The organism is Nocardiopsis metallicus (assembly GCF_014201115.1).
GTDB lineage: Bacteria > Actinomycetota > Actinomycetes > Streptosporangiales > Streptosporangiaceae > Nocardiopsis > Nocardiopsis metallicus.
This window is the reverse complement of the sequence record NZ_JACHDO010000001.1, coordinates 1,888,995-1,944,606: the sequence shown is the minus strand read 5'-3', so window position 1 is coordinate 1,944,606 and position 55,612 is coordinate 1,888,995. Positions and strand designations below refer to the sequence as shown.

The window sequence follows — 55,612 nt, the reverse complement described above, 5'->3', positions numbered from 1 at the left end:
AGCATCCCCGGGGCCGGGAGCGGCGGGGCCGGCGGGGCGCTCGGCCTCGGCGCCACCCGGTTCGGTGAAGGCCCCGATCCTTTTCAGGCCGGGGATCGCGGTCAGGCCGAGGAACCCGGCGTGCCAGTGCCGGGACAGGTCCCGGACGGGGCGGAACGCCTCGGAGGAGAGCAACAGGATCAGGTAGACCTCCAGCGCCGGGGCCTGCCCGGTGACCGCGTGGGTGATCGCGACGGCGGCCGCGGCGACCACGCCCCCCTGGACGGCGGCGTCGGTAACCGACGTCTCGCCCAGGGAGCCGCGCATCACGCGTTCGGTGGCCCTGCGCAGCGCCTCCGAGCGGCGGTCCAGCCGCGCCCGGGTGCCGGACACGTCGCCGAGTGCGCGCAGGGTGGCCATACCGCGCAGGGATTCGAGCAGGTCGGCGCTGAGCGCCTCGTAGCTGTCCCAGTGGTCGAGTCCGCGCCGGGCCATCATCCGTTTCCAGGCCAGCGGGCCCACCAGGGCGAACACCACCCCGGCGGCCACGAACAGGCCGGCCCAGGGTGAGAGCCACAGCAGGGCGACCACGACGACGGGGCAGGTGAGGAGCAGCTGCACGATCGCTGGAACGTACTTGGAGACGTAGGCGTCGATCCCGTCGACGCCGTCACCGAGGCTGGCCCGCATCGAGCCGTCCCGGGCGCCCGTGTCGTGCAGCCGCTCGGGCACGAGCGCGGCCTCCATCGCACGGCGGCGCACCGCCTGCTTGACCAGGCCGCCCAGGGACGCTGCGGCCCACGCCTGCGCCAGGGAGAGCACCAGGCGCAGCAGTGCGATCCCGAGGATCAGCGACAGCGCCAGGAGTACTTCCCGGGCCTGGCCGTGCAGGACGGCCGACATCGACCAGGCGATCGCCACGGCCTGTCCGACGTGGGTGAGGAAGACGAGGACGAGCAGGGCCACGCTCCGGGTCAGGGCAGCGGGGAATCGGGTCGCCTCCCGCCACAGCAGGGGGACGATCATCATGCGGCTGACTCCTTGTCGAGATGGTGTGCGCCGGGGAGCATCGCCAGGGCGTGGACGGTCCAGCGGCCGCGCGCGGCGGTGAACCCCGACACCGGGCGGCAGCGCCACCGCTGGGACAGGGCGCCGGCGTAGCACAGCCCGGCCGCCTGCCGGTGGGCCCGCCACAGGGCCGGGGCGAGTGCGGCGGCGGGTGTGCCCACCGCCACGGACCAGGTCTTCAGTCGGTGGGCTCCGAGTACCCAGGCCTGCCCGGACTCCTTCGCGGCCCGCGCGGACCGCGGGTCGCGGTTGCGCTCAGCGGCCTCGAACTCGCCGATCGCCGGGGAACGCCTCGCGGCCAGGGCGTCGCGGCGATCTGCCGGGACCGACCAGGTCCCGGGAAGTTCGACGGCGGCCAGCGCGATCTCGGGTGCGAGTCCGCGTGCGAGCCACCGGCCGTGCTCGCAGGCGCGCGGCACGCCGAGCAGCTCGCGCAGCCACGGCCCGGGGCCCAGGTGGACCGCGGCGGGGCCCGGGGCGCACAGGAACTCCACCGCGGCCAGGGCGTAGGCGGTGTCCGCGATCCACAGCGGCCAGGCCCGGTGGCGGTACCGGCCGAAGCTGCGACCCGGCTGCACCGTCAGGACCAGGTGGGTCCCCCGCACGGCGGTACCGCTACCGGGGGCGTCCCAACCCGCGTCCCGTTCGCGGGCCGCGTCGCGCCGCAGCAGTACGCCCTTCTCCATGTCGAAGGCGTACCGGCCCGCCTCCAGGGGGCCGTCCGCGCCGACGACCAGGTGGGTGTGCACGGGGTAGGCCGCCCCCGCGGAGGGCACCGGTCGCCTGGGCACACGGGTCGCCGTCCCGTCGGCCAGGCGGTGGTGCCCCCTGCTGAGCCACAGGCCGTCGAGCAGGGCGCGTTCGCGCTCCGGTACCGCCACCGGGTCGGCTCCGGCCCGGTGCCAGGGGTTGGCACGCGGTCCGGGAGGCACGGGCGGGCCCGGAACCTGGGCGGAGAAGGCGCGCGCCAGGGCGGGTGGCAGGGGCGAGGGCCCCGCCGGGCCCGGTTCCGCATCGTAGGGGGCGGGGCCCTGCGGGAAGGAAAGGGGCATGGGTACGGCCTCACATGTGCGGCGGCGGGACGAGGGTGAGGTCCCCGGGGCTCCCGTCCCACGAGGTGCGCCACCCCCGTTCGAGGGCCGCCTCCTCCAAACGCGGCATGCCGAGGTAGGCGAAGGCCGCGGGAGCGTTGGGGACGAGCCCGGTGACGAAGCTGCGCACCACGCGCAGCGACGTGCGGCGCACGTCGCTCGTCGTCAGGTCACGGGTGATGACGCGGTGCCCGCGAGCGTCCAGCCGCTGGTAGACCTCGTCCATCGACACGGGCGCGACCTCGCTGATGGGCCGGACGCCCAGGGCGGGTGCGGTGAAGCGCCGGGCCTCGCCGTGGACTCGGGGGTCGAGCCAGACCTGGACGTGCGCGCCCAGGTCGACGACGTGCTCGAACTGGGCGCCGGCGGCGTCGAGGTAGTTGGTGTCGGCACGGAAGTCGAGGTAGAGGCCGCGGGCCATCAGGCCCTGTTCGACGGCGCGGAAGACCCACCCGTCGGCGGTGGTGCAGCCCTGGGTGTAGACCCAGGTGTGGACGGCTTCGAGCACGGCCTTGCGGGCGGCCCTGACCGGGTCGAGTGCGGCGGAGAACCCCGCCGCGTACAGGCCGCGTTCCCCGTCGTGCACGAGCGCGGCCACGGCCGGGGCGAACTCCGAGGGCATGACCGCGAGGGACACCTCCAGGGAGCTGCCGCGCAGGTCGTCGGCGAGCCCGGGAACGCTGGCGGGGTCGATCCCGAAGGTGGGCCCGTCCAGATGCCACCACAGTTCGAGGGCGTCGCGTTCGATGACCTCCATGACCCCGCGGTCCCTCGCGTCGTCGGCCCCCTGCCCGGTGGCGATCCCGGCGTAGTTCAGGTGGTGCACGCGCGGCAGGTGGCGAAAGCGTGACTGCCGCCAGTTGAGGTAGACCAGCGAGGCCGGCATCCACACCTCGGAGCCGTCGCGCTCGCCGCAGCGCGTCCAGAGGGTGGGGGTGTCCTCGGTGAGGGGCTGGTAGGGGAACCCGTCGCGGCCGTACTGCCACGGAGCGCACCGGGGCAGGTCGTCCAGGGCGATCGGTCGACGGCCCGCGGCCAGCAGTTCCGCGCGGGTTCCGATGCGCAGTTCGTCGTGGGGGAGGTCGGCGGGGAGCCAGTTCCCGCAGTAGCGCTCGACCCCTTCGGCGATCGCGGCGATCCGGGCCTGCTCGACGTCACCGAACGTCGTGCCCAGCGAGACGCGGTCGGCCGGCCACTCGCCGAGCTGCCGGGCGTCGGCGACGGCCGCCGTCAGCCCCGTGTAGGAGGCGGGAGCGCCGGGGGGATGCTTCACGGCCCGCACGGAGCGGATGATTCCGCATTCGGGGTCGACGAGCGCCTCCACGGGCAGGGGGTGATCGGTTCCTGCCGTAGCGGTCTCGGTGGCACTCGGGCGGTGCCGCCCCGTTGTGGTGGTGCTCAAGGTGAGGTCCTTTCGTGGCGCCAGGCCTCTGACGCGGAATCGAGGGTCGACCGGGTACGGGAAGTGGAGGCGGCCGTGAGGATCCCGGTCCACTCCGCTGGTGAGCCCGGCAGACCTTGGGCCGCAAGCCACGGATCGATGATGTGGGCCAGTCCGCCCGCGGCCGAGATACGTGCCCGCAGGGCCCGGTCGGCGACGCCGCCGACCAGACCGTGTCCCCACGGGCCGCTGGCGAAGTGGCTCGGGGCGCCCCATTCGCGCGCGAGTCGCCGGGCGTCATGGTCGAAGAAGTCGTCATCGCCGCTGACCACCAGGAGCGGCGCGTCGACGCGGCCGTAGCGCGACGCCAGGTCCACTCGCTCAGCGCTCCACAGCCGCCGCCAGCCGGCCAACGTCGCTGGCGACCAGCCCCAGTCCCGGGCGGCCTCGACCACGCCCCGGCCGCGCGCCTGTGCGACGCGCCGGTCGAGCTCGGCCGCTGACAGCGGGGGCTGGGAGCGCCGGTGGCGCCCGTGTTCGTGCCACCATCCGATCCGGTGCAGGATCTGCGGGGCGCCCTCGTGGTCCCACGCGGTCTCGGCCAGCCCGAGAGCGGGGACGAGGACGATGATCGCCGCGACCGTGGGCGCGTGGTCACCCGTCACGGCCCGAGCGGCTTCCAGAGCGGCGTGGGCGGCGTACGAGGCACCGAAGAGGACCAGCGGCAGCCCTTCGTATTCCTCGGTCAGTCGGGCGAGTACCCGGCCGCCGTCGTCCTCCTCATGGGAGTAGGGGGCCCACGCTCCCGTTGACCGGTACCGTCCGCGCACGTCCTGGACGAGGCAGTGGTAGCCACGGGCGTTCCATGAGCGTGCCGTCCCCGCGTGCTGGTCCGCGTCGTAGGGGGTGCGGATCACCACGAGGCCCGCCGGGTTCGCGCATTCCCACACGCGCCCGCGCAGTACTGCGCCGTCCCCGCCCTGGCACAGGTGTTCGCGTCCGGGTTCCACGGTCATACCCGCCGACGCGCGTCCGGGTCGATGGAGGGTGGCGGGTCGTAGGCCAGGACGGGATGCTCGCTGATCGTGCCGGTGGCGGGGACGAACTTCCACAGCGTGCGGCGGTAGCCCTCCAACGTGTCCGCCCGCTGGGCCCAGGCGAGGGCCAGGGTGAGCAGCCGGCCCGTCATCAGAGTGTGCGCGGCCGCCGAGGGGGGCGTGGAGGCCATGGCCGCGCGCCGCCAGGTGTCGAGTTCGCGGGGGACGAAGCTCGCCGCGAGGCGCCGCCGGTACACCTGCTCGGCACCGGGGTCGTCCCCGTTCAGGGAGAGGGGATCGACGAAGCAGTTCTCGCCCTCGCGGTAGGCGCGCAGCCAGGCGACGCCCTGGCCCGGCAGCGCGTCGAGCCGGTCCCAGCCGAGGCGCTCTGCGTGGGAGTCCGCGTACGCGATCATCAGCCCCCACGGTGGAGTGCCTTCTCCGCGGCGGCCGACCGCGCCGCGGGCCGGTCGATCAGGGGCAGCCGCTCCGTCGATCGAGGCGAGCAGGGCATCGCCGTCGGTGTGGCGGGTAACGGCCGCACCCCAGCCGGTCAGGGCCTCAGCCACCGCGTCGACGAGGGGGCCCGTGCCGATCAGGGCGACCTCGCGTCGCGGACCCGGCCAGCGGTGCTGTGCGTCCTCTTCCTCGCGTGCGGACACCTTCGCCCGCAGTGCCTCGGCGTACGCGGCGGTTCTCCCGTCAGCGCCCGAAGCGCCGCCCAGAACGTCCAGGAGGTCGTCCGGCGGGGACACCAGGCGCAGGAAGCGCCCTGAGGAGGTGCGTACGACACCGGTGCCCGCGCTGTCGATGATGGCGTGCGCACCGGTTCCCGGCACGGGGGAGACGGATGGTTCTGGGGGCATGGCCGACCTCTCAAACGGCCCGGTCGGGCAGCGCGGGGCTGCCCGACCGGGTGGTTCTCAATGACTACGTCCTACGTCGCGGGGACGGGAGTCAGTCGAAGGGGTTCTCGACGAGGGCGTTGGAGTGGGTGGAGGACAGGTGGGCGAGCTGCTCGGTCTCCTCGATCTCGGCGACGACGTCGAAGGGGTTCTCGACGAGGGCGTTGGAGTGGGAGGCGGACAGGTGGGCGAGCTGCTCGGTCTCTTCGACCTCGGCGACGATCTGGTTGTCCATAGGTCATTCCCTTCTCAATGCATGGCGTATCGGTCATAGGCGCCGATACGTGTTCGTGGGGGACGAACGGCGCTCACTGTACTTGATAATGGTTTTCATTTCCAATAGCTTGGCGCAATGAACTTCCAGAACCTCCTCGTGGCCGACTACCGTGCGGGCCGCACCTACGCCGTAGCGGACGGCGCGGTGAGAGAGCTCGGCAACGCCGTACTCGCCGAGCACGCCGGGTTCCTGGCGCTGCCCGGTACGGAGCGGGGGCCCGGCGAGTGGGCCTTCGTCGACGACCGCTCCGGCGCGCTCGTGGTCTCGGGCACCCGGGGGGAGCGCCGCTTCCCCGCGGCCATCCCCGGCGAACACCTCGCCTGTGACGCCTCGGGCCGCTACGTGGTGGTGACGACCGGACTGGGCGCGAACGAGCAGCCGTGGAGCGACGTCGTCACCCTGGTCGACCTGGAGCGGAGCGAGTCCGTACGGTTCCGCTCCCGGGTCGGAGAACCCGGCGCCATGGTCGTCCCCGACCAGGCCGGCGGCGAGCCCGCGGTCGTGCTGCGCCACAGGGAGCCCGGGTCCCTGGAGGCGTTCCCCCTCTCCCAGTGCCTGGGCGTCGCCGCGCACGTGCCCCGGATCACCGGTGAGACCCTTCGCGGTATCGCCGACGACGGACACGGCGACGTCGTCGACCAGCGCACCGGTATCGCGGCGACCGCGACCAGCAGGGGACTGGAGCGTTTCGTCGTCGACGGCGGTGTCCCGCGCATGCTCGACACCGTCGCCTGGCCCGTGCCCGGGCGCGCCTACTACCTGCGCCTAGACCCGCAGACCGGCCGCGCGGTGGGCGTGGTCCGAGGCGGTCCCGCATCCCCGACGGCATGGACCGAGTGGACGAACCACCTGGTCGACGTCGACTTGTCCACCGGTGCGACGCGCTACCTGGAGCTTCCCCGGGGGCTGGCCTTCCGCTTCGCGCTCGGCGGCCCCCGGGCCGCTGTAGCCACCATCCACCCGGACGGGGACGAGCTCGCCGTCATCGAGCGGACCGAGCCCTCGATGAGCCTCGCCCGCACCATCGCGCTCCCTGCGATGTCGTGCCCGCCCGTCCCCGGGCACCTGCCCTGGGACCCGGTCGGCGACGCGCCCGCGCAACGGCGCTCCCTGGCCGTCGACCCCACGGGGACGACCGTCGCGGTGACCCGGGGAGGCGACGGCCAGCTGCACCTGTTCCGCGACGGACGGCTCGACACCGTCAGCGTGCCCAGCCCGCTCGACGAGGGCGGGCACCTGTACTGGCACGGCGGCGCCGTCGACACCGACACCATCGGCCGGTAGCGATGCACGACTCCCCTCCGCCTCTCGACCCCGCCCTCGACGACGCGCTCACCGAGTGGGAACGGCACGGCCGTCCCGGCCTGCCGGAGAACGGGTTCACCCTCAGCCGACCGACCGGACGCCGACGCCGGGGGATCTACCGGGCGGACACCGGGGCGCCGGTGATCGAACCCGACGGGCACATCCTGCGCATGGATCCCTCCCCGGACGGGCGAAGCATCTGTGTCCAACTGGCCGAGCGCGCTGACGAGGACGCCGCGCTGGGGCTGGTCGACACCGCGACCGGAGCCCTGCGGCTCTACCCGGAGTTTCGCTGCCGCTACGACCCCGTGCTCTGGGACGCCGACTCCTCTGGCGCCGCACTGGTGGCGGGCGGCTCCCACCGCCTCGTCCGCGTCGACGCGAGGACCGGGGAGGCGACGGCCTCGGACGTGTCCCCGGACGCCCGGCTCAGACTCTTTCCCGGGGGGCGCCGCGGCCTGCTCGCCCAGAGCAGCCCCGGCAGCCCCAGCCGCCTGATCGACCGGGACACCGGTGCCGAGATCGCCGCGTTCGCCGCCATCGTCCGGGTCCTGCGGGCGGGTGAGGACGTCGTCGTCGACGACGGCAGCGGCCTTCAGGGGATCGACCCGGGCAGTGGTGCCCAGAAGTGGTGCTGGGACGATCCGGAAGTGCGGGTCACCTCCGTCGCCGCCAGCGGATCGGAGGTCGTCGCCGTCGGCGTACGCGCCGGCCGCAGCGTCCTCGTGCGGCTCGTCCGGGGTTCGGCGGTGGCCGAACGCGAGGTCGCCTACCGGGGCTCCCCGGCGGTCGCTACCGGGGTGAGCGCCGACGCGGGCCGCTTCCACGCCCTCATCGAAGGCCCGGTCCTGCCCCCGCGGGTCGTACCCGTCGAGAAACTGCTGTCCGACCCGACCGCCACCGCCCGCACGCGGTCCCCGGCGCGCACCGACCCGGCACACACCGAACGGTACGTCTTCACCGCCGGGGACGGCTCGCGCGTCCCCGTCCTGGTCACCTCGCCGATCGGCGCCGAGGGGCCCGCACCGCTGATCCTCACCTGCTACGGCGGCTTCGGTGTGCCGAGCCTGCCGGTGTTCGAGCCGACCGTGCCAGCGTGGGTCGAGAACGGAGGCCGGTACGCCGTCGCCCAGGTGCGGGGAGGCGGCGAGCACGGTCCCGCCTGGCGGCGGGCCGGGCACGGCCTCGCCAAGGAGCGCGGCATCGAGGACCTCGTCGCCATCGCGCGCGGTCTCGTTGAGGCCGGGCTCACCCGACCCGACCTGCTCGTCCTGGCAGGAGCCTCGCACGGCGGCGTCCTGGTCACCAGCTGCGCCCTGGGCGCTCCTGACCTGTGCGCTGGCGTCGTCAGCACCGCGGCCCCGCTCGACCTGCTCAATCTCGGTGCCCACCCGCTCGGGCAGCGCTGGGCCAGCGAGTTCGGAGCCTCGGACACCCCCGAGGCGATCGAACACCTGCGCCGGATCTCACCGCTGCACCGGGCCAGGGCGCTCACCCCCGGCACCCCGCTTCCCCGCTTCCTGGGCATCGTCCTGGCGGAGGACTCCCGGGTGGCCGCCGACGACACCCTGGCGGTGGCCGACGCGCTGCGCCGGGCCGGGGGCAGCGCCGCCGTATGGCGCGCACCGCAGACCGGTCACGGCGGCAACCACCTCGACAGCCTGCACCGCCTCGGGGCCACCGTCCTCAGTTTCGCCGCCGCGGCCACCGGGCCCGAGGGGAGGGCTCCAGCGACCGCGTAGGGGGAGTCCGTGCGGCGCACGCCACGAGAGGGCGCCCGGCACGAGCACGGGCGGCGGGCGGCGAACGCGGACCGGTTCTCGACGCCCCGCGGCCGCCGCGCCTGGGCAGGGGGCCTACGGGCCCTGCACGATCTGGATCAGGTTGCCGCAGGTGTCGTCCAGTACCGCGGTGGTGACCGGGCCCGCCTCCAGCGGCTCCTGGGTGAACTCGACCCCCAGCGCGCGCAGCCGCTCGTACTCGGCGCGCACGTCGTCCACGGCGAACTGGGTGGCCGGGATGCCGTCGTTGGCCAGGGCCTCCCGGTAGGGGCCCACCGCGGGGTGGCCCGCGGGCTCCAGGAGGAGTTCGGCTCCCTGCGGGTTCTCCGGGGAGACCACGGTCAGCCACCGGTTCTCGCCCTCGGGGCCGCCCAGGGGCACGTCGTGCTTCTTCTCGAAGCCCAGCACGTTCGTGTAGAAGTCCAGGGCCTTGACCTGGCTGTCCACGAAGACGCTGTTGATGTGGATTCTCATGAGCCGCTCTCTTCCGGTTCGGGTCGGAGCCACCGCTCGGTGATGTGCCGTAGCGGCTCCGGGTCCATGTCGTGGAACTTGTAGCGCCCCTCGCGCCTGCTCCTGACCAGGCCGGCCTCCTCCAGGACGGCCAGGTGCTGGGAGATCGCCTGGCGCGACATCGCGAGCTGGTGCCGGGAGACCAGCCGCGCGCAGAGTTCGAACAGCGTCTGCCCGGAGCGCTCGCTGAGCTCGTCGAGGATCCTGCGGCGGGTCGGGTCGGCCAGGGCTTTGAACAGTGGGTCGGACACGGCACCACTATAGGCAAGTGAATTCTTGCATATCAACCTCTGCACTGCGGTTTCGCCCCGCGGGGGTTGTGGAGTCCGGGGCGGCCCCGGGGGTGTCCGGTAGTTTCCGATTCGCGCTCATGGTCCAGTAATGATAATAGTTTTCATTGTCACCCCTCCGGTCAGGAAGAACCCACAGCATGAGCGTCAGTGCTCAAAGCGCCCCCGCCGCCGAACGGACCGACCTCCCACGACGGCGCAGAACACGTTCCAACGCCCTCGTCGTCATCGCCCTCACCCTCGGCCTGCTCCTGGTCGTCCTGGTCTCCGCGGGCACCGGATCGGTCCACGTCGGAACCCTCGACGCGGCCAAGCTGATCCTCGGACACCTGGTCCCGGGCATGCCCTGGATGACCGACGGGACCTACACCGCCCTCCAGGACCAAGCGGTCTGGCGGTTCCGGCTGCCACGCGTCCTGCTCGCCGCCATCACCGGGGCCTGCCTCGCCCTGGCCGGCGGGCTCATGCAGGCCGTGGTGCACAACCCGCTCGCCGAGCCCTACGTGCTGGGTGTCTCCTCCGGAGCCGGGGTCGGCGCCGTCCTGGTCGTCGTCGGTGCCGGGGGAGCGGTGGGCGGGCTCTCCCTGTCGTCGGCGGCCTTCGTGGGAGCCGCCGTGGCGACCGCGGCCGTCTACCTCCTGGCCCGCAAGAACGGGCGCATCGCGCCCCAACGGCTGATCCTGGCCGGGGTCGCCCTCGGTTCCCTGTTCAGCGCGGTGACCAGCTACCTGACCCTGACCACGGAGGCGCAGAACGTCTTCAGCGTCATGTTCTTCCTCCTGGGTTCGGTCTCCGCGGCCACCATGGGATCGCTGTTGGTGCCCGCCCTGGCTCTGCTGTTCGCGCTGGTGGTCGTGGCCTTCAACATCCGGGGTATCAACGCCGTCCTGATCGGCGACGAGGCCGCCACGGCCCTGGGTATCCAGGTCGACCGGCTGCGCACCGTCCTGCTGCTGGTCTCGGCCCTGCTCGTCGGCGCCGTCGTCTCGGTCAGCGGCAGCATCGGGTTCGTCGGGCTGATCATCCCGCACATCGCCCGGATCACCGTCGGCAGCGACCACCGGATCATGCTGCCGGTGAGCGTGCTCGGCGGGGCGTTCTTCCTGGCCGCAGCCGACCTGCTGGCCCGTACGGTCGCCGCGCCCACCGAGATCCCCATCGGGATCCTCACCGCCGTGGTCGGCGCCCCCTTCTTCCTGTGGATCATGCGCCGTGACGGCGCCTCCAAAGCCGGGATGGACCGATGAGAGTCTCCTTCGACGACGTCTCCGTGGCCCGGGGACAGCGCACCATCGTGGCCGGGGTGTCCCTGGACGTGCCCTCCGGCACCGTGCTCGGCCTGCTGGGTACCAACGGCAGCGGCAAGTCCACCCTGCTGCGCGCCGTCTACCGCGTCCTGCGCCCCAGTGCCGGGAGAATCCTCCTCGACGGCGACGACGTGTGGCGGCTGAGCCCCCGTGAGTCCGCCCGCCGGGTCGCCGTCGTCGCCCAGGAGACCAACGACGAGTTCGGCATGACCGTCTCCCAGGCCGTGCTCCTGGGGCGAACCCCGCACCACCGCGGTTTCTCACTGGACACCGCGCAGGACCGCCGGATCGCCGCCCGGGCCATGGACCGCGTCGGTGTGCGCGACCTCGCCCACCGGCAGATCGGCGAACTGTCCGGCGGAGAGCGCCAACGCGTCCTGCTGGCCCGCGCGATCACCCAGCAGGCCCGGGTCCTGGTGCTGGACGAGCCGACCAACCACCTGGACATCGCCCACCGCCTCGAACTCATGGACCTCATCCGGGAGACGGGGCTGACCACCCTCATCGCCCTGCACGACCTCGACCTGGCCCTGGGCCACTGCGACCGCGTCGCCCTGGTCGCCGACGGCCGCATCGACCGGACCGGCACCCCCGACGAGGTCCTCACCGCCCAGGTCCTGCGCGAACGCTTCCGCGTGGAGGCCGCCATCGTCCGCAACCCCGAGCGGGAACGCTCGCACATCCTCCTCAACGGCGTGGTCCGGGCCGAACCCGAGCCCGCCGCCGTCACCACGAAGGGACACCACTCATGACCGTCGACCGCACTCCGAACCGGCTCCGGACCGCCGCGATCTCCTTGGCCGGACTCACCGCGTTCGGCCTGAGCGCCTGCGGGACGGGCGTGTCGACCCCCGACGAGCCCGACACGGCCGCGGCCGAGGGCTACCCGGTCACCGTCGAGAACTGCGGCGAGGAACTGGTCCTGGAGGCCGCACCCACCCGCCTGGTCGGACTGAGCCCCTCACAGACCGAACTCCTGGTCGAACTCGGGCTCACCGACCGCCTCGTCGGCCAGGCGCAGACCGACACCCACCCGCTCCCCGAGCAGGTCCAGGCCGAGGTCGCCGACGTCCCCGAACTCAGTGACGTCGCGCCGCCCACCCGGGAGGTGCTCCTGGAGGCCGAACCCGACTTCGTCTACTCGCCCACCACCTACGAGTTCACCACGGAACAGGGCTTCGCCAGCATCGAACAGCTCGCCGAGGTCGGCGCCGACGCCTACGTGGCCACCGGCGGCTGCCCGGAGCGCAGGAGCCAGGGCACGGTCGACGACCTGTTCACCGACATCGAGAACCTCGGCACGATCTTCGCCCTCCCCGACCGGGCGGACGAGATGACCGAGGAGGGACAGTCCCGCCTCACTGCCGTCGAGGAGGCGATCGAGGGGGCCGAGGCCCCCAGCGTCGCGCAGCTGTACGTGGAGGGCGCCACCCTGATGGCCATCGGCGGGGGGATCGAGTACGACATCATCGCCCGCGCCGGAGGCGACAACGTCTTCGACCCGGACGAGGCCGCGTTCAGCGACTTCTTCGCCGCCACCATCACCCCCGAGGAGGTCACCTCGCGCGACCCCGAGGCCATCGTCTTCTCGGTCAACGACGCCGACCACGAGGAGGCCACCCGCGACTACCTGGCCCAGACCTTCCCCGACGTGGCCGCCGTGTCCGAGGACCGTCTGGTCGCGGTCCCCGCCTCAGACCTCTTCCCCGGCACCCTCGGCAACATCGGCGCGGTCGAGCACATCGCCGAGGGCCTGCACCCCGACAGGTTCTGACCACCTCCGGGTCTGTACCTGTCGGCGGGGGCCGCGCCCGCCGGGAAAGTCTCCTGGCCCGCCGTGCCCCTGAGCGGCGCGACCCGCTCGTTGCCCGCCCACTCCGGCGCGGGCGGGTCGCGGCCACCGCTCCGGCACTGGCCCCGGCGGCCGCCCTGTCGACGGGTAACGCCTCCCGGTCGGCCGTGTCGACCGGTCCTCCTACTCGTCGCCGCCGAAGCTGTTGTACTCGTTGGCGCGCTCCTGGCCGGACAGCGCGTGGATGGCGTCCATGACCTCGTCGGTGATCACCCGGCGGGCCTTGCCCGGAGCCATGCTGTCGAAGCCGATGGAGAAGTCCATCGGCTCGCCGAAGCGCACAGTGAAGGGGTGCGGGCGCGGCAGGTTCGCGCCGATGGGCTGGACCTGCTGGGTGCCGGAGACCGCGACCGGCACGATCGGTGCCTTGGACTCCAGGGCCAGGTGCGCCACACCGGTGCGGCCGCGGTAGAGGCGGCCGTCGCGTGAGCGGGTGCCCTCGGGGTAGACCACGCAGGCCTCGCCGTCGTTGAGCCGGTCCAGCATCATCTCCAGCGACACCAGGGCGTCGCGGGCGTTCCCGCGCCGGACCGGCATGGCGCCCAGGGAGCTGAACACGGTCTTGGTGAACCTGCCCTTGAGGCCGGGGCCCTCGAAGTAGTCGGACTTGGCGAGGAAACGGACCGGGCGCTGGGTGACCGACAGGGGGATCACGACGCTGTCCACGAAGGACAGGTGGTTGCTGGCGAGTAGGACCGGTCCGGTGGCGGGGACGTTCTCACGGCCCTCGATGGTCGGGCGGCACAGGGTCCTGGCGAGGACCGACGCGGTCTGCCGCAACGCACCGTAGAGCACGTGCTTCTCCCTTGTGTTGTCGGACGGAGCCGACCTCAATGTAATGGTGACTGACCGGTAATAATGGCTTGGCGCACACAGAGTGCGCTACGTCACGTACCGGGAGAAACGGGAGTTCAACGCGGGACCGCGCCACCCAGCGAGGGGCGGCCCCGCGCTCGGCCGTACAGCTCCCGACCGCTCCCGCACCAGGCCTGCGGGGTCGGCTCCCCTCAATCCGCCAAACGCCAGCTGGCGTTGGCCCCGCACACGACCAGGCACGGGTGGTCTCCGGGAACGCGCCCGGCCAGCCACGCGGCGAAGGGCACCGCGGCGGCGGGTTCGGCGGCGATCCGGAACTCCTCCCACAGCAGGGTCTGCGCGCTGATGATCTCCGCGTCGCTGACCAGCGCGGTCGTGACCGGATCGGCGCGCAGCACCTCGAAGGGCACCCGGCCCAGGATGGAGGCGCCCAGCGCGGAGGAGGCGACCGAGTCCACCGGGGTCTGCACCGGGTGACCGGCGGCCATCGCCGCGTGCATGCTCTGACAGCCCTCGGGCTCGACCGCGACCACACGGCGGCCCTCGGCGCCCAGGCGCACCCCCGCGGCCAGTCCGCCACCGCCCACCGCGACCACGATCGCATCGCACTCAGGGGCGTCGGCGTCGATCTCCAGACCGATGGTGCCCTGACCGGCAACCACGAGGGCGTCGTCGTAGGCGTGCAGGTAGCGGGCCCCGTCGGACTCCGCGCGGGCCAACGCGGCCTCGGCGGCCACCGCGTACCGCTCGCCGGCTCGGATGATCTGCGCGCCGGTGGCGGCCAACAGCTCCGCCTTGGCGGCGGGCACCGTCTCGGGCACGTACACCGTGGCGCGCACACCCAGTATGCGCGCCGCGGTGGCCACGCCCAGGCCGTGGTTGCCGCCGGAGGCGGTGATCACGCGGTCGGCGGGCTCCCCGCCGAGCAGGGCGTTGAGGGCACCGCGCAGCTTGAACGAGCCCGTGCGCTGGAGGTGTTCCAGCTTCAGGGTGAGGGGGCGTCCGTCCAGCTCGGTGCGGATCACCGGGGTCCGGCGGGCGTACGGGGCGATGCGCTCGGCTGCGGCGCGGACGTCGGCTGACGTGGGCACCGCGGGCGCGGTTGTGGTGCTCATGTCTCCACTCTGCCCCTACTGGTCATCGACGCAAAGTCGGGTCTGCCGAAGAACGTTCAGCACGACTCCGTGCCAGGCTTCGTTCTGTGCGGCCTCGCCGTGCCACGTGGTACGGCGGGGAAGGGGCGCCGCGGGCCACCCCGCGCCGCGACGCCGCCCGCGGCCCGAGGAACTGACGCCCGCACGCGATGAGTTTCCCAGGCGCCTGAGGTCGGTACAGGTGAGTTTGCCGTGTACACCGACGAACGGAGCATCCGTGTCCGCGACCGCCACCAGTTTTTCCGTCGCCCTGCCGATCGGCGACCGGGTGAGGGCGATGGCCTTCTACCGGGACGCCTTCGGGTTCGAGCCGGTCGGTGAACCCACCGAGGACGGGGTGCCCGAACCGCTCGTGTTCCGCACCGGGGAGGGCGCCCTGCTGGTGCTGATCCCCAGGGGCGGGTTCGGCTGGGTTCTCGGCGAGGGCCGTGAACTCGCCGCGCCCGGGACCAGCGAGTGCCTGCTGGGGATGTCCCTGACCACCGAAGCCGAGGTCGACGCGCTGGTCGAGAGCGTCCGGCGGGCCGGGGGAGCGGTGCCGGCCGAACCCGAGCACAAGCCCTGGGGGTACACGGCGCTGTGCGCGGACCTTGACGGCCACGTCTGGCAGCTCATCGTGCGGCCGTAACCGGACGGTGCCCACCTGTGCCTACAGCGGCGGGGCGCCGGGCGGGTTCGGAGCGTTCCAACGGTAGACCAGGGCCAGGATCCGGATGGTGAAGCACAGCAGCGCGCCGATCACCGCGATCCAGCCCGGGCCGAAGCCGGTCAGGTCCACGAGCACCACGAACCCCGCCCCGATCATCGCCGGGATGGCGTACAGGTGGGAGTTGGCGCTGAGCACCGTCGGCACCCGGTTCAGCAGCACGTCCCGGATGGTGCCGCCGCCCACCCCGGTGATGACGCCCAGGATCACTGCCTGGAGCGGCCCGAACCCGAACTCCAGCGCCTTGGTCGCACCGATCACCACGAACAGGCTCAGCCCGGCGGCATCGAACACCAGGATGGGTTTGCTCAGGTGGGTGAGCTGGCGGCTGAGGAAGAACGCCAGCGTGCACCCGGCCAGCGCGGTCACCAGGTACCGCCAGTCCTGGAAGGTCGCCGGGGTCTCGCCGAGGAGGACGTCGCGGATGATGCCGCCGCCGATGGCGGTCACCGTCCCCAGCGCCATCACCCCCACGATGTCCACCCGGGCGGTGCGGATCGCGGTCAGCGAACCGTCCAGGGCGAACGCGAAGATCCCCATGAGATCGAGGATGAGAAGAATGTCGAGCGTGGACATACCTGTGCGCCGGGAGCGGCGTTCCTTCCGGTTCGGACCGAGTGCCAACCGAGAATTAGAACACGAAACCACCCCGGTTTCGGCAGGTCCGCGCTGTGAGGCGTCCCACGGCCCGTCCGGGGCAGGGGCGAGCGGGCCCGGGCTCAGGGCCCGGGCCCTGAGCTCAGGCCTCGGCGGTTTCCTTCCCCTCGGCCGCGCCTCCTACTTCGGTGCTCCCGACGGCGGGGTTCGGCGCAACAGGGCCACGGCCAGTACGGCGGCGGCCAGGGACAGCGCGGCGGCCACCCACGCGGCGGCCACCCACGCGGCGGCGTTCAACCCGTCGGTGAAGGCCCGTCGCGCGCTGTCCACCAGTGCGGCGCCCACGCCCGCGGGCAGGTCCTGCGCCTGGATCCGTGGCGTATCCAGATGCTGCGCGGCCGTGACCTGGTCGCGGGGGTGCCCTCCCGGATCTGGCTGCGAGGGCCCCGAAGAGCGTGCCCGGCCGGGTACCCGCCCACCTGGGGCGCGTGTCGGGTCACTGGGACGCGTGTCGGGTCTTCCCGACGCCGCTCCGGCGGGACACCATCGGTAGTGGCAGACACCGGACCACGGGCGGAGCGAGGCACATGGAGCACCTGGACGCGATCGTCATCGGGATGGGTCCGGGCGGTGAGACGGTCACTGACCGGCTGCTCGCCGCCGGAAAACGGGTGGCGGTGGTCGAACGCGAACTCATCGGCGGGGAGTGCGGCTACTGGGCGTGCATTCCCACCAAGGTGCTGCTGCGCCCGCCCGAGGTGCGCGCTGAGGCGGTCGGCGCCGCAGGTGTGGACGCCCCCGCGCTCGACTGGCCCGCCCTGCGCGCCTACCGGGATCAGATGATCCGCCACCTCGACGACGCGAAGCAGGTCAAGGGTTACCAGGAGCGCGGCGCCCTGGTGCTGCGGGGCGAGGCCCGGATCGTGGGTCGCGACCCCTGGCGGGTGGCGGTCGGCGACACCGAGCACACCGCCGAACACGTGGTGGTGGCCACCGGTGCCGGGGCGCTGGTGCCTCCGATCGACGGCCTGGACGACCTGGGTCCCGACGTGCTGTGGACCAACCGCGAGGCGACCACCCTCACCGAGATCCCCGAGAGCGCAGTGGTGGTCGGGGGCAGCGCGGTCGGGGTCGAGCTGGGCCAGTTCCTGGCGCGGATGGGCAGCCGGGTCACCATCGTCCAGCGCGGCCCCCGGCTGCTGGACCGCGAGGACCCCCGGCTGTGCGAGCTGATCAGCGACCAGTTCGACCGGGACGGCATCACCGTGCACCTGGACAGCCAGGTCACCTCGGTGACCCGGGAGGGCGAAGGGGTCGCCGCGATCCTCTCCGGGGGTGAGCGGGTCCGGGCCGAGGTGCTGGTCCTGGCCACCGGACGCGAGCCCCGGGGCGACCAGCTGGGCCTAGCCGAGCTCGGAGTCGAGCTGGACGGCAAGGCGCTGCCGGTGGACGAGCACTGCCGGGTCGCCCCCGGCCTGTGGGCGGCCGGGGACGTCACCGCCCGCGCGATGTTCACGCACGTGGCCAAGTACCAGGGGCGGGTGATCAGCGCCAACATCCTCGGCAACGGCCGGGCGGCCGACTACACGGCCGTCCCGCGGGTGGTGTTCGCCTACCCGGAGATCGCGGCGGTGGGGCTGACCGCGGAGCAGGCCCGGGGCCAGGGCATGGACGTGGCCACCGCCGAGACGGACCTGACCGCGGCCCTGGCCCGGCCCTGGACCATGGAGTCCGATCCGGTCGGCGCGCTGGGGCTGGTCGCCGACCGCGAGCACGGGGTGCTGGCGGGAGCCTGGGCGTTCGGTCCGCTGGCCTCGGAGTGGATCCACACCGCCGCGCTCGCGATCCGCATGGGGCTGCCGATCGGCGCCCTGCGCGACACGGTCCCGCAGTTCCCGACCTTCAACGAGGGCTACCTGATCGCGCTGGAGGCGCTGGACGTCTGAGGGCCGCAGGCCATGGCGGGTCAGCTCGGATCGGTGTTCTGTCCGGTGCCCAGAGCGGCGGCCTCCTCAGCTGCCACGCTCCGGTTCCACTCGGCCTTGGAGGCCTGCCAACCGTCCTCGTCGCGGCCCAGGCGCCAGTAACCGGAGACCGACAGGCGCTCCTTGGGCAGGCAGAGCTCGATCCGCAGCAGGCGGCGCAGGTCGCGGACGAAGTTGGCCTCGCCGTGCACGAAGGCCTGTACGTCGCCGGACGGGAACTCCAGCGCGCGCACGGCCGGTACCAGCCGTGAACCCGGGGCGCCGCCCTCGCGGTGCAGCCAGCTCACGTGGATGTCGTCGCGCTCGGCCAGGGGCTGTTCCTCGGCGGCGTTCTCCACCTCGACGAACACGTGCGCCGGACGCCCCCGGGGGAGGCCCTCGAGGCTGGCGGCGATGGCGGGCAGGGCGCTCTCGTCCCCGGCCAGCAGGTGCCAGTCGGCCTCGGGGGCGGGGGCGTAGCCGCCGCCGGGCCCGAGGAAGCGCAGCTGGTCGCCGGGCTTGGCGCCGGCGGCCCAGACCCCGGCCAGGCCGACGTCGCCGTGGTGGACGAAGTCGATGGCCAGTTCTCGGGCCCGGGCGTCCCAGGAACGCACGGTGTAGGTGCGGGTGACCGGCCACTCCGAGCGGGGGCGCTCGGCCCGGATCACGTCGAGGTCGTAGGGTTCGGGATCGCCCGGTCCGGGTGCCGGGAACAGCAGTTTCACGTAGCTGTCGGTGGCGCCGCCAGTGGTGAACTCCGACAACCCCTCACCGCCCAGGACCACCCGGACCATGTGCGGGGTGAGCTGCTCCACGCGCTCGACCCGGCCGGTGTGCACGGTCCTCTTCGGACGCGCCTGCCGCTCCGTCACGGCATCCCCTCTCGTTCAGGTTAGGTAAGCCTAACCAGACACACAGTAGGACACCGTGACGGAACCGGGCAAACCGCGGCCGATCGTGCTGGAGCCAGCCCTGAACTGGTCCCCGATAGTTGGACCGGCTAACTAAAGGTTAGGCCGCCAGGGCCTGAGCTCGGTACTGCACCGGGCTCAGGCCCTCAAGATAGCTATGGACGCGTTCGTGGTTGAACCAGGCGATGTACTCATCCAGCCCTGCGGTGAACTCCTCGACGGTCTCGAACTCGGAGTGGGTGAAGAACTCCTCCTTCAGGTGACCGAAGAAACTCTCGATCACCGCGTTGTCCAGACAGTTGCCCTTGCGCGACATCGACTGAAGACCGTCGACCCCGGCGAGCAGCCGCCGCCAGGACACGTGCTGATACTGAAACCCCTGGTCGGAGTGGACCAGCGGGCTCTGACCAGGGGGCAGGGTCTTCAACGCCTCCCGCAAGGAGGTGTTGGTCAACTCCAGGTTCGGTGACAGAGCGGCCGTGTAGGAGATGATCTGCCGGTCGAACAGGTCCATGACCGGTGACAGGTAGACCTTGTGGCCCGCGACGGCGAACTCGCTCACGTCGGTCACCCATTTCTGGTTCGGCCCCTGCGCGGTGAAGTCACGCTCCAGCAGGTTCGGCGCCACCTGGCCCGCCTGGCCCCGGTAGGAGCCGTAGGGCTTCTTGCGGCGCACCCGGCAGACCAGGCCCAGCTGGTTCATGAGCTTGAGTACGGTCTTCTTCGCTACCCGCCACCCCTTCTTGAGGAGCTGGTCATGGATCCGGCGGTGCCCGTAGCGGCCCTTGTTCTTGTCGAAGAGCTGCCTGATCTGGGCCTTGAGCGCTGCGTGGGGATCCGGGGTTTGGAGTCGGGCCTGGTGGTAGAAGAACGTGGAGCGGGCCAGCCCAGCAACCCGCAGCAGCACGTCCAATCGGTGTTCGGCCTTGAGGGCGACCACAGCGTGAACCCTCACTCTGGTGGATGTTCCCTCAAGGCCCGCACTTTTCCCAGGTAGGCGTTCTGGGCACGCAGGAGCTCGTTCTCACGGCGTAGTCGTTCCAGCTCTGAGGCTGGCTCTTGTGGTGCGCTCTTGGGCGGGCGTCCTCGCTGCTTGGGGCGTAGCCCTTCTGAGCCCTGGGTGCGGTAGGTGCGCACCCACGATTCCAGCAGCTTGGGTGAGGACAGTTCCAGTTCCTTGGCCAGCTCGGTCTTGGGCTCGCCCGCCAGGAGGCGGCGCACCGCCTCGACCTTGAACTCGAAGGAGTAGGACTTCTTCGCTTGTTTGGTCACCAGCGCTCCCGGGCCGTGGATCCGCCACCGTCGGTACAGGCTTCGGACCGCCCATCGCGAGACCCCCAGAGAGGCCGCTACCGCGTGATCGGCTCTGCCTTGCTCGAACAACGCTATCGCTTGGTGGCGTTGGTCCTGGGTGAGTGAGCTGTTCGCTCTCATGGGACTGCTCCCTGGTCGATGGAACTGGATTTCCAGTCCAACTTCCAGGGAGCAGTTCACCCGGCGGGGCCCTGGCCGTTACCCCTGGCCCGCGCCCCGGTGCACCACCCGCCCGTCGACTATCGTCAGGGCCACCGGCAGGTCCGGAAGCTCGTCGGCTCCAGTGGTGAGCGGGTCACCGGCGAAGACGGTCAGGTCGGCGCGGGCCCCCTCGCGCACGACCCCCGCGCTCTCCTCCTCGCCCGTTCCGTAGGCGGCCCAGCGGGTGTACCCCGCCAAGGCCTGAGCCGGTGTGAGCGAAGGGGAGGAGCCGACCGCGCCGCGTTCGCGGTCTCCGGCGGGGCGGCGCAGCCGTGCCCCGGCCATCACCGGGCGCGGGTCGAAGGCCGCCACCGGCCAGTCCGAGCCCAGCGCCACCCGGCCGCCCGCCGCGACGATGTCGCCGTAGCGCCAGGCACGCGCGTGCCGCCCGGCGCCCACCCGCGCGGACCAGTTGTCGGACAGGTCCGGCAGCGTCCAGTCCATGTGGGTGGGCTGCATCGAGGCGACCACGTCCAGCTCGGCGAAGCGGGGCACGTCCTCGTCGCGGACCAGTTCGGCGTGCTCGATCCGGTGCCGCCCGAGCGCGGGCCGCCCCACCTGGCCGTAGGTGTCCAGGGCGTAGGTGACCGCCTGGTCGCCGATGGCGTGGGTGAAGGAGGGCAGGCCCAGCCCGGCGACCGCCCGCACGGCCTTGCGGTAGCCCTCGGGGTCGCGCCACAGCGGCCGCTCGCCCTCGCCCTGGCAGTCGGGGTGGTGTAGCCAGGCCGCTCCGCCGTCGATGGTGCCGTCCAGCAGGAACTTCACCGCGGCGGTGCGCCACAGGTACCCGGATCGGGACTGGAGCTCGCGCACGGTCTCCAGGGTGTCGGGAACCTGACCGGGCAGCGCCCAGGGGGCCAGGAGGACGCGGACGGGTAGTTCGCCGTGCCGGTCCAGCAGTTCCAGGACCTCCACGGTCCGCGGAACCAGGTCCAGGATGTGCAGACCGGTCAGACCCAGCGCGTTCTGCTCGGCCAGCACGCGCCGCAGCTCCCTGGCGCTGGTCTCCACGTCCATCGCGGGGATCGCCTCGCGGGCCAGGAACACCGCCGACATCTCGCACAGGTAGCCGGTGGGCCGCTGGTCCCCGTCCACGTCGATCGAGGAACGGTCGGAGAACTCCATTGGGCCGGTGATCCCCGCACGGCGCAGCCCTTCGCTGCTCATCAGCGCGTTGTGCGCGTCGATCATGGAGAGCAGGGCGGGCCGCCCGCCCACGGCCTCGTCGATGTCCTCGCGGCGCGGGGTGCGCGGGGAGAACGCGGTGTACTCCGTGCCGTAGCCGATCACCCAGGCGTCCGCGGGCAGGTCCGCGCAATGTGAGCGCAGCGCGCCGCGCAGGGCGTCGAGGTCCTCGATCCCGGTCAGGTCCACCCCTTGGGCGTTGGAGAGCGCCAGTACCGGGTGCTGGTGGGAGTCGACCAGACCGGGGGTGACGGTGAGCCCGCGACCGTCGATCACTTCGGTGCGGCGCCCGGCCAGCGGGACCACGTCGGCGTCGTCCCCCACGGCGACGATCGTGCCCCCGCGCACGGCGACGGCGCCGGCGGCGGGGCGGTCGTGGTCCATGGTGTGAATCCGGGCGCCGCGGATGAGGAGATCGGGTGCGGGGCTCACTTGTAGCCTCCCTTGTTGAGCGGTCGGACGATGGTCCTGGTCAGCAGCACGTGCACCAGCGCCGTGGCGGCGAAGGCGGGCAGTGACGCGGTCAGGTACGGGAAGAGCGCTGCGCTCTCGAAGGTGAAGGGATTGAGCAGGGCCAGGTAGGTGAGCGTGCCCGCCGCCACCGAGACGAAGGCGACCGGGTTGAACCCGCGCCAGAACCCGTAGCGGGACTCGCTGTCCTCGATGTAGAGGTCGCGCAGGTGCAGCGTGCGGCGGCGCAGCAGGTAGAAGTCGGCGAAGTACACCGCGCACAGCGGCGCGATCACCAGCGACACCAGCGCCAGGAAACGGAAGAACAGGTCGTAGACCCCGCCGGGGAAGAACACCATCACGGCGCCCGGGACGAGTAGCAGGGCGGCCAGCAAAGACCAGGGCAGCCGCCGCAGCCCTTGGTGCAGGCGCTGCACTGACAGGGCTCCGGAGTAGGTCTGGCCGACCATGCTGGTGAGGTTGGCGAAGGCGACGAAGAGCAGCGCCAGCGAGCCCAGCGCCACCCCGCCGATCGGGATCAGCCACGTGGTGGGGTCGCTGGAGTCGAAGGCCAGCGCGGCGAAGCAGCCGACCAGACCGGCCACCGTGCTCGCCGCGAACAGGCCGATGAGGTTGGGCCAGAACGCCACCCGCGGAGTGGGGGTCAGCCGGGCCAGGTTGCCGGTGATCGCCCACCAGGAGAAGCCCGCGCCCAGGCAGAGTTCGAGGGCGATCGTGTAGTCCAGCAGTGGCAGCCCGACGGGGTCCAGCGGGGCCAGGGCGGTGAGCTCGGCCGGGCCGTGCTCGCGCAGGATCACGACCAGCATCAGCAGGGTGAGCACGGCCAGGACCGGGGCGACCAGGTTGTTGACCCGGCTCACGGCGCTGGAACCGCGCAGCAGCAGGATCCAGGCCAGGGCGAGGGCGAACAGGCACAGTCCGATGACCACGGGGGAGTCCTGGCGCAGCTCGGTGCCCAGGAGCGCGTTGGAGATGTTGGTCAGCGCGCGGCCGATCATGATCGCCAGGATGGCGTTCCAGGTGGCCAACAGGCAGGGCAGCAGGAGGGCGAGCAGGAGGCGGACGCCGTTGCGGCCCAAGACGCTGCGCAGCGCCACGAACTGTTCCACCCCGTACTTGGCGGAGGGAACGCAGGTGGTCAGCGCGACCAGGACCACTCCGACGAGGTTGCCGACGACCATCGTGGCGACCGCCGCCTGGGCACCGACGAACAGGGCGATGCTGCCGCCGGTGAGGAAGGCCCAGGTGGCGATCGCCATGCTGACGTTGACCGAGGTGAAGCTCCAAAAACCCCAGGTGCGCTCGCCGCGCAGCAGCGGGAATCCGCCGGTGTCGCCGCCGCGGACGCCTGCGACGGGGGAGGTGGACGACGGAGCGGACACGGGCGCGGCGGTGGGGGCGGTCTCGCTCATGCCAGCCCCCACCACAGCAGTAGGGTGCTCACCGCGGTCACGGCCACCACGACCAGTGCGAGGTCGCAGGCGGGCAGGTCGGCGTGGGCCGGGTCGTGGTATCCGGGGGACTCGATGATGCGGATACGGCGCTCCAGCTCCGCCAGATCGTCTGGATGCATGACCGGATCTCCTTATGACTAACGTTGTTAGTTGGTACCGTAGACGCTGATGGGGGCAATTGTGAAGTGCCTCACGGTAAAAATGACGGTCAAACGTGCGGATGGGCTGGCGCCAACATGAACAGCGGACCACGACCGGTCCTGACCCGCACGGTGATCGCCGCGACGGCGCTCGCCGTGCTCGACGAGCGGGGCGAGGAAGCCCTGACCCTGCGCGAGGTCGCCCGGGGCCTGGACGTGAAGGCCTCATCCCTCTACAACCACGTGCGCTCCAAGTCCGAGATCCTCGACCTGGTCACCGAACTCATCAGTTCCGAGGTGGACCTGACACTCCTGCACGACCAGAACTGGCGGGAGGCGCTGCGCGGCTTCGCCGGCGTCTACCGCAAGGCCTTCCTCGCACACCCCAACGCGGCGGCGGTGATCGCCCGCCGCGCCGTCAACACCCCTTCATCCCTGCGGTACTACTCCACCGCCGTGGAGACCCTGACCAAGGCCGGATGGTCCCGCGCCCAGGCCCTGGAGATCGTGCTCGCCGTCGACTACATCGTCATGGGATCGATCATCGTCCCCTTCAGTACCGGGTTCGTCGCGGCCCCGCACGAGTACGGCCCCGAGTACGCCCCGCTGGCCGACGCCATCGCGGCCGTGGACCCCGCGACCATAGACGACCGGGTGTTCGCCTCCACCCTCGACCGGTACCTGGCCGGGCTGGGCGAACCCGACGGGCAATGAGCACCCGCCGGGTCGGCCCTGGAACCTACTGAACCCTGAACCGGGCGGCTCCTGGCCCGGTCGGCGCGCGTCCGGGCCGCCCCCCGAAACAGTCAGGCCCCGACCCGGTCGGCCCCGGGCCGGGTGAACACTCCGTGCAGGTCCACGTCCCGCTCGTCCGCTCCCGCGCGCAGCGCCGCCAGCCAGGCGGCGCCCCCGGCGGTGCATCCGGCCAGCATCACCGGCGCCCCCGTCCCCATGGTGAGCTTGTGGGTGAGCGCCTCCCTGACCGGTGCGGAATGTGTGAGCACCCCGCCGGAAAGGACCACCGGCAGGGGCTCACCCGGAACGCGCACCTGGTGTACCGACTGCGCCAGGTGGCCCGCGGCCGCGTTCACGATCACCACCGCGGCCTGGTCGTCGAGCGCGTACGCGTCGGTGACCAGCGGGGCGAGTCCGGCGAGGTTGATCGGGGGAGCCGAGGTGAGCGTCCGGGCGAAGTCGCGGGCGTGCTCCTCCGGCCACTGGTCCGGGCCGCTGGGCCGCTGACCGGGGATGACCTGCTTGGCCACCGTGCGGGCCAGCGGACTCAGGTCACCGCCGCGGCCGAGCTGGCGGGCGGTCTCCTTGGCCGCCTGGTGCCCGATCCAGAACGCCGAACCCTCGTCACCGATCAGCCAGCCCATGCCGTCCGCGGAGCGGCTGCGGTGCCGGTTCTCGATCCGGGTGGCGATCGCCCCGGTCCCGGCGATCAGGACGGTGCCGTCGCGCTCGGCGGTACCCGCGGCGAAGGCGATGGCGTCGTCACCGGTGAACTCCTGCCCGGTGGCGGTCAGCCCGGCCTTGCCCAGCGCACGCTCCAGTCTGGACCGGACGGCCTCGTCGCGCAGACCGGAGTACCCGGCCAGCCCGACCACGGTCGCCGCCACGGCATCCCGCGCACTGGGATCGGCCCGGTCCAACGCGGTGCCGATCGCCTCGGTGAGCTGCTCGGCCGCGTGTTCGGGGCCGTGGGTGTTGGGGTTGGCGCCACCCGCCCAGGCCTCGCCCAGGCGCTCACCGCCCAGGGTGGTCACCAGGGCGCGAGTGGTGGTGCCGCCGGCGTCCACCCCCACGACCAGGGCGGACGCGGCGGCAGAGGGAGGGGGCGGGGGAGAGGCAGTGGTCTGTCGTTTCGTCACATCTGGAGCCTGCCCTACCCCGGGTCGCCTTATGCGCCAGGGAACCCGCTTCTGGAACCCGGTTCCGTCAGGTTTCGGTACTGCTGTCCTCGCCCCGGCGCAGCGCCTCGGGGTTCTCCTCGCGGATCGAGGACAGGAAACCCAGGTCGGTCTCGCGGATCTTCTGCGCCTCGGCCAGCACCCGGTCCAGGCTGGCGGCGGGGAGGACCACCGCCCCCGAACGGTCCGCGTAGACGAAGTCGCCCGGGGCCACCGTCACCCCGCCCACCTGGACCGGGACGTTTGCGGCGTAAGGGGCCACGGTGTCCCCGCCCCACCGCGTGGCCTCACCCGAACACCACACGGACAGCCCGCTCGCGCCGAGTTCGTCGAGGTCGCGCAGGCGCCCGTCGGTGAGCAGCCCCGCCAGCCCGTGGTTGGCCAGCCGGGACAGCTTGGTGGCGCCCCCGTGGGAGGCGTCCGGGTAGCCGCCGCTGGAGAGCACCAGCACCTTGCCACTCGGCTCCTCGCCCACGGCACGGTAGAACCACCCGGCGAAACCCAGCCGGTTGCCCTCGGCGAAATCGTCCCGGAAGGGCAGGTAGGCGATGGTCGCGGCCGGACCGAACAGCGGCCGCTCCGGGGCGGGGCTGGTCAACGGCAGGAGGTCGGCGCGGTGCCCGTGCAGGCGGCCCATCGCGTCCACCAGGTCGGCGCAGCCCACCCCCTCGGGGACCACGGGAAGCGGTCGTCCACCGCGGTCGGGCGGTGTGTGGTCCTGCGGTGCGTGGGGCATTGCGGTTACCTCGTCCGGCGGTCGGCGGCACGGCGGTGGGATCCCGGCGCGCGAGCAGTCATCCTCGGATGCCGCAGCGGCCCGGTCAACCGTCTTGACGCCTTCCGCGCCCCGAATTTGCCCGAGCGAGGCTGTGCCCCGGCGAGTCTGTCCCGCGAAAAACAGGTGGCCCGGCTGACTTCACGGCTGCAAGAGTGAAGCCATGGAAACACAGCGTATCCCCCGCTCCGAGCAGCCCCGTGACACCCCCTGGACCATCCGGGGCGTCACTCCCGAGGAGTTCCCCGACGTGGTCGGGGTGTACGCCGAGCCCATGATCCTCTCCGCCGAAGACGAACTCACCACCGAACGCGAACACCCGCTCGCCGAACACGACCGGATCCTGGTCGCCCTCGACGGCGAACGCATGGTCGGAACCACCGCCGCCTACACCCTGGAGATGACCCTGCCCGGCGGGCCCCGCACGGTCGCCGGGATCACCGGGGTCGGGGTGTGGCCCACCCACCGCCGCCGCGGGATCCTCACCGCGCTCATGACCCGCCAGCTCGCCGACATCCACGCCCGCGGCGAGGCGGTCGCCGCCATGTGGGCCTCCGAGGGCGCCATCTACGGCCGCTACGGCTTCGGTCTGGCCGCCTTCGAGCTCTCCGCCCGGATCCGCGCCCCCTACGCCGTGCTGAGCCCCGCCGCCCAAGGCGACCCCGAACTCACCGTGGAACTGCTGCCCTCCGCGCAGGCCCGCCCGACCCTGGCCCGGCTGCACCGCGAGGCCGCAGCCACCCGCGTCGGCCAGTTCCAGCGCGGCGACTCCTGGTGGGGACGCATCCTCAGCAGCGATGCTCCCTGGGCGGCGGTGGTCAGCGGCCCCGACGGACCCCTGGGCTACGCCCTCTACGCCACCACCAACGGCTGGTCCGAGGACGGCACCGACTCCCTGGTCACCGTCAAGGAGGTCGTCTCCGCCACCCCCGCCGCACGGGTCGCCCTCTACCAGCACGTCTTCTCCCGGGACCTGGTCACCCGCATCGCCTTCTCGGCGCTGCCCGCCGACGACCCCCTCACCCTCCTGGTCGCCGACCGCAACCGCCTGGTGGAGGCCAGCAGCGGCTCCCTGCGGGTACGGCTGGTCGACCTGCCCCGTGCCCTCACCGACCGCCCCTACGCAGCCCCGGTCGAGGTGACCATGGCCGTCACCGATCACTACGCCCCCTGGAACAACGGCACCTGGCACCTGAGCGCGGACCGCGACGGCGCCACCTGTGAACGGGTCCCCCGGCCCGCCGACCTGTCCCTGGACGTGGTCCACCTGGGCTCGGTCCACCTGGGCCAGCGCTCGCTGTCGGCCCTGGTCGAGGCCGGACTCGTGCAGGAACGCACCCCCGGTGCGGCCGCCCGCCTGGACACCGCACTGCACGTACCCCGCGCCGCCTTCTGCGGGCAGCTCTTCTGAGCGCCCGCCCGTCCACCCCGACCGCTGACAAAACCATTGGCCACCGCTCCGGGGCCGCTGATATGCCTTTTCCCATGAGCGAGAACCAGAGGGTGGACCCCAGCAGCGCGCCGAAGCGGGACTGGACCGTGCGGCACAGCGACGCGGACGAGTTCGCCAGGGCGGGCCGGGTATTCGGGCAGGCCCTCCTGATCCCCGACGACATCGACACCATGCTGGAGCGGATGCGCCCGCTGCACGACGCCCTGGGCTACGAACGGCTCCTGGTCGCCGTGGACGAAGCCGAGGGCGGAGAGGAGGTCATCGGTACCACCAACCACTTCCCCTTCGAGCTGACGATGCCGGGCGGCCGCGTCCCCGTGGCCGGGGTGACCGGAGTGGGCGTGTGGCCCACCCACCGCAGACAGGGCGTGCTCAGCGCCCTGATGCGCCGCCAGCTCGCCGACATTCACGCCGAAGGGGTGCGCTACGCCGCCCTGTGGGCCTCGGAGGGCTCCATCTACGAACGCTTCGGCTACGGCAACGCCTGCACGGAGCTGTCGACCGACATCTCCAGGCCGCACAGCGCCCTGCGCGCCGACGCTCCCCGCGATCGGGACCTGCGGGTCGTCCTGCGCGAACCGGAGCGGGTGCGCACCGACCTCGAACGCGTGCACGAGGCCGTCTCGGCGGCCCAGGTCGGCCAGTTCCGCCGCACCGGGCCCTGGTGGGATCGTGCCCTGGACGACCGCCCCCACCGCCGTGGGGACAAGGGGCCGCTGGTCGCGGCCGTCGTCGGCAACGCCGAAGGCCCCCTCGGCTACGCCCTGTACCGGACCAAGGCCAAGTGGGACGAGGGCGGCGCCCAGGGCGAGGTACACGTCCAGGAGATCACCGCCACCGCCCCGGCCGCCTGGACCGCCCTGTTCGAGCACCTGTTCAGCCGCGACCTGGTCGCCAAGGTCGTCTTCGACTTCCTGCCCGCGGACTGCCCGCTGCACCACCTGCTCCCGGACCGCGGCCGGGCCGTGGCCACCCACCACCCCTCCCTGTGGGTGCGTCTGGTGGACCTGGCCGGTGCCCTGTCGGAGCGGCCCTACGCCGCGCCCTTCGAGGGGGTCCTGGCCGTCACCGACCGTTACGCCCCCTGGAACGCCGGGCGCTGGCGGATCAAGGCCGACACCGAGGGCGCGCGGGTGGAGCTCACCGAGGCCGAACCCGACCTGTCCCTGGACGTGCACCACCTGGGCGCCGCCCACCTCGGCCAGACTCCGCTCACCGGTTTCCTGCGCGCGGGCCTGATCACCGAGCACACCCCGGGCACGGTCGCACGTCTGGACGCGGCCCTGCACCGGTTCGACGCGCCCTTCTGCGGGGTCATCTTCTAGCCGCCGCCTCCTGCTTCCCTGCCCCCGCTTCCGGGACCCGCGCCGGGAAAACCACTGGCCGCCCGCCCCGGCCGACTGGTACAAAAACCCAGTGCCAGTCGGCCGGGGCGGACCCCGGCCACGAGGTAGGGCGCGCAGCCAAACCCAGGGGGAGAACGACGGTATGGGCCAGGCCGAACAGCCGCAGCGGGCGCAGGGGGTTCCGGAGGGGTTCGCCGAACGCGGTTGGACGCTCCGCCCCGGCAGCAAGGACGACTTCCCCGCCGTCGTCGAGGTCGTCGGTGAGGCCCTCCTCGGGGCGCAGGACAGCGAGTTCTGGATCGAGCGCCTCGGCCCGCTCCTCTCCGAGGACGGCTACGCCCGCCAACTGGTGGTCACCGAAACGCACTGGCCGGACCAGGCCACCGGGTCCAGGGACGGCAGGGTCGTCGAGGGAGGGCGTGTCATCGGTTCGGTGAACGCCTTCTCCTTCCGGATGACGGTTCCGGGCGGCACGCGGGCGGTCGCCGGGATCACCGGGGTCGGGGTGTGGCCCACTCGCCGTCGCCAGGGAATCCTCAGTGCCCTGATGCGCCGCCAGCTCGCCGACATCCGTGACCGGGGCGAGAAACTGGCGGTCCTCTGGGCCTCTGAGGGCGCGATCTACGGGCGTTTCGGCTACGCCCCGGCGACCAGCCAGTACGAGGTGACCCTCGAAGCCGCCCACGCCCGGCTGCGCCCCGACGCACCCCGCGATCCCGCGCTCACCACCGAGTTGCTCCGTCTGCCTCCGGCCCGGGCGGACCTGGAACGAGTGCACGCGGCGGTGACGGCACATCAGATCGGCCGTATCCACCGTTCCCGGGCCTTCTGGGACAGCAACCTGCGCGACACCCCGGAGTCACGGCAGAACCGGAGCCACCTCAAGGCGGCCGTGGTCTCCGGTACGGACGGGCCCCAGGGTTATGCCCTCTACCGAACCGGGAACAGGGAGGCGCACGTCCAGGAGATCGTCGCCGCAGTCCCGTCCGCTCGGACCGCACTGTACGAGCACCTGTTCAGCCGCGACCTCATCACCAAACTGGTCTTCGCGTCCACCGCCCCGGACGATCCGCTGCAGTACCTGATCACCGATCCCCACCGACTCGCGAGCAGGTTCGACGAACCCCTCTGGCTGCGTCTGGTGGACGTGCCCGGGGCGCTAGCCGAGCGTTCCTACGCGGCCCCGGCTGACGTGGTGATCGAGGTCGCCGACCGGTACGCGCCGTGGAACGCGGGCCGGTGGCGGCTGCGCGCGGACCGCTCCGGCGCGGTGTGCGAGGCCGCCTCGGACACCCCCGACCTGTCCCTGGACGTGTCTCACCTGGGCGCGGCCTACCTGGGCCAGCACACCCTCAGCGGGTACCTGCGCTCCGGTCTGCTCACCGAGCACGTCCCGGGCGCGGTAGCGGCCCTGGACACCGCCCTCTTCCGCTCCGACGCACCCTTCTGCGACCAGGCTTTCTAAGGCAGGGTTGCTGACAGGCAGGGTTTCCCGGCAGAGCCGCAAGGAGAGAACATGACCGGACAGCGCTCCGAATGGAAGGTGACCGGGGTCGACCGGCAGGGGTATGCTGCCGTCGCCCCGGTCCTTCACGAGAGTCTGCTGTTCCCCGGCGACCCCGTCTCCTTCCTGGAACGGTGGCGTCCCCTGATGGACGCCCAGGGGTACGAGCGCGTCCTGGTGGCCTGGGACGGAGAGCAGGCGGTGGGCAGCACCAACGCCTTCCCCTTCGAGATGACCCTGCCCGGCGGGCCGCGCCCGGTGGCGGGGGTGACCGCGGTCGGGGTGTGGCCCACCCACCGCCGTCGGGGGGTCCTCACCGCTCTGATGCGCCGCCAGCTCGCCGACACGCGTGACCGTGGCGAGAAGGTGGCGGCGCTGTGGGCCTCCGAGGGCGGTATCTACGGGCGGTTCGGCTACGGCGCCGCCTCGGTCCAGCACCGGGTGAGCGTCGACCGTCCGCACGACCTCCTGTCCGCGGACGTACCGCGCGACCCCTCGCTCACCACGGTGCTCGCCCCGCCTCAGGAGGCCCGGGCCGACCTGGCCCGGGTGCACAGGGCCGTCGCTCCGACCCGGCCCGGCGACTACCAGCGAGACGAGTCCTGGTGGGACCGGCTGTTGCGGGACGACCCCCAGACCCGAGGGGAGTCCGGGCCGCTCAGGGCGGTGGTGGTCCACGACACCCGCGCACCGGTGGGCTACGCCCTGTACCGGAGCCACCGGGTCCCGGTGGCGGACGGCGGCCTGCGCGGGGTACTGGACGTTCGGGAGGTGGCTGCCGCCACCCCGGCCGCCCGCACCGCACTGTACGAGCACCTGTTCACCCGCGACCTGGTCATCCGGGTCAACTTCGAGCACCTGCCCGTGGACGATCCGCTCTGGTCCCTGGTCGCCGACCCCCTGCGTCTGGAGGTTCGGTCACGCGTCGCGCTGTGGATCCGTCTGGTGGACCTGCCCGGCGCCCTGGCTGAACGTTCCTACGCCGCCCCGGTGGACGTGGTCCTTGAGGTGGCCGACCGGCACGCGCCCTGGAACGCCGGGCGTTGGCGGCTGCGCGCGGACCGCGCCGGTGCCTCCTGCGATCCCGCCTCGGACGCCCCGGACCTGTCCCTTGACGCCGCCCACCTGGGGGCGGCCTTCCTGGGCCAGTTCACGGTCGGGGCCAAGGTGGCGGCCGGAACGGTCGCCGAGCACACCCCGGGCGCCGCCGACCTGCTCGACACCGCGCTGCGCGTGCCCCGCGCGCCCCTGTGCGGGGTGATCTTCTGAGGCATGTCGGACCCGCCCCGCCGGAGGCGGACGTGGCACGATCGGGACCGACTCCGTAGCCCAACCCCAGGGAGAGCGATGACCACGAGTGAAATCCTGCCGGGCGAGTACGTGCCGAGCCCGTCGAAGTTCGTCCGCGACCAGGTCGAACAGTACGAGCGCAGCGGCGGCCGCGAGGCCAACACCCTCATGGACACGGGCATGCCGGTCGTCATCCTCACCACGCGCGGCCGCAGCAGTGGCAAGGTCCGCAAGTCCGCCCTCATGCGGGTCGAGCACGACGGCGAGTACGCGGTGATCGGTTCCCAGGGCGGTGCGCCCTCGGACCCCGCCTGGGTGGGCAACTTGCGCGCGGCCCCCGACGAGGTCGCCCTCCAGGACGGCCCCGAACCCTTCGCCGCCCGCGCCCGCGAGGTGGAGGGGGAGGAGCGCCGGCTCTGGTGGGAGCGCGCGGTGGCGGCCTACCCGCCCTACGCCGACTACCAGGAGAAGACCGACCGGCTCATCCCCGTCTTCGTCATCTCCCGCGCTTCCTGAATCACCCGCGCCCCAGGCTGGTCGCGCTCAGACACCTGCGTGCATGAGCGCGACCCAGGCCGAGGGCAGGTGGTGCAGGTCCCTCTCCTTCGGGAAAGGGCCGCGTAACCGACGGTTCATCCGGTCTCGGACAACGCCTTGACCAGGTGTTCGACGTCCTCCTCGGTGTTGTACAGGTGGAATCCCACCCGCAGCCGTCCGTCACGGATGGCTGCGGAGATCCCCGCCTCGGCGAGGCGTTCGGCGGTGCCCTCGGGGGCCGGGAGCGACACGATCGCCGAGCCGGTCTCCGCCAGCCCCATCGCGTTCCGGAAGCGGTCGGCCAGGGCGGCGTCGTGTTCGTTGATGGTCGCCACCCCGACCTCGTTCAGCAGGTCCAGGGCGGGGGCCAGGCCGATCCACGCAGGCCACACCGGGGCCAAGTCGAGGCGGCGGGTTCCCTCGGCCAGGCGTAGCGGTCCGCCGTAGAGCGAGTCCCACGGGTCGGCGCCCGCGAACCAGCCGGGGGCCAGGGGTGAGAGTTGGGCGAGGGCTTCGGCGGTCCCGGTGAGGAAGGCCCCTCCCCGGGGGCCCAGCAGCCACTTGTAGGTGCTGCACACGATGTAGTCCACACCGTCGAGTGGGGTGGAGAGCCAACCCGCCGACTGGCTGGTGTCGAGCAGGAGCCGGGCGCCGTGGTCGGCGCAGGCGGTGCGCAGTTCCTCGATCGGGGCGATCTCTCCGGTGGCCGACTGGACGGCGGCGACCGCGACCAGGGTGGTGGTCGGGCCGACCTCCTCGGGCAGGCGGTCCAGGGGGACCTCGCGGACCCGGACCCCGTGCTCCAGCCGGGTCAACAGCGGGAAGGCGATCGAGGTGAACTCGCCCTCGGCGAGCAGGACCTCCGAGCCCGGCGGCAGACTCGCGGCGACGGTGCCGACGAACTGCGAGGTGTGGGTGCCCACGGCGACCCGGTCGGCGGTGACCCCGACCAGGCGGGCGTAGGCGCTCCGGGCGGCGTCGACGACGCTGTCGACGGCGCCTGGGGAGAACCCGCCGGTGGCCACCTCGCGGGTGTTCCGCTCCAGGGCCAGTCGGGCCGTGTGCGGGATCAGGCCGTGGGTGGCGGTGTTGAGGTAGGTGTTCCCGGGCGAGAACTGGCTTTGTGCTTGGCTCAGGCGAGCGCGGCCGGTGTGGTCCATGCCGCCGATGCTCACAGGCGCGGATCACGCGCTCAAGGGCCAATTCCGGGGTGGGAGGGGACCATTTCCGTTGCTCGGTCGGCTGTCAGCGGTCGGCTAGTTGCGGAACTTGGCCTGGGCGTCGGTGGATCCGGCCATCAGCTTGTTGAGCAGGCGGACCAGTTCGAGGCGCTCCTCGGGTTCGAGGGCCTCGGCCCAGGCGCTCTCGCGTCGGTTGTGGGCGCGGAACACGCCCAGGATCGCCCCGTATCCGGCTTCGGTGAGGCTGAGTTGAAGGGCCCGGCGGTCGTGCGTGGCGCGTTCGCGGCTGAGTAGTCCGTCGCGTTCGAGGGTGTTGAGCAGGGCGGACAGCGCGGCGCGGCTCATGCCGGATATCTCGGCGGTGGTCTTGGCCTCCATGGGTCCGGCCAGCCAGAGCGCGAAGAGCACACGGAACCCCGGCCAGGTCCAGCCCCGGGGGCGGTGGACGGAGGACTCCAGGTCGTAGATCACCATGCTGGTCGCCCGGTTGAGGGTGAGGACCATGCGCATGGCCTCGGCGTTGACCGAGGGGAGCTCCTTTTCGGCCTTGTGCACCGCGTAGTCCACGAATGACCAGAAGGTGAGTTCGTCAGAGGGTGCGGTGTTGTGAGTCACGCGGACCAGCCTAGTACGAGGCCGTCTCCTGCGTTTGCCTCCCCTTTGCTTCGTAGCCTTCCGGTTGTTTCCGCCCGGCCGGGCTCGCTGGGGTGTCCGGCCGCGAGTGTTCGCCCCTCGGGTTCGGGCGGTGGTGAGTAGCCTGAATGTGTGATCTGCATCACCTGCCGAGTAGCCGTGCGCCTCTTGGCGCTGTGGCCCGGAGCACGTTATGGTCAGATTCATCAAACGTTTGATTATTTGGGCGGCGGCAGCCGCCCGCGACGAGTGAAGGGTCTGACCATGGCAGCCAAGCCGTTCGCCTCATCCGCCGACACCGAGGCCAAGGAGCAGACCCTGGAGGTCCTCGCCGACGGCGTCTACGCCCTCACCGCCGAGGGCGACCCCAACGTGGGCGCCATCGAGGGTGAGGACTTCGTGGTGGCCTTCGAGGCCCTGGCCACCCCCACCGCCGCCAAGGAGTGGCTGGCCAAGCTCCGCGAGCACACCGACAAGCCCATCCGCTACCTGGTGCTCTCGCACTACCACGCGGTCCGCGTCCTGGGCGCCAGCGCCTTCGACGCCACCGTCATCCTCACCCACGAGAAGACCCACGAGCTGATTCGCGAGCGCGGCAAGGAGGACTGGGCCAGCGAGTTCGGCCGGATGCCCCGCCTGGCCAAGGACGCCGACTCCGTCCCCGGCCTGACCTGGCCCACCCAGACCTTCGCCGACCGCACCACCATCGACCTCGGCGGCGACCGCGGCGAACTGGTCCTGGAGTACTTCGGCCGCGGCCACACCGAGGGCGACATCGTCGCCTGGCTGCCCAAGCAGAGGATCCTCTTCGCCGGCGACCTCGTCGAGGCCCAGGCCGCCCTCTACACCGGCGACGCCTTCCACAAGGACTGGGCCGGGGCCGCCCTCGACAGCGTCAAGGCCCTCCGGGCCGAAATGCTCGTCGGCGGCCGGGGCGCCGTCAGCCGGGGCCGCGAGGAGGTCGACGCCGCCATCGAGCAGACCCGCAACTTCCTCGACGTGATGATCCGCGAGGTCGGCGCCGTCCACGAGCGCGGCGGCACCCTCAAGGAGGCCTTCACCGCCACCCACGCCGCCCTGGCCGACGACTACGGCCACTGGCCGATCTTCGAGCACTGCCTGCCCTTCGACGTCTCACGGCTGTGGGACGAGTTCCGCGGCATCGAGCGCCCGGTCATCTGGACCGCCGAGCGCGACCGCGAGGTCTGGGACCAGCTCCAGGGCTGATCCCCGCGCCGCCCTCCACCGCCCACCGCGCCCGTACGGGGCGCCCCACGAACGGAGCCGCCCATGCGCCCCCCAGCGCCCCGCACCCCGGCTGACACCGCCACCGACCCCGTCCTGGTGCTCGGCGCGGGCCCGGTCGGCCAGACCGCCGCCCTGCTGCTGGCCCGCCGTGGGGTCCCCGTACTGGTCGTCGACGGCCGCCCCGAACGCGACGCCGTCGGCTCCAAGGCCATCTGCCAGCAGCGCGACGTCCTCGACGTCTGGGACTGGCTCGGCGGCGGCCGCATCATCGCCGAAGGGCTGACCTGGGACACCGCCCGCACCTTCTACCAGGGGCACGAGCTGTTCAGCGTGCGCCTGCCCGACCCGGGCGCCTCCTCCCTGCCCTCCTTCGTCAACATCTCCCAGTCCCGCACCGAGGAGGTCCTCGACGACCTGCTCGCCCGGGCCGGGGTCCAGATCAGCTGGAGCCACGAGGTCACCGGCATCGACCAGGACGCCGACGGGGTCACCGTCGAGTGCGCCACCCCCGACGGCCCGGTGCGGCTGCGCGGCTCCCACGCGCTGTCCTGCATGGGCGCCCACGGCGGAGTGGTCCGCAAGGCCCTGGGCCTTGACTTCTCCGGCACCAGCTTCGACGACCGCTTCCTCATCTGCGACATCCGCGCCGACCTCGGCGACTGGGAACGCGAACGCCGCTTCTACTTCGACCCCGAGTGGAACCCCGGCCGCCAGGTCCTCATCCACCCCTGCCCCGACTCGGTCTTTCGCATCGACTGGCAGGTGCCCTCCGACTTCGACCTGGAGGCCGAGGAGTCCAGCGGCCGCCTGGACGCCCGCATCCGCCAGATCGTCGGCGACACCCCCTACGAGATCGTGTGGCACTCGGTGTACCGCTTCCACACCCGCGTCACCGACCGCATGCGCTGCGGGCGCGTCCTGCTCGCCGGGGACAACGCCCACCTGGTCGCGCCCTTCGGCGCCCGCGGCCTCAACTCCGGGGTCCAGGACGCCGAGAACGCCGCCTGGAAGCTCGCCTACGTCCGCGAAGGCTGGGCGGGGGAGGAGCTCCTGGAGAGCTACCACACCGAACGCCACGCCGCCGCCCTGGAGAACGCCGACGTCACCAGCGCCACCATGCGCTTCCTCGTGCCCCAGGACGAGGCCGAGCGCGAGCGGCGGATCAGCGTTCTGCGACAGGCCGTCACCGACGCCGGCGCGCACCCGAACGTGGACTCCGGGCGGCTGGCGGAACCGTTCTGGTACACCGGCTCCGCGCTGACCACCGCCTGCCCCGAACGCCCCTTCGGCGGCCGGCCCCCGCGCGGCCAGGCGCCCGTGCCCTGCCCCGGCGTGATCCTGCCCGACGCCCCCGTCACCGTGGCCGGTCGGCCCGAGGTCAAGCGCCTGCGGCCGCTGCTGCGCGAAGGGCTCACCCTGCTGCTGGGTGCTGGAGAAGGTGCGGCCGGAGAAGGCGGGGACCCGTCTGACCGCGAGGCCCTGCGCGCCCTCGTGCACGCCACCGCCACCGGAGCCACCCCGGCCCCGGTCACCACGCTGCACCTCGACGACATCGACGCCACCGGAGCCCTGCGCCGCGCCCTGGACCCCGGCCCCGGCCAGGTCTGGCTCGTGCGCCCCGACGCCCACGTCGCCGCCGTCGTCCCCGGTACGGACCCCGAAGCCGTCCGGGCGGCGGTGCGCACCGCCCTGGGCCACCCGGCCACCGACCCCGTCGACACGGTTCCCGCCTGACCCGGCCACCTGACTCGATCGCCCGGCCCGACCAGCCGACACGACCACTCGACCCGAACCGACCACGGAGGAGGACCCCGACATGGCGTACTACCGCAAGGTCGGCGAGGTGCCCCGCACCCGCCACACCCAGCACCACAACCCGGACGGCGGCCTGTACTACGAGGAGCTGATGGGCGAGGAGGGCTTCTCCGCCGACTCCTCGCTCCTGTACCACCGCGCCATCCCCTCGGCCATCGTCGACGCCGCCGAGTGGGAGGTCCCCGACCAGTCCCTGAGGCGCAACGCCCCGATGGTGCCCCGCCACCTCAAGCTGCACGACCTCTTCCAGGGCCAGGAGTGGAAGGCCAACGACGTCGTCGAGTCCCGCCGCCTCGTCCTGGGCAACGGCGACGTGCGCATCTCCTACGTGGTCGCCGGAGCCCCCTCGCAGCTGTACCGCAACGGCATCGGTGACGAGTGCGTCTACGTCGAGTCCGGAACCGCCCGGGTGGAGACGGTGTTCGGCGCCCTGGACGTGGGACGCGGCGACTACGTCATCCTGCCGCGCGCCACCACCCACCGCTGGGTGCCCACCGGAGACGAGCCGCTGCGCGCCTACGTGGTCGAGGCCAACAGCCACATCGCCCCGCCCAAGCGCTACCTGTCCCGCTACGGGCAGCTCCTGGAACACGCCCCCTACTGCGAGCGCGACCTGCGCGGCCCCGCCGAGCCCCTGCTCGTCGAGGGCGAGAACGTGGACGTGCTCATCAAGCACCGCGGCGACGGCCCCGGCGGTATCTCCGGCACCCGCTACACCTACCCCACGCACCCCTTCGACGTGGTGGGCTGGGACGGCTGCCTGTACCCGTACGTGTTCAACGTCGACGACTTCCAGCCCATCACCGGCCGTATCCACCAGCCGCCGCCCGTTCACCAGGTGTTCGAGGGGCACAACTTCGTCATCTGCAACTTCGTGCCGCGCAAGGTGGACTACCACCCCGAGTCCATCCCCGTGCCCTACTACCACTCCAACGTGGACTCCGACGAGGTCATGTTCTACTGCGGCGGCGACTACGAGGCCCGCAAGGGTTCGGGCATCGGGCAGGGCTCCATCTCCCTGCACCCCGGCGGTCACTCGCACGGCCCCCAGCCCGGCGCCTACGAGCGCAGCGTGGGCGTGCAGGCCTTCGACGAGCTCGCCGTCATGGTCGACACCTTCCGCCCGCTGGACCTGGGCGAGGGCGGCACCGCCGTGGACGACGGCAGCTACGCCTGGACCTGGGCCAAGGGCCGGCGCGAGCAGCGCGAACAGGGGGAGGGGTAGGCGTGCGCGACTCCGGACCCGCCCTGTACCGGGCCCTGTTCGACGACGCCGCGCTGTTCCCGCCCGGCAACGCGCCCATGGGCGAGGCGATCCCCGCCCACCGGGCGCACCGGGCCTCCCGGCGCGCCCCCTACGTGGGCCCGTTCCTGGTCGCGGACGCCCGCCTGGCCGAACTGCGCACGGTGCTCTCCCGTGACCAGGCCCACGGCGAACCGCTCGCGCTGGTGGTCACCGTCCCCGGCGGCGCCGACGGCCTGGCCGCGGCGGTGGACGCCGTGCGCTCCGACCCGGCGCTGAGCCTGGCAGGGGTGGAGGTCGCGGCCGCCCCGGGGGAGGCCGCCGACACCGCCGCCGCCGTGGTCAAGGCGATGGCGGGGGACGGCGGGGAGCCCGGGGCCGACGGCTACGTGGAGGTCGCCCGGGGGGAGAAGGCCACCGCCGACATCGAGGCCCTGGTCGGCACCGGCGCCCACGCCAAGTTCCGCACCGGCGGGGTCAGGGCCGAGGCCCACCCGAGCGAGACCGAGCTCGCCGCGCTGTTGGCCGCCGCGATCGGTGCGGGGGTGTCCTTCAAGTGCACCGCCGGACTGCACCACGCGGTCCGGCACACCACCGCCGAGGGTTTCGAGCAGCACGGCTTCCTCAACGTGCTGCTGGCCACCCACATCCTCCTGTCCGGGGGAACCGCCGCTGATGCCGCCGAGGTCCTGGCCGACCGGGACGGGCGTGCCCTGGCCGCCCGCGTCGCGGGGCTCACCTCCGAGCAGGTGGAGCGGGTGCGTTCGAGTTTCCGCTCCTTCGGCACGTGCAGCATCGTCGAGCCCCTGGACGACCTGGTGGTCCTCGGCGCGCTCAACCCCTGACCACACCTGCTCGCCGCACCCGTCTGACGTATCCGCCCGCCACACCCACTCGCAGAAAGCTCCACTCCATGCCCGACAGCTGGCTCGACATCGCTCCGGACGCGCAGTTCGGCCCGGCCACCCTGCCCTACGGTGTGTTCTCCACCGGGGACGACCCCGCCACCCGCCCGGGTGTGGCGATCGGCGACCAGGTGCTGGACCTGGGCGCGGCCGCCCGCACTCTCGGCGCACCCTTCGCCGAGGCCGTCTCCGGGCCCGATCTGGACGGCCTCCTGGCCGCCGGACGCCCGGTCTGGGACCAGGTCCGCGCGGCGGTCACCTCCTGGCTCACCGACCCCGCCCACGAGGCCGCCGTACGTCCGCACCTGGTGGAACGCGCCTCGGTGACGCTGCACCTGCCGTTCACCGTCGCCGACTACGTGGACTTCTACGCCTCGGAGCACCACGCCACCAACGTGGGCCGCATCTTCCGCCCCGAGCAGGAGCCGCTCACCCCCAACTGGAAGCACCTGCCCATCGGCTACCACGGCCGCTCGGGCACCATCGTGGTCTCGGGCACCGACATCGTCCGCCCCACCGGCCAGCGCAAGCCCCCGACCGAACCCGTCCCGGTGTTCGGGCCCTCGGCCCGCCTGGACATCGAGGCGGAGGTCGGCTTCGTCGTCGGCACACCCAGCCCGATGGGCGAGCGAGTGGCGGTGGACGACTTCGCCGACCACGTGTTCGGCGTGTTCCTGCTCAACGACTGGTCCTCGCGCGACCTCCAGGCCTGGGAGTACGTGCCGCTGGGGCCGTTCCTGGGCAAGTCGTTCGCCACCTCGATCTCCCCGTGGATCGTCCCGGTCAGCGCCCTGGAGTCGGCCCGCGTCGAGCAGCCCGCCCAGGACCCCGAACCGCTGCCCTACCTCAAGGGTTCACAGCCCTGGGGCCTGGACCTGCGTCTGGAGGTGCGGCTCAACGGTCACCTGGTCTCCAACCCGCCCTTCTCCCAGATGTACTGGACCGCGGCGCAGCAGCTCGCGCACATGACCGTCAACGGCGCTTCCCTGCGCACCGGTGACGTGTACGCCTCCGGTACCGTCAGCGGCCCCGAGGCCGCCCAGCGCGGCTGCTTCCTGGAGCTCACCTGGTCCGGCAGGGAGCCGCTCCGACTGCCCGACGGCACCGAGCGCACCTTCCTGGAGGACGGCGACGAGGTCACCATCACCGCCACCGCCCCGGGCCCCGAGGGCACCCGGATCGACTTCGGCGAGGTCACCGGCCGCATCCTGCCCGCGCGGTAGCCGCGCCAGGACCAGGACGCGCGAACGGGTGGGCGGCGGTGCGCAGCGCACCGCCGCCCACCCGTCCCCTCCACACCCGGTGTCCTCCGCTGCCCCCGTGCCGGCCGTCGGGGTCGCGGATTTGTCCCCGCTTGCCGGGAACGCGAGAATACTGGCGTCAACTCCCCGAGGAAGGCGCCCCCATGAGTGAGCAGCTCCCCCAGATCGACACCACCAAGGCCCATTCGGCCCGGGTGTGGAACTACTGGCAGGGAGGAAAGGACAACTACCCGGTGGACCGCGAGGTCGGTGACTACGTGCTCCAGGCCTACCCCGAGATGGTCGGTGCCGCCCGCGCCGACCGGCAGTTCCTCATCAGGGCCGTCACCTACCTGGCCAGGGAGTGCGGGGTCCGCCAGTTCCTGGACATCGGCACCGGGCTGCCCACCCACAACAACACCCACGAGGTGGCCCACGCGGTGGCCCCTGAGTCCCGGGTGGTCTACGTCGACAACGACCCCATGGTGCTGGCCCACGCCCGCGCCCTGCTGACCGGCGACGGCCTGAGCGAGGTGCACTACGTCGACGCCGACCTGCACGAGCCGGAGACCGTGCTCTCCGCCGCCCGGGAACACCTGGACTTCTCGCAGCCGATCGCCCTCACCATCCTGGGCACGATGGGGCACACCCCCGACAACGAAGTGGCCTACGCCGCGGTGGGTGCCTACGTGGACGCGCTGCCCTCGGGCAGTTTCCTGGCCATGTGCGACGGAACGGCCACCAGCGAGCCGATGATCGAGGCCGCCCGCCGCTGGAACGAGACCGCGGCGATCCCCTACCACCTGCGCACCCCCAAGGAGATCGAGGGCTTCTTCGCCGGACTCGACCTGGTGGAGCCCGGCGTCGTCTCCGCCCCCTTCTGGAAACCGGCGCAGGCCGAGGTCGGCAAGGCCACCGAGGTCGACCAGTACTGCGGAGTGGCCCGCAAACCCTGAGGCTCGGAGGGCACTTCGCAGCGAGGAGACCCGGCGGGCCCCCTGGATCCGTTCGGCCCCGGGGCCTGCCGGGGCCCTTCACCGGATCAGGCCAAGGGGCCTCGACGGGTGCGTGCCCTCCTCAGTACGGGGGCCGGGCCAGGTCCACGTGCGTGTGGGCGAATCCCCAGCGCTGGTAGAAGCGCTGTGCGCCGGTGTTGGCGGCGAAGGCGCGCACACGGGTCTCGTTGACGCCGCGCTCGGCCGCCCAGGCCAGGAAGCGGCGCATCAGTTCCGAACCCGCCCCGCTGCCGCGCGCCTGGGGCGCCACCCGCATGCTCTCCAGTTCCGCTCCCCGCACCGGGGGTCGCAGGGGATCGGGGCCGTTCAGCCGTCCCACCAGGTGACCGACGGGTCGCTGCCCGGTGAGGGCGAGCAGGACCAGGCCGTCGGGGGAGGAGATCAGCCGGGCATAGTACTCGGACCCCTCCCGCTCGGGCCAGGAGGGGTCCGCGTGCGGGTCGTGTCGGGCGCCGTCCTCGGCGAAGAGTCCGCTGACGGAGGCCACCACCGCGCCGAGGTCCTCGGGTGAGGCCTCCCGGATCAGGTGTTCGTCGGTGTCCATGGGGCGAGAGTACTCATCCGGGCCCGGATGATAAATGCCCATGGCTCCGGGAACACCGGTGCCCGCCCGGTCGGGGACCGGGCGGGCACTCTCACGGGGTGGTGCGCAGCACCGGGGCGGTACCGGCTACTTCACCAGTTCCTCGGCGGGGCCCTCGGGCTTGTCGTCCGCCTTGGCGGGCTCCTTCTCGCCCTCGCCGCGCAGGTGGGCGAGCAGGCGGGCCAGCTCCTTCTTGACGACCGGGGCCAGCAGGTAGAGGCCGATGATGTTGAACAGCGCCGCGGCGAACACCAGGGCGTCGGCCATGTCCAGGACCGCGCCCAGGGTCAGCACGGAGCCGATGACCAGGAACACGCAGTAGATGACCAGGTAGATCCGCTCACTGCGCTTGCCTTCGCCGAACAGGTGCGTCCATCCCTTGAGGCCGTAGTAGCTCCAGGTGATGACGGTGCTCAGGGCGAACAGCACGACGGCCACGGTCAGGACGTAGGGGAACCACGGCAGGACGGTGCCGAAGGCGTCCGAGGTCAGGCTCACACCGCCGGGCAGGGGCTCGCCCGCGGCGGCGGCCTCACGCGCCGCGATCCAGGACTGCGGGGAGGCGATGACGATGGTCAGCGCGGTCATGGTGCAGATGACGACGGTGTCCAGGAACGGGCCGAGCATGGCGACCAGGCCGGCGCTGGCCGGGTAGTTGGTCTTGACGGTGGCCAGCGCGATGGGGGAGGAGCCGATCCCGGCCTCGTTGGAGAAGGCCGCTCGCTGGAAGCCGATGATCATGGCGCCCAGGGCGCCGCCCGCGACACCGGTCGGGGAGAACGCGCCGCTGATGATCTGGCCGACCGCGTCGGGCAGCATGGGGATGTTCATGCCGATCACGACGACGCAGGCGAGCACGTAGACGATCGTCATGCTCGGAACGAGCTTGCTGGTGACCTTGGTGATGCTGGTGATGCCGCCGATGACCACGACACCCACGAGCAGCGCCAGGAACACACCGAAGACGAACGAGCCGGTGCTGCCGCCGAGCAGGCCCTCCTCGCCGCCGGTGACCGTCCGAAGCTGCTCCAGGGTCTGGTTGGCCTGGAACATGTTGCCGCCGGCCACGGCGAAGATGAGGATGAACGCGGCGGTCAGGCCGGCGAGGACCTTGCCGACGCCCGCCATGCCGCGCTCGGCCAGCCCCTTGGCCAGGTACTTCATGGGGCCACCGCTGACCTTGCCGCCCGGGCCGATCTCGCGGTACTTCACGCCCAGGGTGCACTCGGCGAACTTGACGGCCATCATCAGCAGGCCCGCCAGGATCATCCAGAAGGTCGCACCGGGGCCGCCGATGGTGACCGCGATGGCCACACCGGCGATGTTGCCCAGGCCCACGGTGCCGGAGACGGCCGCGGTGAGCGCCTGGAAGTGGGTGACCTCGCCCGGAGCGCCGTTACCGAGGCCCTTGCGGGCGATCTTGACGGCGGTGATCGGGTGGCGGAACTGAACGAACCCGAAGTACAGGGTGAGTGCGACGCCGGCGGCCACGAGCCAGGCGACGATCCACGGGAACTGGGCACCGAAGATCGTGACCTTGGCGAAGACCACGTCGCTGAGCACGGTGGCGATCGGGTTGAAGACGACATCGACGGCGTTCTCGATGGTCGCGCCGATGCCCCCTTCCTGGGGGACGGCGTCAGCGCTGAGCATGTAGCGCACCTTTCGGCCGGACGTGACGGTCAGGTCGGCCCGCGTGTCCCAGTGACTGGGCATCGGGGAACCGCGCGACTGCCTTGTGGGCAGTCGTGTCTGATCCGTCGGACGGAAGTGGTGAGTGAGGTTCCTGCCTCCACTGTGAGCGGAGTGTTAAGTCCGCCTATGGCTGAGCTTTAGCAGTACTTCACCTTCGGGATCCTAGAGCCAAAAAGTGGCATCCGGCACACAAGCCCCGAACATTTACTTTTGCCACATGAGGCACAGGAGGGCGGCGACGCTGTGTAATCAGTGATTACCTTTTGGGCCTGTTGGGGCGTTATCCCTTGTGGTTCAAGGGATGCGGGTGGCGGGCGCTGGCCAGCTCCGAGCTGCTGCTCCGGGCTGGGCGAGGCGGGATTTGTTGACTGTTTCGTTATTTTGTGACGTGGTTGCAGACAGTCATCAAAAAACCGATTATGGAATGATCGGATGAATTTAGCGGTGCTGTCCACCAGACCTCACCCCCCGTGTCGGGGCCGGCGACGGTCCGCTCGTGCGTGTGCCGCCCCCGTCGCGGGAGCGCGCCGTTGCCAGACGGCTTCGCCGACGCGGTGGTGGTGTTCGTGCGTCGCGTGCGAGGCGAACGTCCGCGCCTGGAGCAGTTCCAGCGCGACGGGCCTCGGCGCCCGGGGCAGGGGAATCCGACCCCTGCCTGCCTGCTGCGGGCTCTCCCTAGGAGCGTTCGTTCACCGGCGGGGAGCGGAGCCGGACGGTTGCTGGCTCCGGCGGCGCTGTTGCGGGGTCAGCCTCCGTGGCCCGTCGGCTCGGTGCTGGTCGCCAGTACCGTCCGCCGAAACGAGGCGACCAGCGGGCGTAGGTCGATCCGGTGCCAGGCCGCCCACAGCGGCACGCTCTGCTCGTACCAGGGCAGCTCCCGGACCAGGACGCCCTCCGGTGCCCCACGTGCCATACTCCGCTGGACCAGGGCCAGCCCCAAACCCGAGGCGACCAGACCCAGGGCACTGAGCGGTTCGGCCGCCTCCAGGGTGATCCTCGGTGTGAAACCCGCCCGGGTGCTGTCGGACAGGAAGGCGTCCCGCCAGTCCGGAAGCCGGGTGTTCTCGACCGCGATCCACGGCTGCTGGTCGAGGTCCTCGGGTGTGACGGCCTCCTTGTCGGCCAGCGCGTGCCCCACCGGTACGGCCAGTAGCAGGGGTTCGCTCGCCAGCAGTGAGCCGGTCAGGTCTGGATCGTCCTGTTCCGGAGGAGTACCGAGCAGGGCGATGTCGAGGCTGCGCTGTCGCAGTCCCTCCAACTGCTCGCCCGGGGGCAGGTCGTGGAGCGCCACGTGAACGTTCGGCCGCTCCTCGCGAAGACGGCGCAGCGCGCTCGGGAGTACACCGGTGTGCATGGCCTGGTCCACGTACCCGACACACAGGCCGCCCTCCTCGCCCCTGCCGAGCCTGCGCCCCAGCCCTTCGAGCCGGTCGGCGTGGCGCAGCAGGGACCGGGTCTCGCTCAGGAAGGTGCGCCCGTCAGCGGTCAGCCGAACGCGTCTGCGTTCGCGCTCGAACAGAGTCAGACCCAGCTCGCCCTCCAACTGCGCGATCTGGCGGCTCAGCGGTGACTGCGATATGTGCAGCCGCTCGGCGGCACGGCCCACGTGCTCGCTCTCGGCGACGGCCACGAAGTACCGCAGCTGACGAAGATCCAACATTTAAGACCTCCAGGGACTCAAGTCCGTTAAAACAAGTCTTGGACAGACTCAACTTCTGACCCTAGCGTCGAAGGCGCAGGTCCGGGAGCACCGCTCGGGGGAGGGTGCCGCCCGCCCGCACGACATTCGCGGCGAGAGAGCCGAAGAACACACGAGGGGAACACGCATGGGTATCAAGTCACTCCTGCCGGGGGCACTGGGATTCGGAACGGCCCCGCTCGGCAACATGTTCCGCGCCGTCCCCGAGGAGGAGGCCGCCGCCACCGTCGACGCCGCCTGGGAACAAGGCGTGCGCTACTTCGACACCGCTCCCTTCTACGGCGCCGGCCTGTCGGAGATCCGGCTCGGTGCGGCACTCGCGGGCAGGCCTCGTGAGGACTACGCGCTGAGCACCAAGGTCGGCCGCCTCGTCCTGGAAGAGACCGAGGACCCGAACAGCCGGGACCTGGGTGAGAAGGGCGGCATCTTCACCCACGGCCGGCCCAACCGGATCCGCAACGACTACTCGGCGGACGCCACCCTGCGTTCGATCCAGGACAGCCTGGACCGGTTGAAGACCGACCGGCTGGACATCGTCTGGGTCCACGACGTCGCACAGGACTTCTACGGCGACGAGTGGATCGCGGCCTACGAATCGGCCCGTACCGGCGCCTTCCGCACCCTGACCCGCCTGCGCGAGGAAGGGGTGATCGGTGCCTGGGGGCTGGGCGTCAACAAGGTGGAGCCGCTGGAGATGACACTCGACCTGGACGAGCCGACCCCGGACGCGTTCCTGCTCGCTGGCCGCTACACGCTCCTCGACCACGACCGGGCGCTCCAGCGACTGCTCCCCGACGCCGCCGCCCAGGGGGTCGACATCGTCGTGGGCGGCCCCTACAGCTCCGGCATCCTCGCGGGCGGTAGCACCTTCGAGTACCAGCAGGCGCCCGCGGCGATCATCACCAAGGTGGAACGGATCAGGGAACTGGCGGCCGGTCACGGAGTGAGCGTCAAGGCCGCGGCGCTGCAGTTCGCCCTGGCCGCCCCGGCCGTGGTGTCCGCCATCCCGGGAGCGACCAGGCCCAGCCGGGTCCGCGAGGACCGCGCCGCGCTCGACGAGCGGATCCCGGCCGCGTTCTGGGACGGGTTGCGCGAGGAAGGGCTGATCTCTCCCGACGCTCCGGTGCCCGCTGCCTGACCCGCCTCTTCCGGACACCGACACCGCCCGAACCGGGCCCAACTCCCACGGGCGGTCGTTTCCGGTGCCGGGCGCCCCAGGACCCCGGCACCGGCTCCCGGCACCGACTGACGGAGCGCGTTCGCGTAACCGCTGGCCCCGGCCCTCGCGACGGCCTTTCACGGAAGCTGCGCGGTGCCCGCCAACGCACCCGGCGCCCAGACTCAGGACGGGGCGCCTACCGGTGGGGGATGTCCACGCCCGCGGCGCGCAACCGCCCCTCGACCAGTCTGCCCATCCGGGCCATCGCCGGGCTCTCGTCCTCACGGTGCTGGTTGAGCATCCTGTACCGGGAGGTGTCCGTGCGGGTCCGCAGGCTTTCGGGGATCGTGAGCAGCTCGGGGTCGGCGAGGAAGGCATCGGCCACGGCGGTCGCGAGCTCCTCGAGACGGGGGTCGTCAGGGGACCAGTCCCTGGCCTCCCAGCACCGTTTGTTCAAGGCCACGAACCCTGGATCGCCCAGGGCGTGCTCGGCCCCGGTGAGGAGCGAGTCGAGGCTTTCGGGGGCCATGGCCCTGGTCAGCACCATGCCCTCGCGGTAGGCCGCCACCGCCTCCGGGGGCAGGCCTACCTCGGCCGCCCGCGCCAGTAGCGCGCAGGCCCGCTCCGGCAGCAGCGCCCGGTCGCCGTGGGTCAACCGCTCCAGCTGGTCGCGGCGCGCGGTCAGCTCCTCGATCCGCTCGGTCAGCCGCTGCCTGATCTCGACGAGGTCTGCGGCGAACCGGCGCGGGTCGGCGTCGAGCAGTTCACCGATCCCGTCCAGGGGCACCCCGGACTCGGCCAGGGTCCGCACCTGAACCAGGCGCAGCAGTTCGGACGACCCGTAGCGGCGATAGCCCGAACCGTCACGGGGAGGTTCGCCGACCAGCCCGAGACGGTGGTAGTGGCGAATGGTCTTGACGGTGACGTTGGCGAAGGCCGCGGCTCGGCCGATGGTGACACCGTTGGTCATGGTGGTCAGCTTTCGCGGGTGAGGGCGGCGAGTTCGCGGGCGGCCTCGGCGATGGCGCGGAAGTCCTTGCGCACGATCGTGCCGTGGTCGCTGGCGACCTTGGCGCTGATGGTCAGGTTCGGGTTGCGGGCGCGTACCGGGTCGAGGGTGCGGCGCATCTGCTCCTGCTGGTCATTCTCGCTCCCCAATCCCTCCCCTGAGGCGACCACGTACCGGAGCGGGACGGTCAGGCCTTCGAGAAGGGGCTCCAGGGCCGCGTGCAGCAGGTGCGCCTCGATGTTGATCTCGGCGTGCTGCCGGGCGCTCATCCGCGCCGCGTTGCCGACGAGGCGGGCCGCCGGCAGTACCCACCGGTACCGGTGGGTACTGCCGGCGGATGCGGTCGTGGGAGGCTTCGTCGGTCCAACCGCAGGGGAAGGGGCCGTCGACCCCGACCACCCCGGTGACACGGTCCGGACAGCGGTTGGCCCAGTGCGCTCCGATCAACGCCCCGTAGGACCAGCCCACCAGAATCGGTCGCTCCACCTTCCGGGCTTCGAGAACTGCGTCGAGGTCGCGGATCGTGGCTTCGAAGGAGTAGTCCGCTGAGCGCTTGGACCGGCCGCGGGCGCGTTCGTCGAAGGTGATGTGCCGCCACCCGGGCCCCAGGGCCCTGATGACGGGCCGCCAGTGCCGCTTACCGGCGTAGGAGCCGTTCAGGTAGACCACGGGGGTACCGGAACCGCCGGTGTCGTGAACGGCCAGCGCGGTGTCCTCCACCGGCAGCATGCCTTTCCAGGGCCGGGGATGCGTGTTCGTGTTCGAGTTCGTCATGGGACCAGCGTCCGGATTGACCCTGGGTCAAGGTCAAGGGGCGTGCCGAGAAACATGGGGTCGGGCCATCGGGGGCGGATCCAAGGGGCCCAGGGCCTCGGCCCGTGTGTACAGGTAGCGCTGACGGGGCAGGCTGGTCGCCAACCGGGCCGCTTCCAGATAGCTTTCCCTCGCCGCCTCCCGGTCTCCCGAACGCTCCAGCAGGTGGGCGCGGGCCGCGTGCCAGCGGTGGTCGGCGGTGAGGCCGCGCTCCCCGCCGAGGTCGCTCAGCCGGGCCAGGCCCGCCCGCGGCCCGTCGACCATCGCCACGGCGACGGCGTGGTTCAACCAGACCACGGGGTTGTCGGAGAGCTCGGTGAGCAGCTCGTACAGCGCGCGGATCTGCGGCCAGTCGGTGTCCTCGAAGTCCGGCGCCTCGTCGTGCAGGGCGGCGATGGCGGCCTGGAGCTGGTAGGGGCCCACGTCCCCGCCCGGCAGGGCCTCCTCCACCAGGGCTACCCCCTCCGCGATCAGTGTCGCGTCCCACAGCGAACGGTCCTGCTCGGCCATCGGCACGGGTTCCCCGCGGGGGCCGGTGCGGGCCGGACGGCGGGCGTCGGTGAGCAGCATCAGCGCCAGCAGGCCGGTGACCTCGTCGTCCTCCGGCAGCAGTCGGTGCAGCAGCCGGGTCAGCCGGATGGCCTCGGCGGACAGCTCCACCCGGTACAGGCGCGGACCGGCCGTGGCCGCGTACCCCTCGTTGAAGACCAGGTAGAGCACGTGCGCGACCGCCGCCACCCGCCCGTGCAACTCGTCGGAGGGCGGCAGCCGGAAGGTGAGCCCGTCCTCCCTGATCCGCCGCTTGGCCCGGCTGATCCGCCGCGCCATGGTGTCCTCGGGCACCAGGAACGCGCGGGCGATCTCCGCAGTGCCCAGACCACCCACCGCGCGCAGCGTCAACGCTATCTGGGAGGGGCGCGGCAGCGCCGGGTGGCAGCACAGGAACAGCAGGACGAGCGTGTCGTCGGAGGCCGTCGGTGTCCGGTCCGCCGGGGGAGCGGTACGGTCCCGGGGCAGCACCCACGCGCTCACCCGTTCCTCGCGCCGCCTGCGGGCCTGGTCGCGGCGGAGCAGATCGGTCATCCGCCGCGAGGCCACCGTGATCAGCCAGGCCCGAGGGTCGGCCGGGACGCCTTGGCCCGGCCACTGTCCGGCAGCGGCCAGCAGGGATTCCTGGACGGCGTCCTCGGCGGTGTCGAAGTTGCCGTACCTCCGCACCAGCGCGCCGAGGACCTGCGGGGCCAGTTCACGCCACAGGTCCTCGAGCCCCGTCCGCTCCGCACTCACCATCCGGCTGTTCAGATCCCCAGGTCCTCCATGTTCTCGGCGATGGGTCGCACGTCCACCCACTCACCCTCGAACCCGGGGCGGACCAGGTCGGCGGCGATCTCGGTGGCCCGGTCGTAGCTCGCGCACTCCACGATCGTGTACCCGACCAGTACCTCCTCGGTCTCGGGGTAGGGGCCGTCGGTGACCACCGTGTCCCCCTGGCGCAGGGTGACCCGCCGCGCGTGCGCGGGCGGGGTGAGCCCCCGGGCCTCGACCAGTTCCCCGGACTCCTCGAGCCTGCGGTGGTACTCCTCCATGAACCGGTGCATCTGCTGCACCTCGTCCCGGCTCAGCATCCGCTCCGGCGGCTGCTCCGGCACGGGACGGCCGGCCATCATGGCGAAGTCGTTCTGGGTCGCGTACATCATGATCAGGTACTTCATGGTCTGGTTCCTTCCCAGAACGCCCCGGCGGCGCTCTCACCCGGTACGTCGAAACCGGACCCGCGAACCGGACACCCCGCGAGGACTCCTCCCCGGGTCCTTGGCCGCCCCGACCTGGTTCACCGGTGGGTCAGCACGTTGACCACCCGGCCGTTGGGATCGCGGACGAAGAACCGGCGCACGCCCCACTCCTCGTCCCGCAGCGGGTGCACGATCTCCGCGCCCCGATCCAGCATCACCGCGTGGACGGCGTCCACGTCGTCGACCTCCACGCTCATGTCGGGCACGACCGGCGCGGACTCGTCCCGGCTCATGAACATGACCTGAGCCGTCGGGTTGGCGGGGGACGCGAGCGTCATGACCCAACCCAGGTCCATGACGGTCTCGAACCCGAGTTGCCCGTAGAAGTCCCGGCTCTCCTCCATGGCCTCGGACTGGATGTCTGGCACGACCCGGCGGACGGACATGGGTTGAACCTCCTGGCAGTCGGTGACGGATACGCTCGCGATCCTCCCCAAGGGGCGCTGTTCCATTGCTCTTCCCGGAGCCCGGATTCGCCACTCCCTCCCACCGGTGCCCGATCACCGTCCGCTGGCGGGCAGGACCACCCCGGCTCCGGGCGGTACCGGCCACACACCGCTGTTCCACCGCTGGAGACGAGGCGGGGAACCGTTCCACCGACCCCGGTTCGGGGCCGCGGGTCCCGTGTCGCACACAGAGCGGTGGTGCTGTGCCAACGGCAGGCGCGCTCCGAGCGGAACGTGCTCCGAGCGGAACGTGCTCCGCGCGGAGCGTGTTCCGCACGGCCCCCACGGCGCCCGGTCAGGGCCTGGACGCCGTGATCGTTCCCAGCAGGCTGAGGGCCTCGGCGCTGGGGCTGCCCGGCTCCGCCTGGTAGCAGAGCAGTTGCTGGCCCGGTGTCTGGGCGACGTCGAAGGTGTGCATCCACAGGGTCAGCTCACCCACGGCCGGATGCACGAACTCCTTGATCTCCAGGCGTTTGCCGCGGGCGCGGTTCGCGGCCCACATCCTCGCGAACTCCGGGCTCGCCCCCAGCAGGCCGTCGATGACCGAACGGATACGCGGATGCTCCGGCGCCCGCCCCTCGGCGAGACGTATTCCGGCGACGGCGTTCTCCGCGGCGAGTCGCCAGTCGGCGTAGAAACCGCGGGAGTCCGGGTCGAGGAACACCTTCTCCAGCAGGTTGCGGCTGACCGGGAACCCGCAGAAGAGGGCTTCCCCGAGCATGTTGCCCGCGAGAACGTCGTAGGCGGCGTTGACGATCAGCGCCGGGGTGCCCGGCCACGAGTCCATGAGCCGCACCAGGTGCGGGTCGACACGACGTGTGCTGAGATCGGCGCGCGGGAGCGGTGCGAGCCCGGCCAACCGGTAGAGGTGGCCGCGTCCGTCGTCGTCGAGAGCGAGGGCGTCGGCGAGGGCGTCGAGCACCTGCGCTGAGGGCCCGGTCTCCCGCCCCTGTTCGAGGCGGACGTAGTAGTCGACGCTCACGTCCGCGAGCATCGCGACCTCCTCCCGGCGCAACCCGGGCACCCGACGCCGCGCGTTACCGCGCAGCCCGACACTCCCGGGGGAGGTCGCGTCACGGCGGGCGCGCAGGAACTGCGCCAGGGGCGGTGGTGTCATGGTGCGACGCTACCCCGGACCCCGCCGAACAGGGAGGGTGCGTCGCACCCAGGCTCGCACCGGCCTGGCCCGTCGGGCGGTTGGCGCGCACAGTGGTGCCCCGACAGAAGCCGAACTCCCACGGACGGGGCGAGAAGTGCCATGACAGACCACCCCTACGCCGGTATGTGGGTCACCGCCGACGGCCGTATCCGCCACGAACTGCTGGCCGAGGGCCGTTACGTCGAGGCCCGGGGCAGCCGGGAGCGCGCCTACACGGGCCGGTACACGGTGACCGGAACACACATCGACTACGTCGACGACAGCGGATTCAGCGCCGACGGAGACTTCGTCGACGCGAACACCCTGCACCACGCGGGCATGGTGCTCACCCGCCGTGCCGACAGGAGGACCGCCTGATGGACGGGCTCAAGGACAAGACCGTGCTCATCACCGGCGCCTCCAGCGGTATCGGTGAGGCGAGCGCGCTGCACCTGGCGGAGCGGGGCTGTACCGTCGTGCTGGGGGCGCGCCGCCTCGACCGGCTCCGGTCGCTGGTCGAGCGGATCGAGGCCGCCGGAGGGCGTGCCCGCGCCCGCGCACTCGACGTCACGGACCCCGCAGCCGTGCGCTCGTTCGTCGACGGAGCCGTCGACGAGCACGGACGCGTGGACGTGCTGGTCAACAACGCGGGCGTCATGCCGCTGTCCCCGCTGTCCTCGTTGAGGACGGACGAGTGGAACCGGATGCTCGACGTCAACGTACGCGGACTGCTGAACGGCATCGCCGCCGTCCTGCCCGTGTTCGAGTCACAGCGCGGCGGCCACGTCGTCACGGTCGCCTCGGTCGGATCCCACGCGGTCTCGCCGACCGCGGCCGTGTACTGCGGCACGAAGTTCGCCGCGTGGGCGATCACCGAGGGCCTGCGGCTGGAAAGCGAACCCTGGCTGCGCGTCTCGACGGTCACGCCGGGCGTGGTCGAGTCCGAACTCGCCGACACGATCACCGACCCCGCGGCCCGTGAGGCGATGGCCGCCTACCGCGCGAACACGATCCCGCCGTCGGCGATCGCCCGCGCCATCGCCTTCGCGGTCGGGCAGCCCGATGACGTCGACGTCAACGAGATCGTGGTGCGACCGGCGGCACAGCGCTGACTCCGACAGGCCGTGCGGCCGTCCGCGAGTCTCCGACCGGCCCCGGGACGGGCTCCTCTGCCACCAGGGCCAGGGGATTGTTCCGTCCCGGGGGCGGGGCGGGGGCACCCGCGCACACCGGAGGAGCGGCCGGCTACCGCGACCCGTCTCCTCCAGGACGCCCCAGGGCCCGACGCAGGGAGGGGACCAGGCCCTGGGAGGAGGTACGGGCCCAGGCCACGTGGCGGTCCGGGCGGACCAGGATCCAGCCCTCGGCGGCACCGAGCAGGGTGCGCAGTGCCCCCGCGGGATCACTGTGGCCGCCCGGGCCCACGTGCAGGACCCGCACCCCCTCGGACTCCGGGAGCCCCACTGTCCGCGCGGCCGCCGACTGCCGCGTACCGAGCCGCAGCAGTGCGGCCCCGGCGGGCAGTGCGTCGTGCAGCCGGACGGGCCCGCCCTGTGGATCGCGCAGCTCGGGGTCGGGCAGCCGGACCCCCGCGGCGCGGTCGGCCGGGTCCAACAGCGGTGAGGCGCGGTAGCCGCGGTCGAGCATGGCGAGACCGCGCAGGCCGCGGTCGCGCAGGGCGGGCACCGCCATCGCGGTCCGCATCACGGCCATGGCCGCGGAGCGCACCGCACGGGGCGCCTGGACCCCCAGACGGGCCCGGCGTTCGACATAGCGGGACACGGTACCGACAGCGTGGCGGCGTTCCTCGTCGTAGGAGGCGAGCAGTGCCTCGACGTCGCCGCCGTCCAGCGCCGCGTCGAGCTTCCAGGCGAGGTTGTGCGCGTCCTGGACACCGGCGTTCATGCCCTGGCCCATCACGGGCGGGAAGACGTGGGCCGCGTCCCCGGCGAGCATGACCCGTCCCACACGGAAGCGCGGGCTGGAACGCCGCTGGAACTGGAAACGACTGGCCCAGATCACCGGGGCGGGGCCCGGTCCCAGCACCTCGCCCACCCAGGCGTCCACCTCCTGAGCGGTGACCTCCTCGTCCCGTGCCGCAGGACCGCCGGGAGCCCGCCCCGTCGGTTCCACCCTGACCAGGCGCCAGTGCCCGGGGGCCAGGCGCTGTGCTCCGGTGATGCCCCGCGCCCCGTTGTGGTTGCGCGGCCAGGGCAGGGCGTCGCGTTCGTCCGTGACCCGAACGTCGGCGAGGGTGGCCCGGACCGGCAGCGCGGCCCCGTCGAAGGGGAGCCCCAGGGCGGATCGGACCGTGCTCCGCGCCCCGTCACAGCCCACCAGGAATCCTGCGCGAAGCACGTGCTCCGTGGCTCCCTGCGAGTAGGTGACGGCCGTGTGCCGCGGCCCGTGTTCCACACCGGTGGCCTCGGCACCGAACCGGACGTCGCAGTAGCCGGTGGCCCGCAGCGCCTCCAGGAGCAGCTGCTCGGTCCTGCCCTGTTCCAGGAAGAGGATCCCGGGCCGCTGCGCCTCCCCCGACAGGCGGGTGAAGTCGAATTCCAGCAGGCGCCGCCCGGCGGCGGTGTACACCGGCATCCGCTCCAGGAGGGTCCCGGCCTCACGCAGGGTGTGCTCCACACCCCACTGCCGCAGGATCTCGCGGGTGCGCAGGTGCAGGGCCGGGGCCTTGGAACGCTCGCTGGTCGTCCGCTGGCGTTCCAGCAGCACCGAACGCACCCCGTGGCGGGCCAGGCCCAGGGCCAGGCTCAGGCCGACCGGGCCCGCTCCGATGATCGCGACGGGGACGGTGTGGGGCTCTCGGCTGTCAGCTGTCATACCCGGAACGCTAGACATGTTTTCCTGAAACGTGAATACTCTGGCGGCCCGGCCCCCGAGCTGCGCGAAACAGAATCCGAGCACGACGTCTCAGTAGTCGGGAAAAACCGGGATGACTCCTGGGATCAGTCCGACAGGGTGTTGCAATGAAAATGGTGTAGTATCCGCGCTCATTGCAACTCATGCTCGAGGAGGGGACCCATGCCCGGCGCACGGCTGACCGCGGGGGAGCGCGCACGCATCGCGGACGGGCTCCGCGCCCGCCAGAGCTGTGCCGCCATCGCCCGGCAACTACGGCGACCGACCTCCACCGTGACCCGGGAGGTGGCGCGCAACGGCGGGCGCTCGGGTTACGCGCCCGAGCGCGCCCAACAGGCCACAGACCAGCGCGCCCGCCGGGGCCGCTCCGCCACCCCGGGGCGAGCGCACGCCGCACCGCGTCCCGCGCCACAGCCCGCGGAGAGCGGCCCCGGCCTCGGCCCCGGGGCCGTGCGCGACTTCGCCGAGGACTTCGCCAGCGTGATCATGCTCGCGGGTACACCGCGCATGCCCGCCCGCGTCCTCGCGCACCTGCTGGTCACGGACACCGGGGCCCTGGGTGCACGCGAGCTCTGCGACAGGCTCTCGGCGAGCCCCGGCGCGA

56 protein-coding genes (2 of these 56 only partly in view) are annotated in these 55,612 nt (G+C 72.0%); 23 read left to right on the top strand and 33 right to left on the bottom strand.

Annotated features, from left to right (window positions below; translation table 11 throughout):
- The 6 genes from HNR07_RS08355 to amiA form a co-directional block, all read right to left on the bottom strand.
- A protein-coding gene (locus HNR07_RS08355; protein WP_184364093.1) for an ABC transporter ATP-binding protein/permease crosses the window boundary here: on the bottom strand, positions 1-1,008 show its 5' portion. The gene continues 666 nt to the left of window position 1, outside the view; the window shows 1,008 of its 1,674 coding nt (coding positions 1-1,008); its start codon is at positions 1,006-1,008; the stop codon falls past the left edge of the window.
- Entirely contained in the window at positions 1,005-2,099 is a 1,095-nt protein-coding gene (locus tag HNR07_RS08350; RefSeq protein WP_184364090.1) for a nitroreductase family protein, read from the bottom strand. The genes HNR07_RS08355 and HNR07_RS08350 overlap by 4 nt, the downstream gene beginning before the upstream one ends.
- A 10-nt stretch (positions 2,100-2,109) precedes the next feature.
- Positions 2,110-3,540, bottom strand: a complete 1,431-nt coding sequence (locus HNR07_RS08345) for a YcaO-like family protein (RefSeq protein ID WP_184364087.1) — start codon at positions 3,538-3,540, stop codon at positions 2,110-2,112.
- The gene (locus tag HNR07_RS08340; RefSeq protein ID WP_184364085.1) at positions 3,537-4,535 is read right to left on the bottom strand and encodes a CocE/NonD family hydrolase; all 999 of its coding nucleotides are present in this window, start codon (positions 4,533-4,535) and stop codon (positions 3,537-3,539) included. Before HNR07_RS08340 ends, HNR07_RS08345 begins: the two co-directional genes overlap by 4 nt.
- Positions 4,532-5,422 carry a hypothetical protein gene (locus HNR07_RS08335; protein WP_184364083.1) on the bottom strand — a complete coding sequence of 297 codons (891 nt, stop codon included), beginning with the start codon at positions 5,420-5,422 and terminating at the stop codon, positions 4,532-4,534. The genes HNR07_RS08340 and HNR07_RS08335 overlap by 4 nt, the downstream gene beginning before the upstream one ends.
- Positions 5,423-5,513: 91 nt before the next feature.
- Entirely contained in the window at positions 5,514-5,696 is a 183-nt protein-coding gene (amiA, locus tag HNR07_RS08330; RefSeq protein ID WP_017580478.1) for a streptamidine family RiPP, read from the bottom strand.
- Between the two features lie 117 nt (positions 5,697-5,813).
- Here amiA and HNR07_RS08325 point away from each other — a divergent pair, with 117 nt between their 5' ends.
- A complete protein-coding gene (locus HNR07_RS08325; protein ID WP_184364081.1) occupies positions 5,814-7,022 on the top strand; it encodes a hypothetical protein in 1,209 nt (402 codons plus the stop codon).
- Between the two features lie 2 nt (positions 7,023-7,024).
- Positions 7,025-8,785, top strand: coding sequence for a prolyl oligopeptidase family serine peptidase (locus HNR07_RS08320; protein ID WP_184364079.1), 1,761 nt, complete (start codon positions 7,025-7,027; stop codon positions 8,783-8,785).
- A gap of 114 nt (positions 8,786-8,899) precedes the next feature.
- Here the strand turns inward: HNR07_RS08320 and HNR07_RS08315 are convergent, their stop codons facing one another.
- Both HNR07_RS08315 and HNR07_RS08310 read right to left on the bottom strand, forming a co-directional pair.
- Positions 8,900-9,298, bottom strand: a complete 399-nt coding sequence (locus tag HNR07_RS08315) for a VOC family protein (protein WP_184364077.1) — start codon at positions 9,296-9,298, stop codon at positions 8,900-8,902.
- Positions 9,295-9,588: an ArsR/SmtB family transcription factor gene (locus HNR07_RS08310; protein ID WP_184364075.1), complete on the bottom strand. Its 294-nt coding sequence runs from the start codon at positions 9,586-9,588 to the stop codon at positions 9,295-9,297. The genes HNR07_RS08315 and HNR07_RS08310 overlap by 4 nt, the downstream gene beginning before the upstream one ends.
- 179 nt (positions 9,589-9,767) lie before the next feature.
- On the opposite strand from HNR07_RS08310, the gene HNR07_RS08305 reads away from it, so the two are divergent.
- Genes HNR07_RS08305 through HNR07_RS08295 form a run of 3 tightly spaced genes read left to right on the top strand, consistent with a single transcriptional unit; the run spans position 9,768 to position 12,708 of the window.
- On the top strand, positions 9,768-10,874 hold the full coding sequence (locus tag HNR07_RS08305; RefSeq protein ID WP_184364073.1) for a FecCD family ABC transporter permease: 1,107 nt from the start codon (positions 9,768-9,770) through the stop codon (positions 10,872-10,874).
- A complete protein-coding gene (locus HNR07_RS08300) occupies positions 10,871-11,686 on the top strand; it encodes an ABC transporter ATP-binding protein (RefSeq protein ID WP_184364070.1) in 816 nt (271 codons plus the stop codon). Before HNR07_RS08305 ends, HNR07_RS08300 begins: the two co-directional genes overlap by 4 nt.
- Positions 11,683-12,708: an ABC transporter substrate-binding protein gene (locus HNR07_RS08295; protein ID WP_184364068.1), complete on the top strand. Its 1,026-nt coding sequence runs from the start codon at positions 11,683-11,685 to the stop codon at positions 12,706-12,708. The genes HNR07_RS08300 and HNR07_RS08295 overlap by 4 nt, the downstream gene beginning before the upstream one ends.
- Before the next feature lie 201 nt (positions 12,709-12,909).
- Here the strand turns inward: HNR07_RS08295 and HNR07_RS08290 are convergent, their stop codons facing one another.
- Together HNR07_RS08290 and HNR07_RS08285 are read right to left on the bottom strand one after the other, a co-directional pair.
- Complete coding sequence (locus HNR07_RS08290) at positions 12,910-13,581, bottom strand: lysophospholipid acyltransferase family protein (protein WP_184364066.1); 672 nt, start codon at positions 13,579-13,581, stop codon at positions 12,910-12,912.
- Positions 13,582-13,793: 212 nt separating this feature from the next.
- Positions 13,794-14,717, bottom strand: a complete 924-nt coding sequence (locus HNR07_RS08285; protein WP_184364064.1) for a threonine/serine dehydratase — start codon at positions 14,715-14,717, stop codon at positions 13,794-13,796.
- A gap of 256 nt (positions 14,718-14,973) precedes the next feature.
- On the opposite strand from HNR07_RS08285, the gene HNR07_RS08280 reads away from it, so the two are divergent.
- Positions 14,974-15,384: a VOC family protein gene (locus tag HNR07_RS08280; protein WP_184364062.1), complete on the top strand. Its 411-nt coding sequence runs from the start codon at positions 14,974-14,976 to the stop codon at positions 15,382-15,384.
- A 21-nt stretch (positions 15,385-15,405) separates the two neighbouring features.
- Here the strand turns inward: HNR07_RS08280 and HNR07_RS08275 are convergent, their stop codons facing one another.
- Together HNR07_RS08275 and HNR07_RS08270 are read right to left on the bottom strand one after the other, a co-directional pair.
- Positions 15,406-16,038: a trimeric intracellular cation channel family protein gene (locus HNR07_RS08275; RefSeq protein WP_184364060.1), complete on the bottom strand. Its 633-nt coding sequence runs from the start codon at positions 16,036-16,038 to the stop codon at positions 15,406-15,408.
- 201 nt (positions 16,039-16,239) lie between these two features.
- The gene (locus tag HNR07_RS08270) at positions 16,240-16,404 is read right to left on the bottom strand and encodes a hypothetical protein (protein WP_184364058.1); all 165 of its coding nucleotides are present in this window, start codon (positions 16,402-16,404) and stop codon (positions 16,240-16,242) included.
- A gap of 242 nt (positions 16,405-16,646) precedes the next feature.
- Between HNR07_RS08270 and HNR07_RS08265 the strand changes: the two genes are divergently transcribed.
- A complete protein-coding gene (locus HNR07_RS08265) occupies positions 16,647-18,005 on the top strand; it encodes a dihydrolipoyl dehydrogenase family protein (RefSeq protein WP_184364056.1) in 1,359 nt (452 codons plus the stop codon).
- A gap of 20 nt (positions 18,006-18,025) precedes the next feature.
- Here HNR07_RS08265 and HNR07_RS08260 read toward each other — a convergent pair whose 3' ends face one another.
- From HNR07_RS08260 to HNR07_RS08240, 6 genes are all read right to left on the bottom strand, one after another.
- Entirely contained in the window at positions 18,026-18,895 is an 870-nt protein-coding gene (locus HNR07_RS08260; protein ID WP_184364054.1) for a siderophore-interacting protein, read from the bottom strand.
- A gap of 139 nt (positions 18,896-19,034) precedes the next feature.
- Complete coding sequence (locus HNR07_RS34300) at positions 19,035-19,889, bottom strand: IS3 family transposase (protein ID WP_312893595.1); 855 nt, start codon at positions 19,887-19,889, stop codon at positions 19,035-19,037.
- Positions 19,886-20,206, bottom strand: a complete 321-nt coding sequence (locus tag HNR07_RS34295) for a helix-turn-helix domain-containing protein (protein WP_221318717.1) — start codon at positions 20,204-20,206, stop codon at positions 19,886-19,888. The genes HNR07_RS34300 and HNR07_RS34295 overlap by 4 nt, the downstream gene beginning before the upstream one ends.
- A gap of 240 nt (positions 20,207-20,446) precedes the next feature.
- A complete protein-coding gene (locus HNR07_RS08250; RefSeq protein WP_312893674.1) occupies positions 20,447-22,066 on the bottom strand; it encodes an amidohydrolase in 1,620 nt (539 codons plus the stop codon).
- A complete protein-coding gene (locus HNR07_RS08245) occupies positions 22,063-23,517 on the bottom strand; it encodes a cytosine permease (protein ID WP_184364051.1) in 1,455 nt (484 codons plus the stop codon). Before HNR07_RS08245 ends, HNR07_RS08250 begins: the two co-directional genes overlap by 4 nt.
- The gene (locus HNR07_RS08240; protein WP_184364048.1) at positions 23,514-23,678 is read right to left on the bottom strand and encodes a hypothetical protein; all 165 of its coding nucleotides are present in this window, start codon (positions 23,676-23,678) and stop codon (positions 23,514-23,516) included. Before HNR07_RS08240 ends, HNR07_RS08245 begins: the two co-directional genes overlap by 4 nt.
- 117 nt (positions 23,679-23,795) lie before the next feature.
- On the opposite strand from HNR07_RS08240, the gene HNR07_RS08235 reads away from it, so the two are divergent.
- A complete protein-coding gene (locus tag HNR07_RS08235; RefSeq protein ID WP_184364045.1) occupies positions 23,796-24,413 on the top strand; it encodes a TetR/AcrR family transcriptional regulator in 618 nt (205 codons plus the stop codon).
- Positions 24,414-24,505: 92 nt separating this feature from the next.
- Here the strand turns inward: HNR07_RS08235 and HNR07_RS08230 are convergent, their stop codons facing one another.
- Both HNR07_RS08230 and HNR07_RS08225 read right to left on the bottom strand, forming a co-directional pair.
- Positions 24,506-25,501: an N-acetylglucosamine kinase gene (locus HNR07_RS08230; RefSeq protein ID WP_184371707.1), complete on the bottom strand. Its 996-nt coding sequence runs from the start codon at positions 25,499-25,501 to the stop codon at positions 24,506-24,508.
- Positions 25,502-25,640: 139 nt separating this feature from the next.
- Positions 25,641-26,348, bottom strand: coding sequence for an RraA family protein (locus HNR07_RS08225; RefSeq protein ID WP_184364042.1), 708 nt, complete (start codon positions 26,346-26,348; stop codon positions 25,641-25,643).
- Between the two features lie 202 nt (positions 26,349-26,550).
- Between HNR07_RS08225 and HNR07_RS08220 the strand changes: the two genes are divergently transcribed.
- From HNR07_RS08220 to HNR07_RS08200, 5 genes are all read left to right on the top strand, one after another.
- Entirely contained in the window at positions 26,551-27,798 is a 1,248-nt protein-coding gene (locus tag HNR07_RS08220) for a GNAT family N-acetyltransferase (protein ID WP_184364039.1), read from the top strand.
- Positions 27,799-27,872: 74 nt separating this feature from the next.
- Positions 27,873-29,165 carry a GNAT family N-acetyltransferase gene (locus HNR07_RS08215; RefSeq protein WP_184364036.1) on the top strand — a complete coding sequence of 431 codons (1,293 nt, stop codon included), beginning with the start codon at positions 27,873-27,875 and terminating at the stop codon, positions 29,163-29,165.
- 163 nt (positions 29,166-29,328) lie between these two features.
- Positions 29,329-30,651, top strand: coding sequence for a GNAT family N-acetyltransferase (locus HNR07_RS08210; protein WP_184364033.1), 1,323 nt, complete (start codon positions 29,329-29,331; stop codon positions 30,649-30,651).
- 51 nt (positions 30,652-30,702) lie between these two features.
- Entirely contained in the window at positions 30,703-31,959 is a 1,257-nt protein-coding gene (locus HNR07_RS08205; protein ID WP_184364029.1) for a GNAT family N-acetyltransferase, read from the top strand.
- A gap of 78 nt (positions 31,960-32,037) precedes the next feature.
- The gene (locus tag HNR07_RS08200; RefSeq protein WP_184364026.1) at positions 32,038-32,496 is read left to right on the top strand and encodes a nitroreductase family deazaflavin-dependent oxidoreductase; all 459 of its coding nucleotides are present in this window, start codon (positions 32,038-32,040) and stop codon (positions 32,494-32,496) included.
- 116 nt (positions 32,497-32,612) lie between these two features.
- Here HNR07_RS08200 and HNR07_RS08195 read toward each other — a convergent pair whose 3' ends face one another.
- Together HNR07_RS08195 and HNR07_RS08190 are read right to left on the bottom strand one after the other, a co-directional pair.
- Positions 32,613-33,677 carry an aminotransferase class V-fold PLP-dependent enzyme gene (locus HNR07_RS08195; protein WP_184364023.1) on the bottom strand — a complete coding sequence of 355 codons (1,065 nt, stop codon included), beginning with the start codon at positions 33,675-33,677 and terminating at the stop codon, positions 32,613-32,615.
- A 96-nt stretch (positions 33,678-33,773) separates the two neighbouring features.
- Positions 33,774-34,313: a MarR family winged helix-turn-helix transcriptional regulator gene (locus HNR07_RS08190; protein WP_184364020.1), complete on the bottom strand. Its 540-nt coding sequence runs from the start codon at positions 34,311-34,313 to the stop codon at positions 33,774-33,776.
- A gap of 282 nt (positions 34,314-34,595) precedes the next feature.
- Here HNR07_RS08190 and HNR07_RS08185 point away from each other — a divergent pair, with 282 nt between their 5' ends.
- From HNR07_RS08185 to HNR07_RS08160, 6 genes are all read left to right on the top strand, one after another.
- The gene (locus tag HNR07_RS08185) at positions 34,596-35,558 is read left to right on the top strand and encodes an MBL fold metallo-hydrolase (RefSeq protein WP_184364017.1); all 963 of its coding nucleotides are present in this window, start codon (positions 34,596-34,598) and stop codon (positions 35,556-35,558) included.
- Positions 35,559-35,621: 63 nt separating this feature from the next.
- Complete coding sequence (locus tag HNR07_RS08180; RefSeq protein WP_184364014.1) at positions 35,622-37,313, top strand: FAD-dependent monooxygenase; 1,692 nt, start codon at positions 35,622-35,624, stop codon at positions 37,311-37,313.
- Between the two features lie 82 nt (positions 37,314-37,395).
- On the top strand, positions 37,396-38,619 hold the full coding sequence (locus tag HNR07_RS08175; protein ID WP_184364012.1) for a homogentisate 1,2-dioxygenase: 1,224 nt from the start codon (positions 37,396-37,398) through the stop codon (positions 38,617-38,619).
- A 2-nt stretch (positions 38,620-38,621) separates the two neighbouring features.
- On the top strand, positions 38,622-39,482 hold the full coding sequence (locus tag HNR07_RS08170) for a hypothetical protein (RefSeq protein WP_184364009.1): 861 nt from the start codon (positions 38,622-38,624) through the stop codon (positions 39,480-39,482).
- A gap of 68 nt (positions 39,483-39,550) precedes the next feature.
- Positions 39,551-40,765 (top strand): fumarylacetoacetase, encoded by a 1,215-nt coding sequence (fahA, locus tag HNR07_RS08165; protein WP_184364006.1) that lies wholly within the window; start codon positions 39,551-39,553, stop codon positions 40,763-40,765.
- A 182-nt stretch (positions 40,766-40,947) separates the two neighbouring features.
- A complete protein-coding gene (locus HNR07_RS08160; protein WP_184364003.1) occupies positions 40,948-41,739 on the top strand; it encodes an SAM-dependent methyltransferase in 792 nt (263 codons plus the stop codon).
- A gap of 121 nt (positions 41,740-41,860) precedes the next feature.
- Here the strand turns inward: HNR07_RS08160 and HNR07_RS08155 are convergent, their stop codons facing one another.
- The 3 genes from HNR07_RS08155 to HNR07_RS08145 all read right to left on the bottom strand — a co-directional run bounded on the left by HNR07_RS08155 (position 41,861) and on the right by HNR07_RS08145 (position 45,737).
- The gene (locus tag HNR07_RS08155; RefSeq protein WP_184364000.1) at positions 41,861-42,343 is read right to left on the bottom strand and encodes a GNAT family N-acetyltransferase; all 483 of its coding nucleotides are present in this window, start codon (positions 42,341-42,343) and stop codon (positions 41,861-41,863) included.
- A 126-nt stretch (positions 42,344-42,469) separates the two neighbouring features.
- Positions 42,470-44,098: an alanine/glycine:cation symporter family protein gene (locus tag HNR07_RS08150; protein WP_246420183.1), complete on the bottom strand. Its 1,629-nt coding sequence runs from the start codon at positions 44,096-44,098 to the stop codon at positions 42,470-42,472.
- 724 nt (positions 44,099-44,822) lie between these two features.
- Positions 44,823-45,737 (bottom strand): LysR substrate-binding domain-containing protein, encoded by a 915-nt coding sequence (locus HNR07_RS08145; protein ID WP_184363996.1) that lies wholly within the window; start codon positions 45,735-45,737, stop codon positions 44,823-44,825.
- Positions 45,738-45,903: 166 nt separating this feature from the next.
- Between HNR07_RS08145 and HNR07_RS08140 the strand changes: the two genes are divergently transcribed.
- Positions 45,904-46,914 (top strand): aldo/keto reductase, encoded by a 1,011-nt coding sequence (locus tag HNR07_RS08140; protein WP_184363993.1) that lies wholly within the window; start codon positions 45,904-45,906, stop codon positions 46,912-46,914.
- Positions 46,915-47,131: 217 nt separating this feature from the next.
- Here HNR07_RS08140 and HNR07_RS08135 read toward each other — a convergent pair whose 3' ends face one another.
- From HNR07_RS08135 to HNR07_RS08110, 7 genes are all read right to left on the bottom strand, one after another.
- A complete protein-coding gene (locus tag HNR07_RS08135; protein WP_184363990.1) occupies positions 47,132-47,905 on the bottom strand; it encodes a MerR family transcriptional regulator in 774 nt (257 codons plus the stop codon).
- Between the two features lie 5 nt (positions 47,906-47,910).
- Positions 47,911-48,093, bottom strand: coding sequence for a hypothetical protein (locus tag HNR07_RS36070; RefSeq protein WP_376769909.1), 183 nt, complete (start codon positions 48,091-48,093; stop codon positions 47,911-47,913).
- Positions 48,077-48,673, bottom strand: a complete 597-nt coding sequence (locus HNR07_RS36065) for an alpha/beta fold hydrolase (RefSeq protein WP_376769973.1) — start codon at positions 48,671-48,673, stop codon at positions 48,077-48,079. Before HNR07_RS36065 ends, HNR07_RS36070 begins: the two co-directional genes overlap by 17 nt.
- Before the next feature lie 78 nt (positions 48,674-48,751).
- A complete protein-coding gene (locus HNR07_RS08125; protein WP_184363987.1) occupies positions 48,752-50,047 on the bottom strand; it encodes an RNA polymerase sigma factor in 1,296 nt (431 codons plus the stop codon).
- A gap of 8 nt (positions 50,048-50,055) precedes the next feature.
- Positions 50,056-50,469: a YciI family protein gene (locus HNR07_RS08120; protein ID WP_184363984.1), complete on the bottom strand. Its 414-nt coding sequence runs from the start codon at positions 50,467-50,469 to the stop codon at positions 50,056-50,058.
- A 119-nt stretch (positions 50,470-50,588) separates the two neighbouring features.
- Positions 50,589-50,936 (bottom strand): VOC family protein, encoded by a 348-nt coding sequence (locus tag HNR07_RS08115; RefSeq protein WP_184363982.1) that lies wholly within the window; start codon positions 50,934-50,936, stop codon positions 50,589-50,591.
- Between the two features lie 355 nt (positions 50,937-51,291).
- Entirely contained in the window at positions 51,292-52,113 is an 822-nt protein-coding gene (locus HNR07_RS08110) for an MmyB family transcriptional regulator (RefSeq protein WP_184363979.1), read from the bottom strand.
- Between the two features lie 141 nt (positions 52,114-52,254).
- On the opposite strand from HNR07_RS08110, the gene HNR07_RS08105 reads away from it, so the two are divergent.
- A complete protein-coding gene (locus HNR07_RS08105; protein WP_184363976.1) occupies positions 52,255-52,512 on the top strand; it encodes an Atu4866 domain-containing protein in 258 nt (85 codons plus the stop codon).
- Entirely contained in the window at positions 52,512-53,246 is a 735-nt protein-coding gene (locus HNR07_RS08100) for an SDR family oxidoreductase (RefSeq protein WP_184363973.1), read from the top strand. The genes HNR07_RS08105 and HNR07_RS08100 overlap by 1 nt, the downstream gene beginning before the upstream one ends.
- Positions 53,247-53,379: 133 nt before the next feature.
- On the opposite strand, the gene HNR07_RS08095 is transcribed toward HNR07_RS08100, so the two are convergent.
- Positions 53,380-54,969, bottom strand: a complete 1,590-nt coding sequence (locus HNR07_RS08095) for an FAD-dependent oxidoreductase (RefSeq protein ID WP_184363970.1) — start codon at positions 54,967-54,969, stop codon at positions 53,380-53,382.
- Positions 54,970-55,170: 201 nt separating this feature from the next.
- Here HNR07_RS08095 and HNR07_RS08090 point away from each other — a divergent pair, with 201 nt between their 5' ends.
- Positions 55,171-55,612, top strand: the 5' portion of a protein-coding gene (locus HNR07_RS08090; protein ID WP_184363967.1) for a GbsR/MarR family transcriptional regulator. Its footprint extends 296 nt past the window's final position; the window shows 442 of its 738 coding nt (coding positions 1-442); its start codon is at positions 55,171-55,173; its stop codon lies off the right edge, out of view.

Coding starts and splice junctions, on each gene's coding strand:
- HNR07_RS36065 (WP_376769973.1), bottom strand. CDS start 48,673: ATGCTGCCGGTGGAGGACACCGCGCTGGCCGTTCACGACACCGGCGGT.
- HNR07_RS08095 (WP_184363970.1), bottom strand. CDS start 54,969: ATGACAGCTGACAGCCGAGAGCCCCACACCGTCCCCGTCGCGATCATC.
- HNR07_RS08110 (WP_184363979.1), bottom strand. CDS start 52,113: ATGACACCACCGCCCCTGGCGCAGTTCCTGCGCGCCCGCCGTGACGCG.
- HNR07_RS08200 (WP_184364026.1), top strand. CDS start 32,038: ATGACCACGAGTGAAATCCTGCCGGGCGAGTACGTGCCGAGCCCGTCG.
- fahA (WP_184364006.1), top strand. CDS start 39,551: ATGCCCGACAGCTGGCTCGACATCGCTCCGGACGCGCAGTTCGGCCCG.
- HNR07_RS08135 (WP_184363990.1), bottom strand. CDS start 47,905: ATGACCAACGGTGTCACCATCGGCCGAGCCGCGGCCTTCGCCAACGTC.
- HNR07_RS08140 (WP_184363993.1), top strand. CDS start 45,904: ATGGGTATCAAGTCACTCCTGCCGGGGGCACTGGGATTCGGAACGGCC.
- HNR07_RS08125 (WP_184363987.1), bottom strand. CDS start 50,047: ATGGTGAGTGCGGAGCGGACGGGGCTCGAGGACCTGTGGCGTGAACTG.
- HNR07_RS08155 (WP_184364000.1), bottom strand. CDS start 42,343: ATGGACACCGACGAACACCTGATCCGGGAGGCCTCACCCGAGGACCTC.
- HNR07_RS08105 (WP_184363976.1), top strand. CDS start 52,255: ATGACAGACCACCCCTACGCCGGTATGTGGGTCACCGCCGACGGCCGT.
- HNR07_RS08225 (WP_184364042.1), bottom strand. CDS start 26,348: ATGCCCCACGCACCGCAGGACCACACACCGCCCGACCGCGGTGGACGA.
- HNR07_RS08145 (WP_184363996.1), bottom strand. CDS start 45,737: ATGTTGGATCTTCGTCAGCTGCGGTACTTCGTGGCCGTCGCCGAGAGC.
- HNR07_RS08340 (WP_184364085.1), bottom strand. CDS start 4,535: ATGACCGTGGAACCCGGACGCGAACACCTGTGCCAGGGCGGGGACGGC.
- HNR07_RS08160 (WP_184364003.1), top strand. CDS start 40,948: ATGAGTGAGCAGCTCCCCCAGATCGACACCACCAAGGCCCATTCGGCC.
- HNR07_RS08315 (WP_184364077.1), bottom strand. CDS start 9,298: ATGAGAATCCACATCAACAGCGTCTTCGTGGACAGCCAGGTCAAGGCC.
- HNR07_RS08220 (WP_184364039.1), top strand. CDS start 26,551: ATGGAAACACAGCGTATCCCCCGCTCCGAGCAGCCCCGTGACACCCCC.
- HNR07_RS08240 (WP_184364048.1), bottom strand. CDS start 23,678: ATGCATCCAGACGATCTGGCGGAGCTGGAGCGCCGTATCCGCATCATC.
- HNR07_RS08350 (WP_184364090.1), bottom strand. CDS start 2,099: ATGCCCCTTTCCTTCCCGCAGGGCCCCGCCCCCTACGATGCGGAACCG.
- HNR07_RS08150 (WP_246420183.1), bottom strand. CDS start 44,098: ATGCCCAGTCACTGGGACACGCGGGCCGACCTGACCGTCACGTCCGGC.
- HNR07_RS08320 (WP_184364079.1), top strand. CDS start 7,025: ATGCACGACTCCCCTCCGCCTCTCGACCCCGCCCTCGACGACGCGCTC.
- HNR07_RS08245 (WP_184364051.1), bottom strand. CDS start 23,517: ATGAGCGAGACCGCCCCCACCGCCGCGCCCGTGTCCGCTCCGTCGTCC.
- HNR07_RS08185 (WP_184364017.1), top strand. CDS start 34,596: ATGGCAGCCAAGCCGTTCGCCTCATCCGCCGACACCGAGGCCAAGGAG.
- HNR07_RS08325 (WP_184364081.1), top strand. CDS start 5,814: ATGAACTTCCAGAACCTCCTCGTGGCCGACTACCGTGCGGGCCGCACC.
- HNR07_RS08205 (WP_184364029.1), top strand. CDS start 30,703: ATGACCGGACAGCGCTCCGAATGGAAGGTGACCGGGGTCGACCGGCAG.
- HNR07_RS08285 (WP_184364064.1), bottom strand. CDS start 14,717: ATGAGCACCACAACCGCGCCCGCGGTGCCCACGTCAGCCGACGTCCGC.
- HNR07_RS08235 (WP_184364045.1), top strand. CDS start 23,796: ATGAACAGCGGACCACGACCGGTCCTGACCCGCACGGTGATCGCCGCG.
- HNR07_RS08175 (WP_184364012.1), top strand. CDS start 37,396: ATGGCGTACTACCGCAAGGTCGGCGAGGTGCCCCGCACCCGCCACACC.
- HNR07_RS08195 (WP_184364023.1), bottom strand. CDS start 33,677: ATGGACCACACCGGCCGCGCTCGCCTGAGCCAAGCACAAAGCCAGTTC.
- HNR07_RS08275 (WP_184364060.1), bottom strand. CDS start 16,038: ATGTCCACGCTCGACATTCTTCTCATCCTCGATCTCATGGGGATCTTC.
- HNR07_RS08305 (WP_184364073.1), top strand. CDS start 9,768: ATGAGCGTCAGTGCTCAAAGCGCCCCCGCCGCCGAACGGACCGACCTC.
- HNR07_RS08100 (WP_184363973.1), top strand. CDS start 52,512: ATGGACGGGCTCAAGGACAAGACCGTGCTCATCACCGGCGCCTCCAGC.
- HNR07_RS08215 (WP_184364036.1), top strand. CDS start 27,873: ATGAGCGAGAACCAGAGGGTGGACCCCAGCAGCGCGCCGAAGCGGGAC.
- amiA (WP_017580478.1), bottom strand. CDS start 5,696: ATGGACAACCAGATCGTCGCCGAGGTCGAAGAGACCGAGCAGCTCGCC.
- HNR07_RS08115 (WP_184363982.1), bottom strand. CDS start 50,936: ATGTCCGTCCGCCGGGTCGTGCCAGACATCCAGTCCGAGGCCATGGAG.
- HNR07_RS08120 (WP_184363984.1), bottom strand. CDS start 50,469: ATGAAGTACCTGATCATGATGTACGCGACCCAGAACGACTTCGCCATG.
- HNR07_RS08300 (WP_184364070.1), top strand. CDS start 10,871: ATGAGAGTCTCCTTCGACGACGTCTCCGTGGCCCGGGGACAGCGCACC.
- HNR07_RS08335 (WP_184364083.1), bottom strand. CDS start 5,422: ATGCCCCCAGAACCATCCGTCTCCCCCGTGCCGGGAACCGGTGCGCAC.
- HNR07_RS08295 (WP_184364068.1), top strand. CDS start 11,683: ATGACCGTCGACCGCACTCCGAACCGGCTCCGGACCGCCGCGATCTCC.
- HNR07_RS08210 (WP_184364033.1), top strand. CDS start 29,329: ATGGGCCAGGCCGAACAGCCGCAGCGGGCGCAGGGGGTTCCGGAGGGG.
- HNR07_RS08265 (WP_184364056.1), top strand. CDS start 16,647: ATGGAGCACCTGGACGCGATCGTCATCGGGATGGGTCCGGGCGGTGAG.
- HNR07_RS08180 (WP_184364014.1), top strand. CDS start 35,622: ATGCGCCCCCCAGCGCCCCGCACCCCGGCTGACACCGCCACCGACCCC.